The sequence below is a fragment of the Aeromonas simiae genome (assembly GCF_000820125.1).
GTDB lineage: Bacteria > Pseudomonadota > Gammaproteobacteria > Enterobacterales > Aeromonadaceae > Aeromonas > Aeromonas simiae.
Genome location: NZ_CDBY01000062.1, coordinates 1 through 44,887 on the forward strand (window position 1 = coordinate 1; position 44,887 = coordinate 44,887).

The 44,887-nt window shown below is 59.1% G+C and carries 36 protein-coding genes and 1 tRNA gene; 29 read left to right on the top strand and 8 right to left on the bottom strand.

All coding sequences use genetic code 11. The features are described 5' to 3' along the window. The first annotated feature begins 21 nt into the window (after positions 1-21). The 4 genes from BN1134_RS20360 to BN1134_RS13050 all read left to right on the top strand — a co-directional run bounded on the left by BN1134_RS20360 (position 22) and on the right by BN1134_RS13050 (position 3,357). Positions 22-285 carry an HNH endonuclease signature motif containing protein gene (locus BN1134_RS20360; protein WP_415857805.1) on the top strand — a complete coding sequence of 88 codons (264 nt, stop codon included), beginning with the start codon at positions 22-24 and terminating at the stop codon, positions 283-285. Positions 286-426: 141 nt separating this feature from the next. Continuing rightward, positions 427-783: a phage terminase small subunit P27 family gene (locus BN1134_RS13040; RefSeq protein ID WP_042047739.1), complete on the top strand. Its 357-nt coding sequence runs from the start codon at positions 427-429 to the stop codon at positions 781-783. After that, positions 767-2,428, top strand: coding sequence for a terminase large subunit (locus BN1134_RS13045; RefSeq protein WP_042047740.1), 1,662 nt, complete (start codon positions 767-769; stop codon positions 2,426-2,428). Before BN1134_RS13040 ends, BN1134_RS13045 begins: the two co-directional genes overlap by 17 nt. Before the next feature lie 38 nt (positions 2,429-2,466). Then, positions 2,467-3,357: a hypothetical protein gene (locus tag BN1134_RS13050; protein WP_198133183.1), complete on the top strand. Its 891-nt coding sequence runs from the start codon at positions 2,467-2,469 to the stop codon at positions 3,355-3,357. Between the two features lie 543 nt (positions 3,358-3,900). Here the strand turns inward: BN1134_RS13050 and BN1134_RS13055 are convergent. The 5 genes from BN1134_RS13055 to rpsU form a co-directional block, all read right to left on the bottom strand. Beyond that, positions 3,901-3,976, bottom strand: a tRNA-Ile gene (locus BN1134_RS13055). Between the two features lie 150 nt (positions 3,977-4,126). Continuing rightward, positions 4,127-5,998, bottom strand: a complete 1,872-nt coding sequence (rpoD, locus tag BN1134_RS13060) for an RNA polymerase sigma factor RpoD (RefSeq protein WP_269746972.1) — start codon at positions 5,996-5,998, stop codon at positions 4,127-4,129. 227 nt (positions 5,999-6,225) lie between these two features. Further along, positions 6,226-8,010: a DNA primase gene (gene dnaG / locus BN1134_RS13065; protein WP_042047742.1), complete on the bottom strand. Its 1,785-nt coding sequence runs from the start codon at positions 8,008-8,010 to the stop codon at positions 6,226-6,228. 79 nt (positions 8,011-8,089) lie between these two features. Next, complete coding sequence (locus BN1134_RS13070; RefSeq protein ID WP_042047743.1) at positions 8,090-8,533, bottom strand: GatB/YqeY domain-containing protein; 444 nt, start codon at positions 8,531-8,533, stop codon at positions 8,090-8,092. A gap of 15 nt (positions 8,534-8,548) precedes the next feature. Beyond that, on the bottom strand, positions 8,549-8,764 hold the full coding sequence (rpsU, locus tag BN1134_RS13075; protein ID WP_005350755.1) for a 30S ribosomal protein S21: 216 nt from the start codon (positions 8,762-8,764) through the stop codon (positions 8,549-8,551). A 181-nt stretch (positions 8,765-8,945) separates the two neighbouring features. On the opposite strand from rpsU, the gene tsaD reads away from it, so the two are divergent. Then, positions 8,946-9,959, top strand: coding sequence for a tRNA (adenosine(37)-N6)-threonylcarbamoyltransferase complex transferase subunit TsaD (tsaD, locus tag BN1134_RS13080; RefSeq protein WP_042047745.1), 1,014 nt, complete (start codon positions 8,946-8,948; stop codon positions 9,957-9,959). Positions 9,960-10,024: 65 nt separating this feature from the next. Here tsaD and putA read toward each other — a convergent pair whose 3' ends face one another. Together putA and BN1134_RS13090 are read right to left on the bottom strand one after the other, a co-directional pair. After that, entirely contained in the window at positions 10,025-13,189 is a 3,165-nt protein-coding gene (gene putA / locus BN1134_RS13085; protein WP_042047746.1) for a bifunctional proline dehydrogenase/L-glutamate gamma-semialdehyde dehydrogenase PutA, read from the bottom strand. Between the two features lie 259 nt (positions 13,190-13,448). Beyond that, positions 13,449-14,048, bottom strand: coding sequence for a TIGR04211 family SH3 domain-containing protein (locus BN1134_RS13090; RefSeq protein ID WP_042047747.1), 600 nt, complete (start codon positions 14,046-14,048; stop codon positions 13,449-13,451). Between the two features lie 293 nt (positions 14,049-14,341). Here BN1134_RS13090 and BN1134_RS13095 point away from each other — a divergent pair, with 293 nt between their 5' ends. The 23 genes from BN1134_RS13095 to BN1134_RS13200 all read left to right on the top strand — a co-directional run bounded on the left by BN1134_RS13095 (position 14,342) and on the right by BN1134_RS13200 (position 42,770). After that, positions 14,342-15,592 carry a methyl-accepting chemotaxis protein gene (locus BN1134_RS13095; RefSeq protein WP_042047748.1) on the top strand — a complete coding sequence of 417 codons (1,251 nt, stop codon included), beginning with the start codon at positions 14,342-14,344 and terminating at the stop codon, positions 15,590-15,592. 43 nt (positions 15,593-15,635) lie between these two features. Next, positions 15,636-16,067 carry a GNAT family N-acetyltransferase gene (locus BN1134_RS13100; RefSeq protein WP_042047749.1) on the top strand — a complete coding sequence of 144 codons (432 nt, stop codon included), beginning with the start codon at positions 15,636-15,638 and terminating at the stop codon, positions 16,065-16,067. A gap of 58 nt (positions 16,068-16,125) precedes the next feature. Then, positions 16,126-18,990, top strand: coding sequence for a bifunctional [glutamate--ammonia ligase]-adenylyl-L-tyrosine phosphorylase/[glutamate--ammonia-ligase] adenylyltransferase (gene glnE / locus BN1134_RS13105; protein ID WP_198133184.1), 2,865 nt, complete (start codon positions 16,126-16,128; stop codon positions 18,988-18,990). A 75-nt stretch (positions 18,991-19,065) separates the two neighbouring features. Next, entirely contained in the window at positions 19,066-20,067 is a 1,002-nt protein-coding gene (locus BN1134_RS13110) for a sensor domain-containing diguanylate cyclase (RefSeq protein ID WP_042047751.1), read from the top strand. 112 nt (positions 20,068-20,179) lie between these two features. Further along, a complete protein-coding gene (locus BN1134_RS13115) occupies positions 20,180-20,953 on the top strand; it encodes a DeoR/GlpR family DNA-binding transcription regulator (RefSeq protein WP_042047752.1) in 774 nt (257 codons plus the stop codon). A gap of 27 nt (positions 20,954-20,980) precedes the next feature. Continuing rightward, a complete protein-coding gene (gene glmS / locus BN1134_RS13120) occupies positions 20,981-22,813 on the top strand; it encodes a glutamine--fructose-6-phosphate transaminase (isomerizing) (RefSeq protein ID WP_042047753.1) in 1,833 nt (610 codons plus the stop codon). Positions 22,814-22,954: 141 nt separating this feature from the next. Continuing rightward, positions 22,955-23,782: a heteromeric transposase endonuclease subunit TnsA gene (locus tag BN1134_RS13125; protein WP_042047754.1), complete on the top strand. Its 828-nt coding sequence runs from the start codon at positions 22,955-22,957 to the stop codon at positions 23,780-23,782. After that, positions 23,769-25,856: a Mu transposase C-terminal domain-containing protein gene (locus BN1134_RS13130; RefSeq protein WP_042047755.1), complete on the top strand. Its 2,088-nt coding sequence runs from the start codon at positions 23,769-23,771 to the stop codon at positions 25,854-25,856. Before BN1134_RS13125 ends, BN1134_RS13130 begins: the two co-directional genes overlap by 14 nt. Then, positions 25,849-27,462 carry an ATP-binding protein gene (locus tag BN1134_RS13135; RefSeq protein WP_042047756.1) on the top strand — a complete coding sequence of 538 codons (1,614 nt, stop codon included), beginning with the start codon at positions 25,849-25,851 and terminating at the stop codon, positions 27,460-27,462. The genes BN1134_RS13130 and BN1134_RS13135 overlap by 8 nt, the downstream gene beginning before the upstream one ends. A gap of 1 nt (position 27,463) precedes the next feature. Continuing rightward, positions 27,464-28,963: a TnsD family Tn7-like transposition protein gene (locus tag BN1134_RS13140; protein WP_042047757.1), complete on the top strand. Its 1,500-nt coding sequence runs from the start codon at positions 27,464-27,466 to the stop codon at positions 28,961-28,963. After that, positions 28,960-30,567 carry a Tn7-like element transposition protein TnsE gene (locus BN1134_RS13145; RefSeq protein WP_042047758.1) on the top strand — a complete coding sequence of 536 codons (1,608 nt, stop codon included), beginning with the start codon at positions 28,960-28,962 and terminating at the stop codon, positions 30,565-30,567. The genes BN1134_RS13140 and BN1134_RS13145 overlap by 4 nt, the downstream gene beginning before the upstream one ends. A gap of 290 nt (positions 30,568-30,857) precedes the next feature. Beyond that, positions 30,858-30,962: a helix-turn-helix domain-containing protein gene (locus BN1134_RS20200; protein WP_223953310.1), complete on the top strand. Its 105-nt coding sequence runs from the start codon at positions 30,858-30,860 to the stop codon at positions 30,960-30,962. 60 nt (positions 30,963-31,022) lie between these two features. Beyond that, positions 31,023-31,394 carry a hypothetical protein gene (locus tag BN1134_RS13150; RefSeq protein ID WP_042047760.1) on the top strand — a complete coding sequence of 124 codons (372 nt, stop codon included), beginning with the start codon at positions 31,023-31,025 and terminating at the stop codon, positions 31,392-31,394. Further along, positions 31,391-33,883 (top strand): Hsp70 family protein, encoded by a 2,493-nt coding sequence (locus tag BN1134_RS13155; protein ID WP_042047761.1) that lies wholly within the window; start codon positions 31,391-31,393, stop codon positions 33,881-33,883. The genes BN1134_RS13150 and BN1134_RS13155 overlap by 4 nt, the downstream gene beginning before the upstream one ends. Before the next feature lie 3 nt (positions 33,884-33,886). Further along, the gene (locus BN1134_RS13160) at positions 33,887-35,323 is read left to right on the top strand and encodes an ATP-binding protein (protein WP_042047762.1); all 1,437 of its coding nucleotides are present in this window, start codon (positions 33,887-33,889) and stop codon (positions 35,321-35,323) included. 11 nt (positions 35,324-35,334) lie between these two features. Next, positions 35,335-36,900, top strand: coding sequence for a peptidoglycan-binding domain-containing protein (locus BN1134_RS19350; RefSeq protein WP_198133185.1), 1,566 nt, complete (start codon positions 35,335-35,337; stop codon positions 36,898-36,900). Between the two features lie 119 nt (positions 36,901-37,019). Next, positions 37,020-38,942, top strand: a complete 1,923-nt coding sequence (locus BN1134_RS13170; protein WP_198133186.1) for a hypothetical protein — start codon at positions 37,020-37,022, stop codon at positions 38,940-38,942. A gap of 20 nt (positions 38,943-38,962) precedes the next feature. Beyond that, on the top strand, positions 38,963-39,607 hold the full coding sequence (locus BN1134_RS18925; RefSeq protein ID WP_052449492.1) for a hypothetical protein: 645 nt from the start codon (positions 38,963-38,965) through the stop codon (positions 39,605-39,607). Between the two features lie 9 nt (positions 39,608-39,616). After that, positions 39,617-40,105, top strand: a complete 489-nt coding sequence (locus tag BN1134_RS13180) for a hypothetical protein (protein ID WP_042047764.1) — start codon at positions 39,617-39,619, stop codon at positions 40,103-40,105. Positions 40,106-40,122: 17 nt separating this feature from the next. Continuing rightward, on the top strand, positions 40,123-41,172 hold the full coding sequence (locus BN1134_RS13185; protein ID WP_156991780.1) for a hypothetical protein: 1,050 nt from the start codon (positions 40,123-40,125) through the stop codon (positions 41,170-41,172). Continuing rightward, entirely contained in the window at positions 41,172-41,825 is a 654-nt protein-coding gene (locus BN1134_RS13190) for a hypothetical protein (RefSeq protein ID WP_042047766.1), read from the top strand. The genes BN1134_RS13185 and BN1134_RS13190 overlap by 1 nt, the downstream gene beginning before the upstream one ends. A gap of 18 nt (positions 41,826-41,843) precedes the next feature. After that, positions 41,844-42,473, top strand: a complete 630-nt coding sequence (locus BN1134_RS13195) for an RDD family protein (RefSeq protein ID WP_042047767.1) — start codon at positions 41,844-41,846, stop codon at positions 42,471-42,473. An 18-nt stretch (positions 42,474-42,491) separates the two neighbouring features. After that, positions 42,492-42,770, top strand: coding sequence for a hypothetical protein (locus tag BN1134_RS13200; RefSeq protein ID WP_198133187.1), 279 nt, complete (start codon positions 42,492-42,494; stop codon positions 42,768-42,770). Positions 42,771-42,785: 15 nt separating this feature from the next. Here the strand turns inward: BN1134_RS13200 and BN1134_RS13205 are convergent, their stop codons facing one another. Next, positions 42,786-43,217, bottom strand: coding sequence for a lysozyme (locus BN1134_RS13205; protein WP_042047768.1), 432 nt, complete (start codon positions 43,215-43,217; stop codon positions 42,786-42,788). Between the two features lie 598 nt (positions 43,218-43,815). Here BN1134_RS13205 and BN1134_RS13210 point away from each other — a divergent pair. Continuing rightward, the coding region (locus BN1134_RS13210; protein WP_042047769.1) for a Sua5/YciO/YrdC/YwlC family protein at positions 43,816-44,887 on the top strand (1,072 nt) is incomplete at its 3' end.

A 44,887-nucleotide genomic window follows, 5' to 3' on the forward strand; every position in this document is an offset into this window, starting at 1 on the left:
TTTCGATGCTGATTGACACCATTGTGCGCCCACTGCCTAAGAGATGGCGTATACACGCCGGCAACAGTCGTTGATCACATCATACCAATAGACGGTGATGCGGATGTGTTGTTCTGGCCGGCAAGCAACCATCAACCGTTGTGCGCTTCGTGCCACGGTCGCAAGACAACAACAACGGATCCTGAGACAAAGCGGCAACGCAAAGCAGGAAGGTTCAGGAAGCAGGAAGAGGCCGCACTACACCGTACCAGTTGGATATATGAAGGTGGCGACGACTCTGCATGATGAATCACCTTCCAGGTAGTCGACGAGGGGGTGGGGGAGTATTTCAGGACAAATCCACCGTATGCCGGAACCGCCCGCCCCCTCAAATTTTTACGCACGACGTTTTTTTTGAAAATAAAACAGACAGGAAAACAGAACTCTATGGCAAGACCGCCCAAACCTCCTGCCTACCTTGATGAAATAGCAGCGCAGCAGTGGAAAGCAAAAGCAAAGCAGTTGGCGGAACGCGGGGATCTGACACCCGCCGACTGGAATCACCTTGAACTGTATTGCGTCAATTACTCAATGTATCGCAAAGCCGTGGCGGACCTTGCCACGCGGGGATTCAGCATTGTTAATAGCCAGGGTGGCGAGAGCCGAAATCCAGCGCTTAGCGCAAAGGCTGATGCTGAAAAAATACTCATAAAAATGTCATCGCTACTGGGGTTTGATCCGGTCAGCCGCCGCCGCAATCCGGTAGAAACCGAAGAGGAGGACGAGCTTGACCGCCTGGGATGATTACGCCAATGCCATTAAATCCGGTTATATTCCGGCCTGTAAGCGCTTAAAACAGGCGGTAGAGCGGTACTTTTCAGACCTTAATGATCCGCGTTATGAATTCGATACAGAGACGGTTAATCGATTTGTTTCCTTCTCCAGTCTATGCCCTCACGTTAAAGGACCACTGCGCGGCCAGCCTATCGAACTGGAGCCATGGCAGAAGTTTGCCTTTGCTAATCTACTGGGTTTTAGATCTCGGGACACTGGCCGCAGGAAGTACAGTAGTGCCTTTATCGAAGTTCCTCGCAAAAATGCAAAATCAACCGTAGCCGCTATTTTGGCTAACTGGTTTTTGGTGATGGAGAAGGGCCAGCAGGATATCTACACAGCTGCTGTGAGCCGGGATCAAGCCCGTATAGTATTCGATGATGCCCGCCAGATGTGCTTGCTTTCAAAACCACTGAAAAAGCGCGTCAACATTCAGGCTCACAAGGTTATTTTCCCGAAGAACAATAGCTTGTTAAAGCCGCTGGCAGCTAAAGCAGCCACAATCGAGGGCACAAACCCCAGCCTGGCAATCGTAGATGAATACCATCTCCATCCTGATAACGGTGTTTATTCGGCGTTAGAGCTAGGTATGGGGGCAAGACCAGAGGCTGTTTTGTTCTCTATCACTACTGCTGGCAGCAATGTTGTCTCTGCTTGCAAACAGCACTATGACTACTGTTGTCAAATTCTGGCCGGTGAAGAGAGTAATGATTCGCTATTTGTCCTGATCTATGAGCTGGATGACGAAAGTGAAGTTGATCGGCCTGAAATGTGGGTCAAGGCCAATCCAAATCTGAACGTATCTGTCGATGCGGTAAAATTGGCATCCACTATTCAGAAAGCACGTGGAATACCGTCACAGTGGGTGGAAATGCTGACAAAGCGTTTCAATATCTGGTGCCAGGGTACCACTCCGTGGATGGGGTCCGGAGCGTGGGACGCTTGCCAGCTCGATTATGAAGAGGAAGATCTGGCTGGGATGGAGTGTTATGCCGGGTTCGACCTGTCTTCTACGAGCGATATAACAAGCGTTAGCTACGCATTCCCGCTCGGTAGTGAGATTCGCTTACTGACCCGTCACTATTTACCAGAAGCCCAGCTGCAGAACGTCGCTAATAAAAATCGTGCCATCTACCGTCAGTGGGTAAGAGCTGGCTGGATTCGGACCACGCCTGGAGACTGCATCGACTATGACCGAATCCGTGATGATATTCTGCGCGATGCCGAAGTATTCAACATCAGGTTGGTGGGTTTCGATACCTGGAACGCTACGCACCTGCGCACCCAGCTACAGGGCGCCGGTCTAGATGTGGAACCGTTCCCGCAAACCTATCTTAAGTTCAGTCCTGTGGCTAAATCCTTCGAGGTGTTTGTTAACCGCAAGGTGGTGCGCCATCGAGGAGACCCGGTATTGTCGTGGGCGATTGGTAACGTAGTAATGGAGACTGATGCCAACGCTAATATCAAGCCAAACAAGAAGAAATCATCCAATAAGATTGATCCTGCCGTATCTGTGCTTATGGCATTTGGCACCTTCCAAGCCGAGCATGAGGACTTTGCATTCGATATGAGCGACAGCCACAAAGAGCGTCTGGCGACATTTAACGGCATCTGATAGGCATGGCAATACCAAACTTGAAACAGGGGGTTGCATTGAGATTGACCAACGAACAACGGGAGCAGGTGATCACCCTGCGCCGTAGCCATTCACTGAATGAGGTGGCTTCTCTGGCTGGCCTGTCCCTGGGAACGGTCAAGGCCATCGTCAGCCGATCGGGCCTGTTCACCGACAACCCGAGACACCGGATCATGTTCACCCTGCCGGCACGGGAGAGCAGCGGGGAGACCCTGCCGGCGGTTCAAGAGTTGCCGCCACAACAAAGCGTGACCGGGGACAGGGAGATAGATGCGCTGATCTGGTTGCGGCAGGTCATAGAGAGCGGTGACCCAGACCGTATTGAGAGAGCCAAACTGGCGGCTGGGAAGATCTCCACGCCACTAAATGAGCTGGAGAAACGATACGGCAAATGGTTGGCTGATAAGTCCGGTCACCCGTTCGCCGGGATTGGTAGCATTGGCTTTGCCAATCTGGATGGGTTAGCCGAGCGGGCCATTGAGCGGCGAGCCAATGAGGCGGAGGCCATAGGACGGTTCGGGGATGCCTTGTGGAGTGATACCCAGGCGGAAGCGTTTTGTCTGGAAACCTTGCGCGGGTTGGAGTTTGGAGAGTGGCGCTATCCACCCGAGCAGGTGGCAGAACGGTTCAAAGCAATACCCGAACTGATGCCACATACCCTGAGTGACTGCCTGCATGAGCTCGCCTACTGGAACGATTTGTACCGTCTTCGGCTGGCCTGTGACACGAGCCGTTATTACGAGAGCAGCCACGAAGCAAGCGCTAGAGATTGGTTTGTGTTTGGCCTGCTGGCCGAGCTAAGGCCAAGGAGCCGGGATGAGGCCCGCGCAGCCTTACGCTACCTCATGGCTAGCCAGCGTGAAGATAGCGACGAAGCAGACGGGATCTTAAATAACCTGATTGGGTAGCCCTGCCCACTTCGGCGGCAAAGGTAATTCGGCACTGGCTTATTAACTTATTGATTTTGTTTGTTTACGCCAGTTTGGAGCAATGGTTTGTCCTGCCGACTGCCCCGCCTGATACCGCGACCGCCATAGGTTCGAGCGGTGTAGTGTCCCACTGACCGTACCGGGCTAAGCCTGCATATTGGTAGGCTTTGCCGTGATTGGCTAGAGGGGGTAACGTATCGTGACTCCCTTGGACAGCTAGCCATCAACAACCCCAAAACAGGGTTAATGACCCTATCATAGGGTTACTTTTTTGCATTCCCCAAAACAGTGAATGAGGAATTGCAACAAACTCCGCTCCAAAAATGACAAGGCAGACCGCTACACCTCGCCAGCATTGGGCGTAAAATCCGCGCCTAACTCGGGATAAGGTTACTAAGGCCATGGCAACTTACCGATCTCCATCAGCTGTCTAATACCCTGATTATCCCTGTCTACAATATCCCCGGCATATCCCCGAAAAAAAACGACTCACGTCGCAGTGACGTAAGCCGTTGTTTTATATGGTGGCCCCTCCCAGGCTTGAACTGGGGACCAAGCGATTATGAGTCGCCTGCTCTAACCACTGAGCTAAGGGGCCGAAATCGGCATAAGTGGCGGCGATTATAGGAGAATCGCCCAGGGCAGTCTATAGGTGGATCAATCACTTGTCGAAGCTTTGAGCAGGTTGGGGCCTGTCAAAACCGGAATAAAAAAGGGCCCTGATGGGCCCTTCTAAAACACGAGACGTTTACTCGTCGAGGAAGCTACGCAGTACCTCTGAGCGGCTCGGGTGGCGCAGCTTGCGCAGCGCCTTGGCTTCGATCTGACGGATACGCTCGCGGGTCACGTCGAACTGCTTGCCCACTTCCTCGAGGGTGTGGTCAGTGTTCATGTCGATCCCGAAGCGCATGCGCAGCACCTTGGCTTCCCGTGCGGTCAGGCCAGCCAGCACTTCGCGAGTGGCGTTGCGCAGGCTCTCACTGGTGGCCGCATCAGCCGGCAGGGCGAGGGTGGTATCCTCGATGAAGTCGCCAAGATGGGAGTCTTCGTCATCACCGATGGGGGTCTCCATCGAGATGGGCTCCTTGGCGATCTTCAGCACCTTGCGGATCTTGTCTTCCGGCATCCCCATGCGAATAGCCAGCTCTTCCGGGCTCGGTTCACGACCCATCTCTTGCAGCATCTGACGAGAGATACGGTTGAGCTTGTTGATGGTCTCAATCATGTGAACCGGGATACGGATGGTTCTGGCCTGATCCGCGATAGAGCGGGTAATGGCCTGACGGATCCACCAGGTCGCGTAGGTCGAGAACTTGTAGCCACGACGGTATTCGAACTTATCGACGGCCTTCATCAAACCGATGTTGCCTTCCTGGATCAGATCCAGGAATTGCAGACCGCGGTTGGTGTACTTCTTGGCGATCGAGATAACCAGACGCAAGTTGGCCTCAACCATCTCTTTCTTGGCGCGGCGGGCCTTGGCCTCACCGATGCTCATGCGGCGGTTGATGTCTTTAATCTGGGCAATAGAAAGACCGGTCTCTTCTTCGATCTGCTGCAATTTGCCAATGGAGCGCAGCACCTCTTCTTCCATGGCCACGAGCGGAGCAGACCACGCCTTGCCGGCTTGCTTCTGGTATTCGAACCAGGCGGTCTCGCACTCGTTATTGGTGAAGGCGCTGACGAAGGTCTTCTTCGGCATCTTGGCCTGCTCGACGCACAGCTTCAGGATGATGCGCTCTTGCACGCGCACGCGCTCCATCATCTCGCGCATGTTGTTGACCAGGCGATCGAACTGCTTGGGCATCAGGCGGAATTGGCGGAAGATGTCGGCCAGCTTGGCAATCTCAGCCTGAGTCTCGTCGTGAGCGCGACCGTTGGTGCGGATCGACTGACGGGTGACTTCGTACTGGGTGCGCAGCTCGGCAAACTTCTCGCGAGCGACTTCCGGGTCCGGGCCACCGTCGCTGTCATCATCACTGCTGTCGTTGCCGTCTTCGTCCTCGTCCTCTTCTTCATCGTCGGAGCTGTCTTCGTCGGCAAGGTCATCCTCGCCCAGCTCGGAACCGATGTGAGTCGCGGAGGGGCCCATCTCGTCCGCCTCATCCGGGTTGACGAAACCGGAGATAATGTCAGACAGGCGCAACTGCTCTGCCTCGAACTTGTCATACTGTTCGAGCAGGTAGGTGATAGCTTCCGGGTACTCAGCCACGGAGCTTTGTACCTGGTTGATGCCGTCTTCGATCCGCTTGGCGATGTCGATTTCACCTTCGCGGGTCAGCAGTTCAACGGTACCCATTTCCCGCATGTACATGCGGACCGGATCGGTGGTACGGCCAATCTCGGATTCAACAGAGGCCAGTGCCTGGGCTGCGGCTTCGGCCGCATCCTCATCAGCAGTGGCATCGGTCATGATCAGGTCGTCGGCATCAGGGGCGTTTTCCACCACTTGGATACCCATGTCGTTGATCATCTGAATGATGTCTTCGATCTGATCGGAGTCGACGATGTCCTGCGGCAGGTGGTCGTTCACCTCGGCATAGGTCAGGTAGCCCTGTTCTTTACCTTTGGCGACGAGGAGTTTAAGCTGCGACTGCGGGGTTTGCTCCATAGAACTCATCCGGTTGGTGATGCTAGGTTGCGCGATTCAATGCAATGAATGCGCTGACGCGCAAATAGCCAATTCTAATAGAAAACCGCCAGACATGCTATGCCCGGTGGTGCGGTAGCGGTGAGAAACCCCTGCCCTCTGTATTGTTGGGGCCAGGCGGTCATCGGTCATATTGCTTCTTTTCATCCCGTCGATTCGGGTAACAGCACTGGATATAGGGGCTTGAGCTCTAAATATCAAGTCCCGTTGTCATTTCTTTTTTCCTGAGCCACCTCTTTGAGCAGCAACAGCAGCTCCTGGGTTTCATCTTGGGTCAGTCCTTCCTGGCTCACCTTGGCCTGTAGCTCCTCGATGCGCTGCTTGAGGAACAGGTTAATGAAGCCGATGAAGGTATCTTCCAACTCCTGACGAACCGCGTCTGGCTCAATGTCCATCCCTTCATAGAGATCGTGCATGGCCAGCTGAGCCAGGATCTCCCCCTCCTTGGTGCCACGCCAGTGCTCCAGCAAGATTGCGGTGGTGATGGCCGGTTGCGCCAAAATCTGCTGATGCAGTTGCAGCAGGAAGCTCATTCCTGCCACATGTAAGCCCTCCAGTTCCGGCATGGCCGGCAGCTCAGCGGTGAGCGCAGGGTATTGCACCATCAGGGCCAGCGCCCGGCGCAGTGGCGTCAGTTTCCCCCGCTGAGGACGCTGGATGTCGCTCTTGGGCTGACTATGGCGGGCAAACAGCTCGTCGAGACGCTGTTTGTTCTCCCCCCAGCGCATCATGCGCGAGAGGCGGGTGATGAGCCCTTCGCGGGTGAACCCTTCCGGCACGCGGCGAATCAGATCCGCGGCCTTGTTGGCCACCTCGTACTTGCCCGCTTCCCCTGAAAGGGCGGCATCGCGCTCGAGACGCTCGAACATGAACTCGGCGAACGGCTGAGCCTGATCGAGCAGCTCCTCAAACTCACTCTTGCCAATCTGGCGCACCAGGGAGTCTGGGTCCTCGCCGTCAGGCAGAAACACGAACTTAAGCTCGCGTCCGTCCTGCAGGTGGGGCAGGGCGTTGTCGAGCGCCCGCCACGCCGCCTCGCGACCGGCGTTGTCCCCGTCGTAGCAGCAGACCACCTCGGCGGTGGTGCGAAACAAGGTGTGGATGTGATCGCTGGTGGTGGCGGTGCCGAGCGCCGCCACGGCGTAGTCGATGCCGTACTGGGCCAGGGCCACCACGTCCATGTATCCCTCAACCACCAGAACCCGGCGCACCTCTTTGTGGGCCTGACGCACCTCATAGAGACCGAACAGCTCGCGTCCCTTGTGGAAGATGGGGGTCTCGGGCGAGTTGAGATACTTGGGGGTGCCATCACCCAGAACCCGTCCGCCAAAGCCGATGACCCGGCCGCGTTTGTCACGGATCGGGAACATGATGCGATCGCGGAAGCGATCATAGCTGCCCGGGCCGTTGTCGCGCTGGATCAGCATGCCACCGGTGATGAGCTGTTGCTCCTGCTCACGGCCGGCGCCAAAGCGGCGGCACACCTGATCCCATTCGTTTGGGGCGTAGCCGATGGCAAATTTCTTCACCACCTCGCCCGTCAGACCACGCTGGCGCAGGTATTCCACGGCCTGGGTGGCTGACTTGAGGTTGGATTCGTAAAAACGGGCGATCTGAGCCATCAGTTCGAACAGATCCTTGCTGACGGCAGGCTGGGATCCATAGGATCCGCCACCGCTCTGCTCGCGCGGTACTGTCATGCCATGCAGGCTGGCCAGTTCGTCGATGGCATCGGGGAATTCGAGGCCGTCATAGGCCATGACAAAGCCGATGGCGTTGCCGTGAGCCCCGCAACCGAAGCAGTGGTAGAACTGTTTGTCGGGGCTGACCGAGAAAGAGGGGCTCTTCTCGTTATGAAAGGGGCAGCATGCCTGATAGTTTTTACCGGCTTTCTTGAGGCGCACCCGGCTGTCGATCAGCTCGACGATGTCGGTGCGATTCAGAAGGTCATCGATAAAGGATTGCGGGATCCGGCCTGCCATGGTTGCCCTTTTTCAGAGAATAAAAAAGCCGCGCATTCCGGAGAAGCACGGCTTCTTTTGACTAACGCAAGTTCCTGCCTTATGCCAAACGGGCTTTCACCTGAGCGCTGACAGCGCCGACGTCGGCACGTCCCTGGATCTTCGGCTTGAGAACGCCCATTACCTTACCCATGTCAGCCATGGCGGCGGCACCGGTATCGGCAACGGCCTGCTCGATCAGGGTGGCGATCTCCTCGGCGGTCAGCTGTTGCGGAAGGAACTCCTGCAGTACAGTAATCTCGGCGGCTTCGACGTCGACAAGATCCTGACGGCCGGCGGCCTCGAATTGAGCGATGGAGTCGCGGCGCTGTTTGACCATTTTGGTCACCACAGCCACGATCTCCTCGTCACCCAGTTCGGTGCGGCTATCCACTTCACGCTGCTTGATCTCGGCCATCAACAGACGGATGGTGCCAAGGCGGGCCTTATCTTTGGCCAGCATGGCAGCCTTCTGTTGATCCTTGAGCAGATCTTTCAGAGACACGGCAGTTAACCCGGATTAGTACAGACGGATGCGGCGTGCGTTCTCGCGAGCCAGCTTCTTGGCGTGACGCTTAACAGCGGAGGCCTTGGCGCGCTTGCGGATGGTGGTCGGCTTTTCGTAGAACTCACGGCTACGAACTTCGGACAGGATACCGGCCTTTTCGCAAGAACGCTTGAAGCGACGCAGGGCTACGTCAAACGGCTCGTTTTCACGGACTTTAATTACGGGCATGTGCCTTTCACCTCGGTGATAAATGGGTTGCTGGGCGCAAGGCGCGAACAGCATGACTTAAAATGGTGCGAAATTATACTCAGCTTCGGGAATGAAAGTAAACCCGGCAGAGATCGCTGGTCTAAAAAACTCGCGAAGGGTACCATAACCGCCACATTTTAGCAGTGAAAAATTTGAAGCAATGCGTGTATTGGGTATCGAGACGTCCTGTGACGAAACCGGGATCGCGATCTTCGACGATCAACATGGGATCCTCTCCCACCAGCTCTACAGCCAAGTCAAGCTCCACGCGGATTACGGCGGTGTCGTCCCCGAGCTGGCGAGCCGCGATCATGTGCGCAAGACGATCCCCTTGATCCAGGCCGCATTGAAGGATGCCGGCCTTGATAAAGACGACATCGACGGCATCGCTTACACGGCCGGCCCCGGCCTAGTCGGAGCCCTGCTGGTCGGCGCCACCATAGGCCGTTCCCTGGCCATGGCCTGGGGCAAGCCGGCGGTGGCGGTGCACCACATGGAGGGGCACCTGCTGGCCCCCATGCTGGAAGAGAACGCCCCCGCGTTTCCGTTTGTTGCCCTGCTGGTCTCCGGTGGCCACTCCATGCTGGTGCGGGTCGATGGCATCGGCCGCTATCAGGTACTCGGTGAATCCATCGATGACGCCGCCGGCGAAGCCTTCGACAAGACCGCCAAGCTGATGGGGCTCGATTATCCGGGTGGCCCGCTGTTGTCGCGTCTGGCCGAGCAGGGTACGCCAGGGCGCTTCATCTTCCCCCGCCCCATGACCGATCGCCCCGGGCTCGACATGAGCTTCTCCGGCCTCAAGACCTTTGCCGCCAACACCATAGCGGCCGAGGGGAGCGACGAGCAGACCCGTGCCGACATCGCCCACGCCTTCCAGGCGGCGGTGGTCGATACCCTCGCCATCAAGTGCCGCCGCGCTCTGAAAGAGACCGGCCTCAAGCGTCTGGTGGTGGCGGGGGGGGTCAGTGCCAACCGTTACCTGCGCGCCCAGCTGGCCGAGATGATGCAAGATCTCGGCGGTGAGGTGTTCTACCCGCGCACCGAGTACTGCACCGACAACGGCGCCATGATCGCCTATGCCGGCATGCAGCGCCTCAAGGCCGGCGTGTTTGAGCCGCTCGAGGTCAAGGCGGTGCCGCGCTGGCCGCTGGACACGCTGGATCCGGCCTGATCTCCAGGATCTTGCGATAAAAAGAGCCGCCCTCGGGCGGCTCTTTGCATTGCTGGCGCTGGCAATCAGGCATCGCCCATCGCCAGCAGGGTGGCGTTGCCCCCCACCGCCGTGGTGTTGATGGTGCGGGTCTTCTCGGTCACGAAGCGGTGCAGGTAGTGAGGGCCGCCGGCCTTGGGGCCGGTGCCGGAGAGCCCCTGGCCGCCGAAGGGCTGGACCCCGACCATGGCGCCGATCTGGTTGCGGTTGATGTAGACGTTGCCCACGTTGAGACGGTTTGCCAGTGCCTCAGCATGGGACTCGTTGCGGCTGTGAATGCCCAGGGTCAGGCCATAGCCGGTGCCGTTGATCTCATCGATGACGTTATCCAGCTCACGGGCGGCATAGCGCACCACGTGCAGGATAGGGCCGAATTGCTCCCGTTCTAGCTCCTTGATGGAGCGGATCTCCAGCGCCGTCGGCTGCACGAAGTGCCCCTCCTGGGTCGCCTTGGGCATGGGGGCCTGGGCGATCAGGCGGCTTTTCGGAATCATTCGGGCGAGATGCAGATCCAGTCCCGCCTTGGCCTCGGCGTCGATGACTGGGCCGACATCGGTGCTGTGCTCGGCCGGATTGCCGACTTTCAGCTCCTGCATGGCGCCACTGAGGATCTCCAACACCCGCTCGGCGATCTCCTCTTGCAGATAGAGCACCCGCAGGGCCGAGCAGCGCTGGCCGGCGCTCTGGAAGGCGGCGCTCACCACGTCGCGCACCACCTGCTCTGGCAGGGCGGTGGAGTCGACGATCATGGCGTTCTGGCCGCCGGTTTCGGCAATCAGCGGCAGGATGGCGCCCTCGCGGCTGGCCAGGGTCTGATTGATGAGGCGGGCGGTCTCGGTGGAGCCAGTAAAGCAGACGCCGCCGATGCGGCGATCGGCGGTCAATCGGGCGCCGACGCTGGCGCCATCCCCCGGCAGCAGGTGCAGCACGTCAGCCGGAATGCCGGCCTGGTGGGCCAGGGTCACCGCCAGGTGGGCGATGAGGCCGGTCTGCTCCGCCGGCTTGGCCACGACCGTGTTGCCGGTGGCGAGCGCCGCCGCCACCTGACCGAGGAAGATGGCCAGTGGGAAGTTCCACGGGCTGATGCAGACAAACACGCCGCGCCCTTGCAAGAACAGCTCGTTCTGCTCGCCGGTGTAGCCGGGCAGCAAGGTGGCCTTGTCCATCATGGTGCGGGCCTGCTGGGCGTAGTAGCGGCAGAAATCCACCGCCTCGCGCACCTCGTCGATGCCATCTTGCAGCAGCTTGCCCGCCTCGCGGGTACACAGGGAGACGAACGGCTCGCGGTTCGCCTCCAGCAGATCGGCGAGCTTTTCCAGGGCGGCGGCCCGCTCGGAGACCGGCGTCTCGCGCCAGCGCGGAAAGGCGGCGTGGGCCGAGGCCAGCGCCTGCTCCACCGCCTGCTCGTCGGCCCAGTGGATCTTGCCCACCACCAGGCTCACGTCTTGCGGGCTCAGCACGGCGCGGGCCTCGCCCGTGGTCAGGGTGGTGCCGTTGACGATGGGGCCACCCTGCCACGGCTTGCCCTCCAGCTCCTTGAGCCTGGCAAAGAAGGGGCGCTGGATGGAGACGATGTTCATGTTGACGCCGCTTGAGTTCTTGCGGTCGCTAAACAGGCTCTGCGGCAGCGGGATGCGATCGTTGGCCAGGGTCGGGTAGCGCTTGAGGGTGCGCAGCGGATGTTCGGCCAGGCTGTCGGCCGGGGTGTTGGGGTCGACCAGCTTGTGCACGAACGAGGTATTGGCGCCGTTCTCCAGCAGGCGGCGCACCAGGTAGGGCAGCAGATCCTTGTGGGCGCCGACCGGGGCATAGATGCGGCAGGCCTGTCCCGGGTGCTCCTTGAGCACTGTGTGGTAGAGCTCGTCCCCCATGCCGTGCAGGCGCTGGAATTCAAACTGACGCTCGCCGGCCATCTCGAGGATGGTCACCACAGTGTGGGCGTTGTGGGTGGCGAACTGGGGCGAGATGGCGCCCAGGGTGGCCTCGCTCAGCAGGTAGCGGGCGCAGGCCAGATAAGAGACGTCGGTGCCCGCCTTGCGGGTGTAGAGGGGATAGCCGGGCAGGCCGGCCTGCTGGGCATACTTGAGCTCGCTGTCCCAGTAGGCGCCCTTGACCAGCCGCACCGGGATCACATCCCCCTGCTCGCGGGCCAGGGCCGTCAGCCAGCACAACACCGGCAGGGCGCGCTTGGAGTAGGCCTGTACCACCATGCCGAGCTTGCCCCAGCCGCGGTTGGCCTCACTGCGGTAGAGCTGCTCGAACAGATCGAGGGAGAGCTCGAGCCGGTCCATCTCCTCGGCATCGATGCTGATGGCCACGTTCCGCTCCCGGGCCAGCTGCACCAGCCCGGCTAGCCGCTCGCACATCTCGCCGAGCACTCGCGTGCGGTTGGCCACGTCGTAGCGCGGATGCAGGGCCGAGAGCTTGATCGAGATGGAGGGCGCCGGGCCGCCGTCATTGATGCGCTCGGCACCGACCGCCTCGATGGCGCTGCGATAATCGGCCAGGTACTTGTCGGCGTCCTGCATGGTCAGGGCCGACTCCCCCAGCATGTCATAGGTGTGGGTGAAGCCCTGCTCGCGCTGCTTGCGGCTGGCCTTGAGCGCCTCTTTCATGTCGCGCCCCAGCACGAATTGCTTGCCCATGATCTTCATGGCGGCATACATGGCCGAGCGCACCACCGGCTCACCCAGCTTGTTGACCATGCGTCCCAGCAGGTTGGCCGGGTTGCCGTCGAGCTTCTTGTCGAACTTGATGATCTTGCCGGTCAGCATCAGGCCCCAGGTCGAGGCATTGACCAGGGTCGAGTCGCTCTTGCGAAAGTGGGCTGCCCAATTAGCGCCGGAGAGCTTGTCTTTGATCAGGGCGTCGGCGGTCTCGGCATCCGGGACGCGCAGCAGCGCCTCGGCCAGGCACATCAGGATGATCCCCTCCTGGGTATCCAGGCTGTACTCCTGTAAGAAGGCATCGATGCCGTCACCGGCCCCGTTCTCCTGGCGCACCTTGCCCACCAGGGCCGTGGCGCGGCGGGTGATGCGCTCCAAGGTGGCGCCGTCGCTCGGCAGCATGGCGGACAGTTCGGCGAGGTAGGCGTTCTCGTCCACCACATAGTTTTGGGTGATGGCCTCGCGCAGGGCGGCGAGATCGGTAGGGCGGTAATCGGGGGCAAGCACTTGGGTCGCGTTGAACATGGGGGTCTTCCTGTACACCCTGAGGGGTCGATGGGGGGCGCTCGGCGCCAGCATGCCGGTAATGTATACAATTTTAATGAAGAGATGAAATGAAAATGTTGCCACTTCATTAAAACCAAGACAGTAAAAGGGGGTGGAGCCCTATTTTCAGCGGATCGTCGGAGGGGGAGAAATCGGAGTGGGGTGAAATCGTATACGATATTAGCCGGAGAGCGGCATGAAAAAAGGGCGCCATGGCGCCCCTTTTCATGCTGGGAGTTCAGTCCATCCAGCGATCGCGACGGCGACGCTTGGGCAGCATGGGCAGCATCAGTCCCAGCAGCAGGCCGGCACCGACCATCAGACCGCCGCGCACGAACCAGTCCATCTGCATGTCATGTTCGCGGTTGTCGTAGCTCTGATTGAGCGCATCGTTCTGCTCCTGGAGGCTGGTCACCTGTTCGGTCTGCGCTCGCAACTGGGATTGCAGGGCGGCCAGCTGCTTCTTCTGCTCGGCGATGGCGGCGTCCTTCTCGGCGAATTGGCGCTCGTTGTCGCCATTGAGGTTCTGCAGGCGGCCTTTGAGCTCGTCGAGCTGCTTTTGCAGCTCGGGCAGCTGCTGGCGGTAGCTCGGGGCGGTCTGCAGATCGTCGTTCTTGACCCAGCCGGCACGACCCTTACTGTCCTTGATCTGGACAAAGCCAGCCTCACTGCCACCTTGCAGCTCGACCGGTTCACCGGCCTTGACGCTACCGAGGATGCGGAACTGGGTGCCCGGGCCCCCGTGGATAAAGGTGTAGATGTTGTCGGATACATAGCGGGTCTCGGCCATTGCCTGGTTGGCAAGCAGGGCGAGCAGGATCCCGATCAGGGCGCGCATGGTCAGTTCAATTCTCTTTTGGCGGTGGAAAACAGATGGGATGTTAAGCTGCCGGCCCCCCAAACCACAAGCACCAGAATACGGGAGTGTGACCGCTTCTGGCTGGAAACAGTCCCGATTGCCTCCATTGACCGCGTTTCCACTTGCGCCGTTCGGCACCGTCGGTGAGAGAAAAACGGCGTGATCGTGTATGCAAATTCCACTTTTTTACTGCGGTTTTATTAACGAAATGACAACTCGTGTCGATAGCCTTGATCGACAAGGAAAAATGTACATTTCAGAGGGAGGATGCGATGCGGTTCAATGTGTTGGAGCGCTACCTGAGCGATATTCGGCTGGTACCCAAGGTGGTGCTGCTGATGGTGGCGAGCACCCTGCTGTTGCTGGGGAAGCTGTGGTTTGATGCCAGCCATCTGGAGTCCACCCTGACTGAGGGCGGCATCGATGCCGCTCGGGCCGCCGAGATCGCCGGTCGGCTGGTCTGGGCCGGCCTGGTCGAGACGGCGGTGATGGGGGTGTTTTTCGTCATATTCCTACTGGCCGGCTCGCGCTTGATGGTGCGGCAGGTGCGTTACCTGGTCGGCTTGCTGCACCGATTCTCACAAAAGGATCTCAGCCACAGTGTCGAACTCGATTCGAAAGATGAGTTTGGTGACATAGCGCGTGCCGTGGCCGACTCCCAGAGCCATCTGCGTCAGGTGTTTGGTGAGCAGCGTGGTATCAGCAAGGAGCTGGGGGATATCTCCTCCCAGGTGACCCTCTGTATGGAAGAGGCCTATGAGTCGATCAATGAGGAGTTCCGCCAGATCGAGCAGCTCGCCGGCGCCATGAGTGAGATGGCGGCCTCGGTGCGCGATGTGGCGGGGCACGCCGAGCAGGCCTCCCTGGCCACCGGCCAGACCCGCGATCTGGCCATCATGGGGCAGGGACACGTGGCCGACACGGTGAGCACCATGGCCAGCCTCTCTAGCAACATCCAGCGCTCCTCGGGGGTGGTCAACGAGGTGGAGGAGGGGGTGCAGCGCATCGGCTCAGTGGTCGATACCATCCGCAGCATCTCGGAGCAGACCAATTTGCTGGCGCTCAACGCCGCCATCGAGGCCGCGCGGGCCGGTGAGGCGGGGCGTGGTTTTGCCGTGGTGGCCGACGAGGTGCGCAACCTGGCCAACCGCACCCAGGTGGCCACGGTCGAAATCCAGCAGATGATCGAGCAGTTGCAGCAGAGCGCGCGTCAGGCCACCGATCTGATGGCGCAGAGCGTGGTTCAGGCCGACACCGGCTTGGAGCAGGTCAACCGGGCCGGCTCCCAGCTCGAGACCATAGTGCAGCGGGTGCACGAGGTGGCCGACATGAACGAACAGATCGCCTCCGCCGCCGAGCAGCAGAGCACGGTGGCCGAAGATATGGAGAGCAACCTCACCCAGGTCAAGCAGGTGGTGGAGGGATCGGTGGTGGTGATCCGCGAGCTGCTCGAGGCGAGCGGCATGGTCGAGGGGCATTGTCGCCGGCTGGACGGCACCATTCGCGCCTTCAAGCTGGACTAGGGGAGGGGGAAGGGCGATAAAGAAGCTCTCTTCCCCTGACAGGATGTCATCCATGGAGATCAGCACGCAGCAGGATCGCCTCGATCTTGACCTCATCCATCGCTATCTGGCGGAGCAGAGCTACTGGGCGCGTGGCATCCCGCGCGCCACCTTAGAGCAGGCGCTGCGCCACTCCCTCTGTTTCGGCCTCTACGAGGCGGGGCGCCAGTTGGCGTTTTGTCGCGTCATCACCGACTACGCCACCTACGGCTACCTCTCCGATCTCTTTGTGCTGCCCGAGGCGCAGGGGCGCGGGCTCGGCAAGGCGCTGATGGCGGCGGTCATGGCACACCCCGAGCTACAGGGGCTGCGCCGCTTCAGCCTCGCCACCTCGGATGCCCACGGCCTGTATGCCCGTTTTGGCTTCGGTGCACCGGCCAAACCGCAGAGCCTGATGGAGCGCTACGATCCCGATATCTATCTGCGTTCCCTATGACTTGAACCGGGCGGGATGCTAGATTGGCTGCCATTGCCCGCTGCAAAGGAAGCCCGTCGTGACCCTGCCCGCCTCTCTGCTCTCCCTGGCCGAACGCCAGTGGCAACGCCTGCTGGAGCAGGCTCCTGACTATGCCACCCTGCCGGCATCGCAGCGGGAGCACCTGTTGACCCTGCTCGGACTCTCCGATTTTATCGGAGAGTCGCTGATCCGTGAGCCCGCCCTGCTCGGCGAGGTGCTGGCCAGCGGTGAGTTGGAGCAGGCCGAGCGCTGGCCGCACTATCCCGCCTGGCTGGCCGGGGCGCTGGCCGAGGTGCAGGACGAAGAGGCGCTCAAGGGGGCGCTGCGCCGTTTTCGCCGCCGCCACATGGTGGTGATCGCCTGGCGCGAGCTGCTGGGGTTGGCCTCGGTGGAGGAGAGTTTCGTCCACCTGACCCGGCTCGCCGATGCCCTGATCGGACAGACTCGCGACTGGCTCTACGCCTTGCAGTGCCGCGAGCTCGGCACCCCCATGGATGGGGAGGGCAATCCGCAGCCACTGCTGATCCTCGGCATGGGCAAGCTGGGCGGCGGCGAGCTTAACTTCTCCTCCGACATCGATCTCATCTTCACCTTCCCCGAGAACGGCTACACCCACGGTGGGCGGCGCGAGCTGGCCAACCAGCCGTTCTTCATCAAGCTCGGCCAGCGCATCATCAACGCCCTGCACCAGAACACCGTTGACGGTCAGGTGTTTAGGGTCGACATGCGGCTGCGCCCGTTTGGCGATGCTGGCCCGCTCGCCATCTCGTTTGCCGCCATGGAGGACTACTACCAGCACCACGGCCGCAACTGGGAGCGTTACGCCATGGTCAAGGCGCGCCTCATCGGGGGGGAGTGTCACTATGGTCAGGAGCTGGGGGAGCTGCTACGCCCCTTCGTGTTCCGCCGCTACATCGACTTCGGGGTGATCGACGGACTGCGCCAGATGAAGGCGATGATCGCCGCCGAGGTGCGCCGCAAGGGGTTGCAGGGCAACATCAAGCTGGGGGCGGGCGGCATTCGCGAGGTGGAGTTCATCGTACAGGCCTTGCAGCTGATCCGGGGGGGCCGTGAGCCGGCGCTGCGGGTGCGTCACCTGCCCGATGCCCTGGCGGCCATCGCGGCCTCCGGCGCCCTTGGGGAGCCGGAGTGTGCCCGCCTGCTCACCGCCTACCGTTTTTTGCGCAAGGTCGAGAACCTGTTGCAGGAGATAGGCGATCAGCAAACCCAGATGCTGCCGGTGGAGGAGCGCGATCGCGAGCGCCTGATCCATGCCATGGGGTTCTCCTCCTGGCCCGCCTTCATGGCGACCCTGGAGCAGGAGATGGCGGCGGTACACGACGAGTTCATCAAGGTGGTCGGGGAAGAGAAAGAGGCGCCGGCCCACCTCGAACAGGTGTGGGTCGATCTGTGGCGCACCGCCCTCGAGCAGGAGGAGATCGTGGCGCTGCTGGCCGAGCAGGGGGCCGGTGAGGCCGAGGCATTGGCGACCCACCTGCTCCACTTCAAGGAGGAGGCGACCCGCCGTCAGGTGGGGCCGCAGGGGCGCACCGCCCTCGACTGGCTGATGCCGGAGCTGCTCAAGCTGGTGGCGGGCAGCCGCGAGCCGGGGCGCCTGTTCGAGCGCCTGTGCCAGCTGCTGGCGCGCATCTTCACCCGCAGCGCCTACCTGCAACTGCTGGCCGAAAACCCGGGGGCGCTGCGTCAGTTGGTGCGGCTGTGCGAGGCCAGCCATCTGGTGAGCGAGCAGCTGTCGCGCTACCCCATTTTGCTCGACGAACTGCTCGATCCGCAGCACCTCTACCACCCGACCCCGCTCGATCACTACAAGCCCCAGCTGCGCCAGTTCCTGCTGCGCATTCCTGAAGAGGACGTGGAGCAGCAGATGGAGGCGCTGCGCCAGTTCAAGCAGGTGCAGCTGCTGCGCATCGTGGCGGCCGACATCGCCGGCGCCCTGCCGCTGATGAAGGTGAGCGACCACCTCACCTGGCTGGCCGAGGCGATCATCGGCGAGGTGGTCAACCAGGCATGGAGCCAGATCAGCGAGCGTTACGGGGTGCCGCCCGAGGTGGCCGAGAGCGGTGAGCGCGGTTTTGCCGTCGTCGCCTATGGCAAGCTCGGCGGTATCGAGCTTGGCTATGGCTCGGATCTCGATCTGGTGTTCCTGCACAGCGGCGCCCCAGGCGGCTACACCAATGGGCCCAAGTTCATCGACAGCCGGCAGTTCTACATCCGCTTGGCGCAGCGGGTGCTGCACCTCTTTAGCACCCGCACCCCCTCCGGCATCCTCTACGAGATCGACATGCGGCTGCGCCCCTCCGGCGATGCCGGCCTGCTGGTCTCCTCCCTTGAGGCCTTCGAGCGCTACCAGCAGGAAGAGGCGTGGACCTGGGAGCATCAGGCGCTGGTGCGGGCCCGCCCCGTCTATGGTGACGAGCGGCTGCTGGCCGAGTTTGCCCGGGTGCGCCGCGAGGTGCTGGCCCGCGAGCGAGACCCGGCCGAGCTGGCCAAGGCGGTGCGCGAGATGCGCGCCAAGATGCGCGACCACCTGCTCAAGGCGGGGGAGGGGGAGTTTGACCTCAAGCAGTCGCCGGGCGGCATGGTGGATATCGAGTTCATCGCCCAGTATCTGGTGCTGGCCAACGCCTGCGAGCATCCCCAGGCGCTGACCCGCTGGTCCGATAACGTACGGATCTTCGACGAGTGCGTGATGGCCGGCGTGATGGATCTGGCCGATGCCGAGGGGCTCAAGCACGCCTATCTGGAGATCCGCAACCTGGGCCACCGCCTCAACCTCTCGGAGGTTTCGCGCCGGGTGGGTGATGAGCAGTTGCTCACCGAGCGCCAGCATGTGCTGCGGCTGTGGCAGCAGTGGCTGGAGTGTGGCGCAGACGGGGTATGACCCTGTCATTTTTACGGGTACCTCTCCTACACTTGTGATCAATGCCCAGGGATGGGATACGTGAGGTAGAAAGGCATGCTCGGAGAAAGCCAGGAGATCTCGCTGCAAGAGGTCGATGAGAAGGCGCTGCACGCCATTCTCGAGGTGATCAGCGATGGCGTGTGGGACTGGAATGCCAACACCGGGTTCGTCTATCGCAATCCGGGTTGGTACACCATGCTGGGTTATTCCCCGCACACCCTCGGCAATACGGTGTTTACCTGGGAGGGGGTGATCCATCCGGAGGATCTGGAGCGGGTCATGACCCACTTCGATGCCTACATCAACGGTCTCTCCGATCACTACTGCATCGAATACCGCTGCCGCACCCAGAGTGGTGACTACATCTGGATCGAAGATCGCGGCCGCATCGTGGCACGCAACGGCGACGGCTCGGTGGCGCGGATGATCGGCGCTCACCGCGATATCCATGCCAGAAAGCTGCTGCTCGAGCGGCTCGAGTCGCGCAATGTCTCCCTCGAGCGGCTGGTCGAGGAGCGCACCGCCGAGCTGATCCAACTCAATGCCGAGCTCAAGTCTCAAGTCGAGCTCAACCGCCAGTTGGCCGAGACCGACTGCCTGACCCAGGCCTTCAACCGGCATGGCATGGAGAAGGCGCTCAAGCGCGAGTGTGAGCGGGCCAAGCGTTTCAATCACCCCCTTTCGCTGGTCATCATGGACGTCGATGACTTCAAGGCCATCAACGACAGGTACGGCCATGCGGCCGGCGATCGCGCCCTGGTACAACTGGTGGCGCTGGTGCGGCTGCACGTGCGCGAGATTGACCTCATCGCCCGCTGGGGCGGCGACGAGTTCATGATCATCTTGCCGAGCACACCGCTCCATTCGGCGCGGGTGGTGGCCGAGAAGATCCAAGAGCTGATGCTCTACCACCCCCTCATCGAGGAGGAGCCGGTGACCCTGAGCGTGGGGCTGGCCGAGTATCGGCGCCATGACACCCCGCAGGAGCTGACGGTGCGCGCCGATCGGGCTCTTTATCGCGCCAAGAGCAGCGGCAAGAACCTCATCTGCCACTGACGGCGGCAACCCGAAGGGGCCCCTTGGGGCCACTTTTTTTTCTCTTCCCTCTTCTCAAGGCTTCGGTTTCACTGCTAACATTTCGCAATTCTTTCGAATCGAAACTTATTCTGTGACCAAACGTAACACCCAACAACGCCGCCATGCCATCGTCGCCCTGGTTCAGGAGCTGGGTGAGGTGAGCGTCGACACCCTCGCCAAGCGGTTCTCTACCTCTGAAGTCACTATCCGCAAGGATCTCGCCGTGTTGGAAACCGGGGGCCTGTTGCTGCGTCGTTACGGCGGTGCCGTGCCGCTACCGAGCGAGATGGTGACCGAAGAGAACCCGGAGCAGGTTTCGAAACGAAAGCGGGCGATTGCCCGCGCGGCCGCCGAGCGGATCCGCGATCACAACCGCATCATCGTCGACAGCGGCACCACCACCAGCGCCATGATCCCGCTGCTGGGCGCCAAGCGGGGACTCATCGTGATGACCAACTCCCTCGGCGTGGCCGGCGCCCTGCGCGAGCTGGAGAACGAGCCGACCCTGCTGATGACCGGCGGCACCTGGGATCCCCACTCCGAATCCTTTCAGGGGCAGGTGGCGGAGCAGGTGCTGCGCTCCTATGACTTCGATCAGCTCTTCATCGGCGCCGACGGCATCGATCTGGAGCGCGGCACCACCACCTTCAACGAACTGGTGGGGCTGTCACGGGTGATGGCCGAGGTGTCGCGCGAGGTGATCGTGATGGTTGAGTCGGAGAAGATCGGCCGCCGCATTCCCAATCTCGAGTTGCCATGGAGCCGCATCCAGACCCTGGTGACCGACGACGAGCTGGCTCCCGCAGCCAGAGAGCAGATTCAGGCACAGGGGGTGACGCTGATCTGCGCCCCCCTCAATAGCTAATAACGTTCAAGTTCAAGGAGAGTCTCTATGTGTGGCATCGTCGGGGCCGTGGCCCAGCGTGATGTGGCTGAAATTCTGGTCGAGGGGCTGCGCCGCCTCGAGTATCGCGGCTATGACTCGGCCGGGGTGGCGGTGTTCAGCGCCGAGCACCCCTTGCAGCGGGTGCGTCGTCTCGGCAAGGTGGCCGAGCTGGCCAAGGCCCTCGACGAGCAGGCGGTGCACGGTGGCACCGGTATTGCCCACACCCGCTGGGCCACCCACGGCGAGCCCTCCGAGCGCAATGCCCACCCCCATGTCTCCGAGCATATCGTGGTGGTGCACAACGGCATCATCGAGAACCACGAAGTGCTGCGCGAGCGCCTCAAGGGACTGGGTTACGAGTTCAGCTCCGACACCGACACCGAGGTGATCGCCCACCTGGTACACCACGAGCTCAAGAGCGCCCCGAGCCTCATCGCCGCCATGCAAAAAGCGGTCAAGCAACTGCGTGGCGCCTACGGCACCGTGGTGATGGACATCCGTGACGACAGCCGTCTGGTGGTGGCCCGCTCCGGCTCGCCGCTGGTGATTGGCCGCGGCATCGGCGAGAACTTCATCGCCTCCGACCAGTTGGCCCTGCTGCCGGTGACCCGCCGCTTCATCTTCCTCGAAGAGGGGGACGTGGCCGAGGTGACCCGCCGCGACGTGCAGGTGTTCGACATCGAGGGTAACCCGGTGGCGCGCGAGGAGAAGGAGTCCGACATCTCCCATGACGCCGGTGACAAGGGCGAGTACCGCCACTACATGCTCAAGGAGATCCACGAGCAGCCCTCCGCCATCAACCAGACCCTGGATGGGCGCCTCGGTCTCGATCACGTGGTGGTCGAGGCGTTCGGCAACGGTGCCCGCGCCATCTTCGATCAGGTGGAGCACGTGCAGATCGTCGCCTGCGGCACCTCCTACCACTCCGGCATGGTGGCCCGCTACTGGTTCGAGTCGATCGCCGGGGTCTCCTGCGACGTGGAGATCGCCTCCGAGTTCCGCTACCGCAAGTCGGTGGTGCGTCCCAACAGCCTGCTCATCACCCTCTCCCAGAGCGGTGAGACCGCCGACACCCTGGCCGCCCTGCGTCTGGCCAAGGCGTCCGGCTACATGAGCTCGCTGGCTATCTGCAACGTGCCGGGGTCGTCGCTGGTGCGCGAGTCGGCGCTGGCCTTCATGACCCGCGCCGGGGCAGAAATTGGGGTGGCCTCCACCAAGGCCTTCACCACCCAGCTGGCCGGCCTGCTGATGCTGGTGGCTGCCATCGGTCGCTGCCGCGGTAACCTGGACGCCGCCGCCGAGGCCGCCCTGGTCAAATCCTTGCAAGCGCTGCCCCAGCGCATCAAGGAGAGCCTCTCCTTGGCCAAGCAGATCGAGACCCTGGCCGAGGAGTTCGCCGACAAGCAGCACAGCCTGTTCCTGGGCCGTGGCGATCAGTACCCCATCGCCATGGAGGGGGCGCTCAAGCTCAAGGAGATCTCCTACATCCACGCCGAGGCCTACGCCGCCGGTGAGCTCAAGCACGGCCCGCTGGCCCTGATTGATGCCGAAATGCCGATCATCGTGGTGGCACCGAACAACGATCTGCTGGAGAAGCTCAAGTCCAACGTGGAAGAGGTGCGCGCCCGTGGCGGTATCCTCTACGTCTTTGCCGACGCGGCCACCGGCTTCAAGAGCGACGAGACCATGCGAGTGATGAACCTCAACCATGTGGAAGAGGTGATCGCCCCCATCGTTTATACCGTGCCGTTGCAGCTGCTCTCCTACTACGTGGCCCTGATCAAGGGCACCGACGTGGATCAGCCGCGCAACCTGGCGAAATCCGTGACGGTGGAATAACCCGCAATCACTCGCAAAAGGGGATGTGGGATGAAAATAAAGTTTCATCCCTACAAATAAAGTATCATCCTTGAAAATAGAGTTTCACCCTAAGCCAACGTGCGCTATGTTGATGGTATCAACTAGGACGTTGGCTTTGTTATGGCTGGTATATTCAAGGGCCTGACTCAGGCTCAAATCGATAGAAGGCTGAAGGAGGGGCGCGGTCAAGGCCGTGGATCTGACTACAAGCCGTTCATCTACACTAGGGACGTCTCTTCTTTGGGGCGTTCTCACCGCTTGTTTGGCAATAAATGCCGACGCCTGCACCACCTCCTTTCCGACTTAGAACTCGCCGTCTTCCTCACTCTGGATTGGTCTCCCAAGGTCATCGATATCCGGGAGCAATTTCCCCTTCGGGTCGAGGATACTGTCCGCCTTGCTGAAACGTATGGGCTTCCCCACGGTAAGTTTCAGGGAATCCCGCAGGTGCTTAGTTCCGACTTTCTGGTGGACTTCGACGATCCCACACGCCCGGCTATGGCGCTCCAAGCAAAATACAGCGCAGACCTTGAGAAACCTGAAGTCATCGAGCGCCTAGAGCTCGAAAGGCGTTACTGGGAAGAGAAAGAGATCTCCTGGGCCATTGTCACCGAGAGGGAGATCTCCCGGACGGCATTTGCCAACATCCAGTGGCTCTATCCCGCCCAGGCCGAGGAAGATATTGTCCTCAGCGACCTCGAACGCTACTACAGCTTGTTCCTGTACGAGTTCCAACGCCATCCTGAGCAGACGCTGACGAGCATTGTTCAGAGCCTAGATGTGGCTTACGAGCTTGAACCAGGGCAGGCACTCTATTGGTTGCGTCAGTTGCTTGCTCGCCACTATTTTCTCTTCGATATCAACAAGCTCTACAGAGAGCTCAAGCTGGGTGATCTATCCGTAAATCCCCATCAAGAACAGCAGGAGATACGCCATGTTCCCGGTTAACTTGGTGCTCCAGATGGGTGAGTTACGCAGACGTTTGCTCTGGTGCGACACAGAGCTGGTCATCTGGATCGATATTGACTCGAGCTTGGCATTTCCAGAATCGGCTTCAGTCGCAGAGCTGGAGGGGTTGCTTATAGCCGGGGAGCTGAAACGCATAGATGACCCTTTTCTGGATGTGACTCTTCGGGAGGTTGAGGCGGGGTCAAGTGACCAGCAAAAGCGCGATTCGGCCTGGGAGATGCTGGCAGAGACAGTTCGTGACACCGGCCTGTTTGAGCGCCGAGCCAGAGGGGAAATTGTTAAAGGCATAATGGAGCGCCACGGTGTTACCAAGCAGACGGTTTACCGGCTTCTCAGGCGCTACTGGCAACGGGGCATGTGCAAGAATGCCCTGCTGCCGGATTACGCCAACTCAGGAGGCCGTGGTAAGCGACGCAAACCGGACCAGGCCAAACTGGGGCGGCCTAGGATGGTCAGAGATGGGCGGGGAAGCAACATTACTCCCGAAATGGAGCGTATTTTCAGGCGTGTCATAGAGGAGCGCCTGCTCAAGGAAAAACATCCGTCGATTCCCGACGTCTACGCTGCCAGCCTGAGCCTGCTCGGTACTATGTTTCCCGACTTGCCGACACATGATCTGCCGACGGTGGAGCAGTTTCGTTACTTCTACAAGCGCGAGTACCACTTTACTGAAATTTTGGCTCGCCAGGCATCCGCAGTGGATTTCGCCAAGGATATCCGGCCGATTAGGGGAACGTCGACGACAGAGGCTCTGGGGCCTGGTTACCGCTACCAGATCGACGCCACCATTGCTGATATCTACCTGATATCGGATCATGATCGCAGCCTGATCGTAGGCAGACCCGTTGTTTACATAGTGAACGATGTGTTTAGCCGGATGGTGACGGGCATGTACATCGGGTTCGAGGGGCCATCCTGGATCAGCGCCATGGTGGCTCTGGCTAATACCACTGCCGACAAGGTGGAATATTGCCGCCAGTATGGTGTGGAGATTGATGTTGGAGATTGGCCTGTGCAGGGCTTGCCCGATGTGGTGCTGGCGGACAAAGGTGAGCTGAACGGCACCAAGGTCGAGGTGTTCGCCGAATCCTTCGGAGTTCGCATTGAAAATGCACCAGCCAGGCGTGGGGATGCCAAGGGTATTGTCGAGCGCCAATTCAGGACGGTACAGGAACGTTTTAAGCCCTACGTTAGCGGCGTGGTCGAAGGTCAAATCAGCCGCAAGCGCGGTGGCCATGACTACAGACTCGACGCCAGCCTGACATTACCGGAATTCACCAAATGCATCATCGCAAGTGTCCTCTGGCACAACAACTTCCACGTCCTGAGTAAATACGACAGGACTGCCGGTATGCCCGGTGACCTGCCCGCTATACCTGCTAGGTTGTGGTATTGGGGGCTGGGTAACCTGACGGGCCGGTTGCGGGTCGCACCCCAGGACCTGGTTCGCATCAACCTGCTGCCCCATGATCAGGCCACCGTTTCGGAACTGGGTATAAGGCTATTTGGTTGCTTCTATACCTGTCAGGAGGCCCTGAAGTCCGGCTGGTTCCACCGGGGACAAGGCCATAGACCCGAAAAGGTGATGGTGGCCTACGACCCGCGCAGTGCAGAGCACATCTACATTCGTCCCTCCAACAACCTCAAAGAGTACTGGATTTGTGATCTCGCCGATCGCAGCAGACGCTTCCGGGGTATGACCTTCTGGGACGTCTGGCTGCTGTCCAAGGAGGAGCGCAGAAGTGATGCCAACGCTGCCATGGAGGGGATGAAGGAGAGGGGCAGGCTACTCGAGAAGATCGAGGCCATCACCGCTTTGGCGGAGAATGCCAGTCCCATCAAAACCGGCATGTCCAAGAAGGATTTGGGAACCCAGATTCGCGAGAACAAGCAGGATGAAAAGCGCCATGAGCGTCACCAAGGTGCCTTCAGACCAGCGAGAGAGCAGTCAGGCAAGCCCGCCGATGTGGTCACGCTGAGGGGTGAGAAACCAGAGGACTATGCCTATCCGGATCTGGGCGACCTTATCTTCGGGGAGGGGGACAATGACTGACGAGATCCGCAGCGGCGCCATCCCCTTGGCCCAATATCTGGAGCAGCAACTACCAGAATATCAGGACAATCCGCTTATCAGCGCCTTGCCCCCCATACCCGACCTGCAAGAGGTGGTTACCCAACTTCAGGCTGTACCCAGCTTCGAGCCTCAGGAGGCATTCCTTGACGGGCGGCTCAGGGCCCACGCCATTGCCCGCCTGTTGCATGGTTTCTTTCAGCCTCTGACCCACCACCTTGAGTTGGAAGCCAAGATCAGCCTGATGATCCGCCAGGGTTACATCGGTCGGAACCCTGCCAATGGTGCCTGGTATTCCCACCTACAAAACGGTTACCGCCGCGTGGAGGAAGAGGATTTAGAGGCTGCGGTCTACCGGAGCGTTTCTTCAACGGCCAGCAGTCTGTCGCTGTTCGGCTGCTCTGGCTGCGGCAAGACCCGTACCCTAGAGCGGATCCTGAGTATGTACCCCCAGGCCCTCCATCATCACGACTACAACATCACTCAGCTGACCTACCTGAAAGTAGACTGCCCCATAGACGGCGATCTGGACGAGCTTTGCCTGAGCTTTTTCAACCAAGTGGACAGGGTGCTGGGCACTCATTACAGCCGCAGCCATGGTCGTAAGAAATTGGGTACCAAGCGCCTGCTGGCCAGCATGTGCCAGATCGCCAATCTTCATGCTCTTGGAGTATTGATCATTGATGAGGTTCAGAACCTTAACGAGGCCAGGTCTGGCGGGGCTGAGAAGATGCACAATTTCTTCGTATCCTTGGTCAACACCATAGGAGTGCCCATCATTCAGGTGGGCACACACAGGGCCAGCAAGTTCTTCCAGCGTACATTCAGGGCTGCTCGACGTATCTCCGGCTTGGGCAGCATCCGCTGGGACAGGCTGCCAAGAGACGAGCACTGGAAACGGCTCTTGAAACGGCTTTGGAAGTATCAGTGGGTGCGGAATGCCTACCCCTTGGACGATGAGCTTGAGGCGACCATGTACGAGCTCACTCAGGGGGTCATGGATATCGTCATCAAGCTGTTCGCACTGGCGCAGATCCGAGCCATAGTGACGGGTGCTGAATGTATCAAGCCAATGTTACTACGCAAAGTCTACGAGGATGAGTTCAAGCCGGTCCATCCCATGTTGGCAGCATTGAGGAGTAACAGGCCGGAACTCATCGCCAAATACGATGACCTGCTGATGCCAGAGATAGAAGGCAAACTGCTCTCCCTTACACAGTCATTGGACAGAATTACAGAATCCAAGCCACTGGCCCCCCCGGTCGACGATAGGGCTAAAAAGCTGGCGGCCTTGCTCGAGGGAATGGAGATCCCCAAGGATATTGCCATTCCCTTGGCTGACGAGCTGTTGGCCAAGTATCCCGAAATTCCTTTGGCTGCATTGATCCACAAGGCGACATCCTACCTAGTCCAGGAAAAACCCAAAGCTTCTGGATTTTCCAGAGTGAAGCGAACGGAATGGGGTCAGTTACCTCAAGACGATTTGCGGCGACGCTATACCAGCGGACCCGAGGGCGAGGTTTACGGCAGGTTCAAAGAGGCTGGTCTGGTGTTCGACCTGCAAGTGCTGCTGGGCAAGGCGAGCTGACATGTATTTCCCCAGGCTTTACCCAGACGAACTCCTCTACAGCGCCATCGCTCGCTGCCGGGTTCATTTGGGGGTGGACAGCCATAAGAGCCTGTTGAGGGAGCTGTTCGGCGATACCAAGGTAGCGGCGATTACTGACCTGCCCAGCCATTTGGAAAGTCTGGCGAGCAACACAGGCTTGGACGCAGGTGATCTGGTGGCCAACCATACCCTATTCCCGCTTTATTCGCCTTTCATCCCGCAGGATCGCCGACAAAGACTTCTCCAGGTCATGCTGGCTCCAGACATGCCCGGAGTGATAGGTCTAGCTGGCTCTTCGACAGCCTTGGTCAAATGGCCCGAGTGGTTACGTTACTGCCCGCTCTGTCTTGAGGAAATGGTGGCGAAATTTGGGGAGCCCTATTGGCGGCGAAGCTGGCAGGTCCAAGGTGTGGACGTCTGCCCGGTTCATGGTTGCGCACTTGTGGATTCGCCGATCCCATTCAGGCGAGCACAGAGACACGAATTTCATGCAGCCTCCTCCCTGCTCCTGCACGATGGTGCCACAGCCGAGCCCTGTGCGGAAGGAGCTGCTAGGCTAGCGAGCGCATTAACGCAGCTCCTAGCTTTCAGGGGAACAACCCCCTCCGGTTACGAGGGGTGGACCAACTTCTATCGGCATCTGGCTGCAGAGTGCGGAGCCATGAAGGGCCAGCAAATCAAGACTTGGATCATATGGGAAAGGCTCCTTGAGCTTTATCCGATGGACTGGCTTGCGGTCAACGGCCTATGGGCGACTGAACCGCCGCTTTGGTTACAATCAATGTTCAGAAAGCACCGCAAGTCATTTGCTTGTCTACAACACCTGATGGTCTGGACCAGTCTAAGGCCTGAGCAAAACGTCGATGACATCATGGCTGATGTTATGGCCTGTTCGGCTGAAATTGCTCTCCATCCACCTATGCCGCAGCTACCTGCCAATGCTGGCGTGAGGCAAAAGTACCGGTCTCTGTGGCTTGCTGCCCTCAATACATATGATGGAGCTAAGGCAGCCAGGGGGGCAGGCTTCCAAGCTACCTATGCCTGGATCTACCGGCATGACAGGGAATGGTTGCTGAATATCGACAAGACCAAGCATGCTCGGCAGGGTAACAACAGCTGCATCAATTGGGCTGCCAGAGATAGAAAGCTAGTGCGACTCCTGGTGAGAATAGGAGAACGTGCTGAAGCGGATGTAAACCTACCACGCAAGAGTCGTAGCTGGTATCTGCGTCAGCTTCCACATCGAGCATCCGTCGAGCGCCACCTAGATGAACTATCCCTTTGTCGAGCTTATCTGGAGCGATATGCCGAGTCTGTAGGGGAGTACCAGATCCGTCGTTTGACCAATGCCATGATCGAAGATGCTATGGCTGGCCAGCATTCAAGGGGTTGGCAATTGGCACGACGCTGCGGATTGCAGAAAGGGAGGATTGCCTCCCTGACAGTCTCATTCATCGCAAGTATAGGAGGGTTAGATTGAGTCGTACTCTGTTCCGCCAGATCCCTAAAGATGCCAAGTTGCTGGCCGTAGGTAATTTTTTCAGAGCTAATTCATCAGGATCATCGTGGCATTTGGCATCGATTTTCAGTCAAAAAAACGAGGTGGAGCAGCGTCAGTTCGGCTTGGAGATGAGCTGTATTTTGGGCATTGGCCGCGAGTTTGTCGCAGAAGATGAAGTCCCTTATCGCTCGCATGGCTTCCAGAAAAAACTCAAGCTACCACCGATAGCGGAATGGCGCGAAAAGCTGCTGGGCGAATGTCCCCGCTTGTCCAGAAGGCTTGCCCACAATCCTGAGGTGGCCAGCCAACGATGCTTCGTGTTTGAGGCGGATGGCCTCACCGTCTGGCTCCCCAAGTTCGAGCTGGCTCGCAAGCTCTTCTTCCATGCCAGTTTCCTGGCCCGGTCAGCCTTTGAACCCAGTGGCTTGGACATGATCTTCTCGGTGCAGAGGGAGCAGGACGCCATCCATATCCACACCCCAGCTAAGACAGGGGCTCCGGCCCGTCTGCTCCAGATGGAATCGTATCGTGATCTCTTCAGTTGGCTGCTGCTAAGTGATGGCGTTAAGCAGTCTTTCGAATCTATATGGCGATGCCTGAATCAGGAGCAGAGTTCATCTGGCGGACGATATACACGCTGGCAGTTCAACTTTGAGCCACCGGCCACTATTTCAGGTGTCAGCATGGACGTTCTTGGCCCCTTAGATTGGGACAGCAAAGAAATGCTGGTCTGGGAGATTAAGACCCTACAAGGGCTCGAGTTGAACTGTTTTCAACCTATAGCGTTCCATCACCCAGCACTCAAGCTCTCAGTTAGTGGAGAGGGGGGAGGAACCAGAAATCCAAGTTCATCTAATGATGACATCATACTGGATGGTGAGGAGGATACGAATGAGGATAAGGACCGCCAACTGTTGGACCTACCGATGGAAGGGCTATCCTTCCGTGGGCAGCGGCATACGCGGGCCGTCTACCAAGGACAGAGAGCAAGCCGTTTTGGTCAGAAGCTGGAAGGTGAAGAGCTTCCTGGCGACGGTACTTTTCTCGGATTGTGCGACGACGTTACCGGAGGAGAGATCCCCCCGGCAGAACTACAGCAACTTGAAGGGCAACAGGAAGAGCAGCAGGTGGTGGAAGAGTTGCCCAACCGCTTTGAGTTACTCAAAGGAATCATCAAGCAGATAGCCAATGAGCCAGATATCGATTTGCTGGAACTTGAGGTGAAGCCTTTGCCTCAAGTCCTCCGTCGTAGCTATCACCTGATGGATGATGGTTCACCGCGCTGCTACTTGAAGGCCAACTTCAGGTTGAAAAATGGGCTAGAAAAGTGCCTTCTAGAGGTGGACACCAGCGATAACAAGAAGCACTTGTCTACACGTATCGTCAGGATGAAGCCGGGAGTGAATCCATCCCAGGCAATCGTACAAATATTGAAAGACACTGTGCAGGGCTCACTGCGATGGCCGATGAGCATCGGAGTGTACTGTGACACCAATGAGGCGATACATCATCCCAAGGATGGCGATGATATTCGCCAAAAGAGCTGGCAACAGCGTCTGTCATTATGCTTGAGGCTTGAATAATCACAGGTGAGGTGAAACGTGTAAGCTGGGCTAATTCGTTTAAAAACAAACTTTTATAGTGATTTTCTCTATGTTTAATAGTTGTGGTGAAGCATATCGAGCATGCCTTTACGTTAATAGATGGTGATGAAAATCGACGGGTATTGGGAGGAGGGTCAATACAGCCCCTGATGCAAACGTGGTACAGTAATGGTGCGCCTTCGCAGGGATCCTTTTTCCGATTGGTCAGAACCATGACATCCAGTGCCGACGAGGGAGAGATCCTCACCCTCAGATAGGTCGCAGAATTCCTGAAGGTCACGGACCGGACGATCTACAGGCTGGCCGCAGCCAAGAAGATCCCCGCGTTCAAGGTTGGTGGGACATGGCGGTTCTCCAAGGCGGAGATCACTTAATGGATTCAGCAGCAAACGCAGGGCGGAAAAGCCGATAAGACGTAACCACAGGAGGATTTGATGACCCAGCAGGCCGAAAGCAGTGAGCAGATGGAGCAATCCCTGATCGACATCGCTGTCGAGAGTTGGCGTTTCTCGCGTCTGTTCGGAAAGGTCGTCAGCAAACTCGATGCGGGTGAGTCGGGTCGTTACGTCAATCAGCTCCGCTACTTCCAGAAGAAGGTCGAGGAGAGCCTCGACTCGAGTGGCCTCAAGCTGGTCAACGTCGAGGGGCAGCCCTACGACGCTGGCATGGCGGCATCGGCATTGAACCTCGGGGACTTCGGCCCTGACGACGTGTTGCTCGTCGATCAGATGGTGGAGCCAATCATCATGGGGCCGAACGGCCTGCGCAAACAAGGCACGGTAATGCTCAGGAAGGTGGAAGCATGAAGTATGTCGGTATCGACCTAGGCACGACCAACAGTGCCATCTGCTCCTTCGACGGCGAGTCGATCCGGCTCTACAAGAGTCCAGAACAGCATGACGTCACGCCGTCGGCCATCTTCATCGACCGGCGTGGCAACAAGTACGTCGGTTCGCGCGCCTACAACAACGCCGCACGCAATCCCGACAACGCGGCAGTGCTATTCAAGCGGCTCATGGGTACGAGCACGCCGGTGAAGCTGCCGGCGGTGAACCTCACCATGACGCCAGAGGAATGCTCTGCCGAGGTGCTGCGTGCGCTGTACGGCTACCTGCCGGAAGAGATCCGGGGCGATGGCGATACCGGCACGGTCATTACGGTTCCAGCCGCGTTCAACCAGATGCAGAAGGACTCGACGATGGCTGCCGCTGATGCGGCTGGGCTCGGGCGAGTAGCCTTGATGCAAGAACCGGTGGCCGCCGTGATGAGCGTCATGCGGCAGCGAAAGACTGATGGCATCTTTGTCGTGTACGACATTGGCGGCGGCACACTGGATGTTGCCATTGCTGAAAGCATTGGCGGCCGAGTGAACTTGCTCGCCCACGGCGGCATAGCTATGTGCGGTGGACGCGATTTCGACCGCATCTTGTTCGACAACGTAGTCAAGCCGTGGCTGCTCGAGAACTTTGATTTACCAGAAGATTTGGCGTCCAATTCGCAGTACAAGTCATTGCGAACCCTTGCGACCTGGGCGGCTGAAAAGGCAAAGATTGCACTATCGCAAAGCGACGAATCTGTTATCAGCCTTGCTGAGAATGAACTCGGCGTGCGCGACCAAGCTGGCGAAGAGATCTATCTCGATATTCCTATCAACCGGAGTCTGTACGACGACTTGATTGCGTTCAAGGTTGATGAGTCCATCCAAGCCACTCGCGAGAGCATAGAAAAGGCAGGTCTGAGCCCACACGACATTGAGCGCATTGTCTTTGTGGGCGGTCCGGCACAGTACAAGAATCTGCGTGACAAGGTGGCCTTCGAACTCGGTATCGCGCCGTCCACCGATGTGAATCCGATGACCGCCGTTGCGGAAGGCGCAGCGGTCTTCGCCGAGTCCATCGATTGGGCGTCGCAGAGCCGTGGGCGTAAGAGCGCCCGAGGAGCCATCAGCGCCGGTGGCGCGCTTGATCTGTCGTTCAACTACATCGCGCGCACGCCCGACTCGAAGGCAAAGATCGTCGCCAAACTGGGAAGTTCTGCTCCGGCTGGAGTCGAGTTTCAGATCGACAGTCTGGACACCGGGTGGTCCTCCGGACGCATCGCCCTGAAGGATGGCGCAGGTATCGAACTCAACCTGACCAAGCCTGGCGACAACACCTTCAAGGTGTTTGTGTTCGATTCCAACGGCGGGCCCGTATCGCTGCGTGAAGACAAGATTGTCATTGCACGCACCGCCGCTAGCATCGATGCAATTCCTGCGTCGCACTCCATTGGAATTGAGGCACGCAACAAAGTTGGAGGGAGGTCGATCCTTGTGAATATTGTCAAGGAGGGGGATCAGCTGCCCAAAAAAGGCAAGGAGATTTTCAAGGCAGGAGAGTCACTAAAGGCAGGCAGTCCCGGCTCTCTTAACTTTAAACTCTGGGAGGGTGATATAGATGACACGATCCACGACAATCGCTTCATTGGCCTGTTCAAGATCAGCGGAACGGATTTTGATGATGACGTGATCGCGGCGGGCGCTGACCTTATTTGTGAGTATGAGGTGCGCGATTCTGGGAATATTTTCCTAGAGGTTTCGGTTCCATCCATTAGTGGCTCATTCCAGAGTAGCCATAATTTCTACTCGAGTCAGGAAGGTAAGGTCGACTACACCAACCAAGCGAAGAACATCCAGGAGCAGTCGGACCACACCTTGCAGCGGCTTGACGAGATGGCGTCCAAGGTCGATGACCCACGTCTTGAGCAGGCCCGCGAGAAGCTCGAGCAAGCGAGCACCATCAAAACTGACGAGGCCGACCCCGAGACGGCCAAGCAGGCGATGGATCACGTCCAGGAGGCCAAGCGGCTGCTGGCGCTGACCCGCAAGGAGCATCTAAAAGACATTCGCCAGCTGGAACTGGACAAGGCAGTCGATTTCTTCGACAAGGTGGTGCGCCAGCACGCCAGACCCACCGAAGCCTCGTCTTTCGACAACTTGGTCAAGACGGCGCAGCGCGCGATTGGCAGCCCTAGTGGCGACTTCGAGTCGCACCTGGATGATCTGCGCAGTCGCAGCTTCATGATCTTGTGGCGCCAGGACTGGTTCGTCATCGAGCGCTTCAAGTGGCTGGCCGAGGATGCCTACCTCTTCCCTGATGCCCGCGAGCATGCCCAGTTGGTGGCTGCGGGAGCGGAGGCGTTGAAGGCCAATGACATCGACAAGCTTCGTGCTGTAGTAGCCCATCTCGACTCCATCCGCATCGGTTCTGCGGGTGAGGACGACATGCTTGCTGGCGCGAACATCGTGCGGAGTTGACCCATGGCACTCGACGCGTGGCTTCCCATCGGTTTCAAGTTGCCCGACGGTGCGAAGGCGCGCGTCACCCTGTTTGAAGGGGCGGACTGGCAGATCCTTGAGACCCAAGGCGGTGGGCGGGCGCTCGTCGTTCGCGACGCACTGGCGGAGCATTGGCTAAATGCCGGGCTGATCGATGACGGGACCTTCAACGCCTTCCAGTTCGGCGATCAACAGCTTCGGTCCATCTCCTGCGGTCCGAGCCAGACGCTGTGCCCGGTCAGCGAGGCGAAATCACCCGACACCAAGGCCGAGGCGCTCGCCTTTGCTCTTGCGTTGAAGGCTACACGCGATATCGATGCGGATTCGGCGCTCCAGGATGCGCTCTACGTTGAGAAGATCACGCGGCTGCTGCCAACCTACAGCATCAGCTCCAGAGCTGGCGATGACGTCGTGCTCGGCTACTGGCTGACGGGCGGCACCAGCATTCCGGCCACTTCCTTCCGCCGTCTCCGCCAGACCATGAGCTGGCTGGGCGCGAGCCACCTGAAGGATGTCGTGCAGGCGGCAGGCTTCGAAGTCGCGGAAATCATGCCGCTGGAGCGCAAGCCAGCGGCTCCTGCCGAAAAGACGGAAGTTGCTCCCGTCGAGAAGGTGGAGAAAGTCGAACGCGCCGAGCCGGAGCCCAACAAGGTCTTCGAACTCGCCGGGCGTCCCGAACTTGCGACCTTCTTCAACGAGCACATCGTCGACATCATTCTGCACCGCGACCGCTACAAGGCGCTCGGTATCGAATTCCCATCAGCAGTGATCCTGTACGGCCCTCCAGGCACCGGCAAGACCTTCGCGGTCGAGCGACTCGTTGATTTCCTCGGGTGGCCAAGCTTCCAGATCGACGCATCCAGCGTGGCCAGCCCGTACATCCACGAGACCAGCAAGAAGGTCGCACAGGTGTTCGACAAGGCGATGGAAAACGCGCCATCAGTTCTCGTGATCGACGAGATGGAGGCGTTTCTTGCTGACCGCGAAATGGGATCGGGCCATCACCGCGTCGAAGAGGTGGCTGAGTTCCTGCGGCGCATCCCGGAGGCCGTGAAGAACGAGGTATTGATCATCGCGATGACGAACCGAATCGACATGATCGACCCCGCCATCCAGCGCCGGGGACGCTTCGATCATGTCATCAAGGTGGACTTTGCAAGCGAGATCGAGGTGCAGTCGCTCCTGGACAAGCTGTTGTCTGCTTTGCCAAAGGAGTCCGATGTGGACTCCAAGCCGCTGGCGCAAGAACTCGCGGGACGACCGTTGTCTGACGTCGCTTTCGTTGTGCGGGAAGGTGCGAGGCTCGCAGCACGCTCGGGCAAGGACAGGCTGGAGCAGGCCAGCCTGCTGGCAGCTTTGCGCACGACACCTGCACGGGAACGTGAAGGCAGCGAAAAGCGGAGCATAGGATTTATCTAAGGGAGATACTGGTGGCAGCGGAGGAAGAAAACAACAAGAAAAATGAAGGCAAAGGCTTCGCTGGCCTTTCCTCGCTCGTGTCCGACGTCGATACGTCTCTGCCGCCTCCTGCCAAGCAGGAAGCTGAGACCGCCGGTGCCTCGTCTAACGCCGAGCGCCGTTCAGCTCCAGAAAGTCAGCAGCAGGAAGCACAGCCTAAGCAGCAGCAACCCTACCAAGCGCCATCGCCGCCGTCTTCTGGCTCATCCACGGGCAAGTGGGTGCTGGGTATCGCCGCCGTCATAGGGGTGCTTTGGCTCATCGGGGAAGCAGACAAGAGCCCCTCCTCTCCGGCACCATCCTATACCCCGCCTGCAGGCAACACAGCACCGACCTATTCGGCTGCTCCGGCACAACCTCAAGTGCCATCGCGCCCGGAAGAAACAAGACCACCGGTTGGACAAGACCTCGTTTTTTCGACGGCGCAGATCAGGTACTGTCTGGCCGAAGACATCCGCATGGATGCTGCTAAGGCCGTTCTCAACAACTACAGCGACTCCGATGTGGATCGGTTCAATGCGATGGTGGCCGACTACAACAGTCGCTGCGGCAGTTTCCGCTACAGAAGCGGTGCTCTGGAAAGCGCGCGCCGCGATGTCGAGCCGTACCGAAGCCAACTTCAGGCGGAAGGCAGGAGCCGATTCGCTCGAAGCCCATCCACAGGTTCCCTGTCGGCACCAGCACCAGCGCGTCCTGCGGCGGATGAGACGGTACGTGCCGTTCAACAAAAGCTCAATGAGCTTGGCTATAACGCCGGCCCCGCCGATGGGCTGTTGGGAAGGGGCACTCGTGCCGCCATCATCGCTTTTCAGCAAGACAGGGGGGTGGCCGCCACGGGTGTCGCAGATCAAGCGTTGCTGCTCCAACTGCAACGTGCTCCTTCTCGGTCAACGGCGACCATAACTCCCCCCTCGAGGTCTTCTTCTCCGCCGGCAATGACCGATGCTCCATCAACCCAGTCGTCGCGAACTTCACCAAGTGGTAAACCAGATCTCTCGGCGGCCAATCCTTCAGAGCAGGTGTCGATTGAGAATGCCTGCAACTATGACAGACAGTACAGATCATCAGCGGACTACTACAACTGCCTGCGTCGCGAACTTACGAAGTTGAGCGCACACTCTGGAAAGCCAGATCTCTCGAGGGCCAGCCAATCGGAGCAAGCGGCAATTGAAAATGCCTGCAATTACGATCGACAGTATCGCGGCCCGGGTGATTACTACAGTTGTTTGAGACGAGAGCTGGGAAAACTCGGAAGCACAGCGGGAAAGCCTAGTCTTGCTCAAGCAACGCCTTGGGAGCAGACGGCCATTGAAAACGCATGCAATTACGATCGGCAGTATCGTGGACCAGGTGACTATTACAGCTGCCTTCGACGAGAGCTTCAGAAGCTTGATTCAAGCCGAGGAAGGCCTGATCTGTCACGGCTTTCACAGTTTGAACAAACATCAATTGAGAATGCCTGTAATTACGACCGGCAATACCGCGGTCCTGGTGACTATTACGGCTGCTTGCGTCGTGAAGCCAATAAATTGCGTTGACGGCGAGAGTTTAAAGAATGACATTGGCTATTTGTTTTAAATGCGGCTCAGAGAAAGCCGGGGCTTTATTGGCCTGCACTGGATGCGGCACCACTCCCCGATCAAACGGAGAGCTGGCCTTGTCGCTCGTACTGACTGATCACCTCTCATCGAGAACGCAGCTGGCACATTACAGCCATGAGCTTCGCAATCATTTGAAGCTGTCCGTGCCATCGGATGCATTGGCTCAGGCTCAAGAAGCCCTGAAGGACCCGCAGCTCATGGCGATGCTCGGCGCTCAACCGGCATCTAGCTCCTCGGCGGTGCCAGTGCCAACAGCGGCGTCCTCCCGCCCAACCGCTGTGCCTCCTGTGCAATCGGCCCGGAATACCCCATCTCCGCGAGCCCGAGCTCAACGCACACTGAAGACAACCGCGCTCCATCAGACGCCCTTCGCGATTCTCAATGTGACCACTCGCGACGACCGCAGGCGAATCGTTGAGTTGGCAGAAGAGAAGTCACTGGAGCTGGACCACGATGTCTGTCAGAAGGCACGCTCTGATCTAACGAATCCACGCACCAGGTTGAGCGCGGAGATCGCATGGCTTCCCGGCGTTTCTCCGCGAAAGGCATCCCAGCTCGTTGAAAACCTGCTCCATGATCCTATGGCGGTCAGGGAGGAGTCTGGCCTGCCCACGCTTGCACACTTGAATTTGCTCGCCGCCGCCTTCGAGGCGGTGGATGGCGAACACGATGCGGAAGACCTGGCACGTTTCATTCAGGAGGTTGCTTACCTCGTGGATGTGATCGATCCCGAAGATGTCCTGCGCGACATCAATGAAGACCGTGCTGTCTCCGGCTTCCCGGAGGCCCGAGCACTCGACCAAATCGAAGCCGAACTGGCGGAACGTAAACGGTACTACCGCAGCGCCATCAAGGACGCCCTCGACAGGCTGCCATCGACGACGCTTGTCCAGGTAATGACGGACACAGTGGAGGGGGTTACGTTGGGCGGCGAGGATCACGCGCCCGAACTGATTGATGACCTTGTCGACAGCTACGAAGTGGAAACCCAAGGCTTCCTGCAGAAGGAAGCTGAGAACGTCCACAAGCTGATCAAAGCCGCCCGTGACTCGGCGAACTCGGGTGAAGCTGCCGTCAAGCCGTATGTGGACAAGCTCGATGCGGTTGCACGTAATTGGGACAAGATCGCCCAGCCCATTCAACTGAGTTCGAAGGCGCGCGGCATCGACCACGAAGCAAGCCGAGACTTGGCCTACGAGATTCGTAGCCTCGCCATCGACCTGTTCAACACACATGACATGTTGACGCAGTCCCAACGGCTGACTGGTCTGCTTCAAGAGCTGTTTGCCGAGCTACCTGAAGTGTCCGAGCGCGTTGAGCAGGATGCGCTTGCGCTTGCTGATATCTTCCATGAGCGGAAGCAGGCGGTAGCACGCAGAGACGAATGGGCGCGTGAGATCACCTACCGCGCTGAAATTGGTGTGATGTTCAAGGACACACTGAGCATTTCGCCTGATGGAATCTCGTGGAAAGGACAGCATTTTTCTCTGGACTCGATCACTCGGGTTCGCTGGGGTGGTGTGCGCCACTCCGTCAACGGCGTGCCGACGGGGACGACCTACACCATTGCCTTCGGAGACAAACGCTCCGAGGCTGTTGTTGAGCTTAAGAAAGAGGACATCTACAGCAAGTTCATCGACAAGCTCTGGCGAGCCGTGTGCATCCGCCTGTTGGGTGAGATGCTGGAAGCACTGAAGGATGGGCGGGACTTGTACTTCGGCGATGCACTTCTTCACGACGATGGCATCACTTTGGTGAAGCACAAATTTCTGGGTGCTAATGAAAGGGTGCGGTGCACGTGGGGGCAGGTGCATATATGGAATGCTGATGGATCGTTCTGCATCGGGTTCAAAGACGACAAGAAAACCAATGTCGGCATTTCCTACATTCACGTCGCAAACACGCACATTCTGGAGCAGCTCATTCGCATGGCTTTCAAGAAGCCTGGGCTGCGCAGATTGAGCGAATTGCTGCAATGACGTAATTGGGGGCAGCTTATATGGGATTTTTATCAAACCTCTTCGGGGGCAACAAAGAAGACAAGGCGTTGCGTGAGGCGCTTGCACACATCCATCGCATCCTCGATGATGAAAAGTTCCAGTTAGAGCTCGTTCATCCAATGATGAAGGCGATGCTGGAATCTGCGCCTGCCTACGACAAGGACCCGATCAGCTCTGGCCAATTTGGCTTTACTGAGACGAACCCCATCCCGGTTAACGGGCCGATCGGTCAACTGGCATATCTGTCCAGACTCGAAACGCAGTCGGGGCAGCGCATCCTGTTTCATCGCCTCGGGGCCATCGATAAAGTGGACGTGTTCGAGGCCGTGACATTCGATGGAAGCGGATGGTTCATCTTCTTCGTTGACCTCTACCATCCCCGGCGCTCGCGCCTCACCCCAGACGGCTTCCGATTCACGAAGGATGTCGCGCAGTTCTCCGGCTTCCACAAGTTCTGCGAGACCTTCCCATACGATTTCGTCGAGAAGAAGGCCTCAGAGAGGGAGTCTGGCTTGAGCATGGCGTACATCGCCATCAGCAAGGTGTCCGACCAAATCCAGAATCGTGTTTTCAACAGGCCACTGGCCCATAAGGCTAAGCTAGACCTCGTGAAAAGCCGCTTGTCGAGCTTCCAGACCCAATAGGCGGTGGTAATGAAGAGGAACCTGCTTGCCACGCTTGCCGCATTGATGACCCTTCAGACCGGGCCAGTTCTGGCTGAAAACTATGAGGTGAGCCTGACCCGCAAGGGCAGCAACGTTTACAAGATCGACGGCAAAGACATCATCATCCAGACGCGCTACTGCTACGTCTATGCCTACTCTGAAGAGGCCATTTTCAAGGCGTCCGGCTACGGCGGAGAGCTGATCTTCTTCGACAGCAAGGATAAGTGCGATGTGAAGGCGGTTTTTGGCCTGTCGAAGCAGAAGCCTGGTAAGTACGTGGTGACGGTCAGTCGTGAAGATGATGATTGGTACGAGGCCCTCGGAACAGATTCGTACATCAAGACATCGACCTGTCTCTCCCTTGCGCTTGGCGAAGAAGCCTACCTGACAATGTCGGCGTCCGGTTTCGGACAACTTCGCTTCGAAGACGGAGACGACTGTATGGTCGAAGGCGTCTATACGAAGCTGCGGCTTTGAAGAGGAGATGAAGAGCCGTGGCTGCTGACGACAAACAAAATGGAAACGCCAAAGGCTTCTCAGGCCTTTCGACACTTGTTTCGGATGTCGACGAGGGCAGTCCAGCCGGCCAGCCTACGCCGCAAGTAACTCCGCCGCCCAACCCCGCTCCGGTTCCCGAATCGCCGCCCAGACAGGCCGAGGAAGCTCCGTCTGCCTCAATTGTTCCGCCGCCGTCCAAATCAAAGAGCGACGGCTCATCAGACGTGGCCACCGGCAAATGGATGGTCGGTATCGGCTTGGGCATCGGGCTTCTGCTCATTGTCTTTGTTAACTCGACCAAGAACGAGCCCACCCGCTCGGCGACGGCACCAGTTGCTCAAACCCCCGTCACTGCGACCCCCACCTATTCACCGCCAACGGTTTCGCCAGTCACGCAGAGTCGGCCGATTGCCCAAGAGACAGTTATCCAGCAACGCGTGGCTACGGAGTCGGTGAACGTGCTTGGTCAGCAGGTCCTGTTCTCGAATCCAAGTGGCTATTGCACGCCGGGTGAGTCGGCGCGCGAAGTCCAGCTCATGGACTTGGCAAAGCGTTCCCTCGCAGAAGGTTCGCGCCTCGTGCATGCAGCAGTCCTTTGTTCCGAGCTGGAGGACTACAGGATGGGGCGAAGGGAAATGCTGGATCACTGGCTGCAAATCCAACTTATCGGCCCGAAGGGGAATTTCCAGCGAATCGAGATGCCGCGAGAGGCATTCCTTTCCGGCCTTTCCAAGTCGACTCCTCGGGTGAATTCTGCCGAGCTCAATCGACGGCTGAAAGCGTCGTTCGAGAATAGCGACGTCGCGCTAACAGACATAAAGTTTGAACCGATTGGGCGGGACGGGAACGCGGTCTATTTTTCCATGCGGATGAACATGAGCGTCGGGGAAAGCAGCCGCCCAATTTCGGGAATCAGCGCAATCACGCTCCTGAACTCCCTGCCGCTCTCGATCAATGTTTATGAAGGAACCGGTTCGCCACAGAGCCGGGGCCAACTGCAAGCTATCCAGCAGGAGTTGCTGAACAGCCTCCTAACCGAGAACTGATGATGAACAAAGCAAGAACAATATTCTCCGCCCTGTGTTTCTGCTTGTTGGCTGCGGTCGCCTTGCCGGTCGCCGCACAGACTCCGGGCTATACCAAGCTCAACGTCAAGGGACGAGTTCAGATTGAAGTGCCAAGCGACTGGACGATCAGTGATGCGGAACAGCGCAGGCGTGTAAAGGAGTTTGCGGAGAAAGTCACCGGAGTTGCCATTGATCATGTGGCGTCGCTTTCGGTGCAGTCCTATCCAGCACCCTCACGGGTGTTTGTCCGGGTGTCGTTCATTCCAATGGAGCCGCCACTTACTCAAGCGGACGTTAGGCAGGAAGTTCAGGCCAATAAGCAACAGGTATTGAAAGATTTGGCGGATGTCTGGCGCGAGGAGTCCCCAACGATGTGGGCGGGGATGGCGAAGTACGGAATGAAGGAGGTCGGACGCCCCAGCTTTGCCGTTGAACCAATTGGAGGCCAGACCGCCCTGATCATTCGCTACGGACGCACATCATCGGCCAACTCGGCAGAGACGATGAGGGTAGCTCAGTACCACGTGCCGCTGGGCGCCGAGAAAGCATTGATCACGCTTTCGTACATTGAAGGGGATCAGCAGGCAATCTCTGCCCACAATCGATTGAAGAACAGCATCGTGATTCGATAAGAAGAACAGGAACAGCCAATGGCCTACGAAGATCCCAATGCACCGTCGCCAAGCTTCGACGGGTTCGCCCAGGAGCCAAAATCATCCGTTGATCAGAGCAAAAGTTTTCTTGGGGGGCAACATCACCCATGGAGACGATTGTTCGCACGGACGGTGGACATTTGCACCGCAGGGTTTCTTTTGTTTCTTCTGTTGATATTCGCGTTAAGCGCAACGATGCCAGAACAGGCGGCGGGCTTCGCCAAGGCAATAGAGAATCCCATCATTGCCGGTATCGTGCTGTATCTGGTGTGGGTGCCTGCGGAATCAGTGTTTCTCGCGTTGTTCGGAACGACGCCAGCGAAATGGCTGTTCGGTATCAGGGTGGCCCATCCGGGCGGGAACCTGCTGTCCTTTCCAGAGGCGCTAAACCGCTCTTTTCTCGTCTTTCTCCAGGGTGTAGGGCTTGGCATTCCATTCGTCGCTTTGTTCACGCAACTGTTCGCGTATCGGCGACTCACAAAAACGGGCACGACGTTGTGGGACACATCTGCCGGTGCAGTGGTGCTCCACAAAAAATGGGGGGGGGTTCGTGCGCTTTTGTGTACTGCCGCCGTCTTTGCCGTGCTGATTTTGATGAGCGCATTGAACGCCGCCGGAAATCGATAACCACACTAGGAGAAGCCAATGGCCTACGAAGACCCAAACGCGCCATCCGCAACGTCTGCGCCCGCGCCCGCATCAGCACCGGCAAGTACGCCCGAAAAGAAATCCGGCTCATGGGACTGGCTCTGGCCGTCGATTTTGGCCGTTATCATCGTCAAGCTGTTTGGCCTTGTCGGTGGTTTGGTCGCCTTTGGCAGCTATTACTGGCTTAAACCAAAGCTGGGAACATGGGGGGCTGTCGCCGCTTCCGGTGTCATTGGCGTTGTTGTCGCAATTGGTCTCTTGGCGATGATTCGCTGACAGCTGTTGGCCCGATCATGAGAGGAGCAGCATTACTTCCGCCTCGCGCCGCGCTACGAGTCCCGGCAGCACTTTCCCACCGCCATACACCCAGCGCCGCAGCTCTTGGCCCGCACCATGCCAGTCCCGCTGATTGACCCGCCGCCGCAACGTCGATGTCTGCAGCCGTCCGGCGCCGAGGTTGAAGGTGAAGTCGACGATGGCCGCGAGCCGCCCCTCGGACTCGGTAGCCAGCACCGGGCAGTAGCGCAGCGCAGCGGCGAGGGCTGTGCGCAGATCCTGACGCAAGTAAACCTCACCCTCTTCCTCGTCGATCGGTGGATGGTCTGGCTTGCACAAATGCCCGTAGCCGATCGTCCAGTAGCCGGCCGGGCAGATATAGGGGTGGGCCAGGCCACCCAGCGTTACTGAGAATGTGGGATAAACGGCAGAGGGGATACAGGGCAATGAGCTATCTGATTAATGAAGCGGTAGCCCCTCTCCTGCCCTTACCAATGCCAGAAGGATGATACTTTATTTTCATTTTTACAGGTGGCTAGTCGAAGATGTCTTCTTTTAGGATGATGCTTTAGCTGAGGGGGAGAACAAAAAAACCGCCAATTTAGCGGTTTTGACAGTTATTTAGGATGATACTTTATTATCCGCCCACAGGGGAGCCGACGGCTCCCCTTTTTTATGGGGGCGGCGGCAAAGCTTGCCGAGCCGATATTGCATAACTATTGAATGTGAACATGGGGTCATCCCCGGCCATGACGCCCGCATGGGAGGGGGCATCGAGCCCCTTTCCATACACCGCCATGAAAGCCTTTTCTGTGATGCCAGGCACACAATGAAACGCCCCATCACCGGAAATTTTAAGGTGTTATTTCTCGTCCTATTTGGTTCTTGATTCAGATTAGGTTTGTGCCCAGATCGGGGGCGTAGAGTGGTCCCCATCGTGAGCGGTGGCGAAGTGGCTGACGGAATATGCATATCCCACCGCATTATTCTCGCCTTGTGACCCGGAGATGGTCATTGGGTGACGAGTCGTGGCTCCGCTTTCGAGATGAACAGACGCAAACTGGTCGAGATCACCGGCATAGTGCAGGGGGTGGGCTTTCGCCCCTTCGTCTACGGCCTGGCCCACGCCCGCTCTTTGAGCGGTTGGGTGTGCAACGACGCGCACGGCGTCACCCTGGAGGTGCAGGGGGACGAGCCGGCTCTGGACGACTTTCTGCACGCCCTGACCCATGCGCTGCCGCCGCTGGCCCGCATCGACCGCTGCACCGTGACCGATAGGACGGTGCTGCCGGACGAGCGCGGCTTTGCCATCCGCCAGAGCCAGCCGGCCGGGGATGCCTGCGCCTGCATCTCGCCGGATCAGGGGGCCTGCCCCGCCTGTCTGGCCGACGTGGCCAACCCGCTTGATCGCCACTACCGCTACCCCTTCACCAACTGCACCCACTGCGGCCCGCGTTACACCATCATCCGCCGCCTGCCCTACGACAGGCCGGCCACCGCCATGGCGGACTTTGCCATGTGCCCGCGCTGCGCCGCCGCCTACCGCGATCCGCTCGATCGCCGTTATCACGCCCAGCCGGTGAGTTGCCCCGAGTGCGGGCCGCAGCTCACCCTGCGCGGGCCGGATGGCCGGCCGCTGGCCGAGCGTGAGGCGGCCCTGGCGGGGGCGGTGGCCGCCCTGCGCGATGGGGCCCTGGTGGCGGTCAAGGGGATGGGGGGCTTTCACCTGATGTGCGATGCCGCCGATGCGGCGGCGGTGGCGCGCCTGCGCGCCCTCAAGCGCCGAGCCCGCAAACCGCTGGCGGTGCTGTGCCGGGATCGGCGCCAGGCCGAGCCGCTGGTGCAGGCCAGCGAAGCCGAGTGGCAGCTGGCGCTCTCCCAGGCGCGCCCCATCACTCTGATGCGCAAGGGGAAGGCCGCGCTGGCCCCTAACCTGGCGCCCGGCGTCCCCTATCTCGGCCTCTTTTTCCCCTATACCCCGCTGCACCAGCTGCTGCTCGAGGGTTGCGATCGGCCGCTGGTGGCCACCAGCGCCAACCGCTCCGGCGCGCCGATCCTGACCGAGGGGGAGGCTGTGCTGCGCGAACTGGGGCACGGCCTCGATCTGCTGCTCGATC

Excerpts from the sequence above, each read along its gene's own strand:
- BN1134_RS13150 (WP_042047760.1), top strand. The coding sequence starts at position 31,023 with ATGACCCAGCAGGCCGAAAGCAGTGAGCAGATGGAGCAATCCCTGATC.
- BN1134_RS13200 (WP_198133187.1), top strand. The coding sequence starts at position 42,492 with ATGGCCTACGAAGACCCAAACGCGCCATCCGCAACGTCTGCGCCCGCG.
- BN1134_RS13190 (WP_042047766.1), top strand. The coding sequence starts at position 41,172 with ATGATGAACAAAGCAAGAACAATATTCTCCGCCCTGTGTTTCTGCTTG.
- BN1134_RS13095 (WP_042047748.1), top strand. The coding sequence starts at position 14,342 with ATGCGGTTCAATGTGTTGGAGCGCTACCTGAGCGATATTCGGCTGGTA.
- BN1134_RS13110 (WP_042047751.1), top strand. The coding sequence starts at position 19,066 with ATGCTCGGAGAAAGCCAGGAGATCTCGCTGCAAGAGGTCGATGAGAAG.
- putA (WP_042047746.1), bottom strand. The coding sequence starts at position 13,189 with ATGTTCAACGCGACCCAAGTGCTTGCCCCCGATTACCGCCCTACCGAT.
- tsaD (WP_042047745.1), top strand. The coding sequence starts at position 8,946 with ATGCGTGTATTGGGTATCGAGACGTCCTGTGACGAAACCGGGATCGCG.
- BN1134_RS13180 (WP_042047764.1), top strand. The coding sequence starts at position 39,617 with ATGAAGAGGAACCTGCTTGCCACGCTTGCCGCATTGATGACCCTTCAG.
- BN1134_RS13135 (WP_042047756.1), top strand. The coding sequence starts at position 25,849 with ATGACTGACGAGATCCGCAGCGGCGCCATCCCCTTGGCCCAATATCTG.
- BN1134_RS13100 (WP_042047749.1), top strand. The coding sequence starts at position 15,636 with ATGTCATCCATGGAGATCAGCACGCAGCAGGATCGCCTCGATCTTGAC.
- glmS (WP_042047753.1), top strand. The coding sequence starts at position 20,981 with ATGTGTGGCATCGTCGGGGCCGTGGCCCAGCGTGATGTGGCTGAAATT.
- BN1134_RS13160 (WP_042047762.1), top strand. The coding sequence starts at position 33,887 with ATGGCACTCGACGCGTGGCTTCCCATCGGTTTCAAGTTGCCCGACGGT.
- BN1134_RS13125 (WP_042047754.1), top strand. The coding sequence starts at position 22,955 with ATGGCTGGTATATTCAAGGGCCTGACTCAGGCTCAAATCGATAGAAGG.
- dnaG (WP_042047742.1), bottom strand. The coding sequence starts at position 8,010 with ATGGCAGGCCGGATCCCGCAATCCTTTATCGATGACCTTCTGAATCGC.
- BN1134_RS13090 (WP_042047747.1), bottom strand. The coding sequence starts at position 14,048 with ATGCGCGCCCTGATCGGGATCCTGCTCGCCCTGCTTGCCAACCAGGCA.
- BN1134_RS18925 (WP_052449492.1), top strand. The coding sequence starts at position 38,963 with ATGGGATTTTTATCAAACCTCTTCGGGGGCAACAAAGAAGACAAGGCG.
- BN1134_RS13195 (WP_042047767.1), top strand. The coding sequence starts at position 41,844 with ATGGCCTACGAAGATCCCAATGCACCGTCGCCAAGCTTCGACGGGTTC.
- rpoD (WP_269746972.1), bottom strand. The coding sequence starts at position 5,998 with ATGAGTTCTATGGAGCAAACCCCGCAGTCGCAGCTTAAACTCCTCGTC.
- BN1134_RS13140 (WP_042047757.1), top strand. The coding sequence starts at position 27,464 with ATGTATTTCCCCAGGCTTTACCCAGACGAACTCCTCTACAGCGCCATC.
- rpsU (WP_005350755.1), bottom strand. The coding sequence starts at position 8,764 with ATGCCCGTAATTAAAGTCCGTGAAAACGAGCCGTTTGACGTAGCCCTG.
- BN1134_RS13155 (WP_042047761.1), top strand. The coding sequence starts at position 31,391 with ATGAAGTATGTCGGTATCGACCTAGGCACGACCAACAGTGCCATCTGC.
- BN1134_RS13040 (WP_042047739.1), top strand. The coding sequence starts at position 427 with ATGGCAAGACCGCCCAAACCTCCTGCCTACCTTGATGAAATAGCAGCG.
- BN1134_RS13130 (WP_042047755.1), top strand. The coding sequence starts at position 23,769 with ATGTTCCCGGTTAACTTGGTGCTCCAGATGGGTGAGTTACGCAGACGT.